Origin of the sequence: Streptomyces sp. SCPE 10 (assembly GCF_051980735.1) — a bacterium.
In the GTDB taxonomy this organism is placed as follows: Bacteria; Actinomycetota; Actinomycetes; order Streptomycetales; family Streptomycetaceae; genus Streptomyces; species Streptomyces misionensis.
Genome location: NZ_CP197069.1, coordinates 2086444 through 2144114, shown reverse-complemented (window position 1 = coordinate 2144114; position 57671 = coordinate 2086444). Strand labels below are relative to the sequence as shown.

The 57671-nt window shown below is 72.5% G+C and carries 47 protein-coding genes, 1 tRNA gene and 1 pseudogene (2 of these 49 only partly in view); 27 read left to right on the top strand and 22 right to left on the bottom strand.

Features of this window, described 5'->3' with window-relative positions:
- A pseudogene (locus ACSP97_RS10075) lies at positions 1 to 969 on the bottom strand (ADP-ribosylglycohydrolase family protein) (its annotated part extends 27 nt beyond the left edge of the window); the annotation flags it as partial.
- 272 nt (positions 970 to 1241) lie between these two features.
- Here ACSP97_RS10075 and ACSP97_RS10070 point away from each other — a divergent pair.
- The 4 genes from ACSP97_RS10070 (at position 1242) to ACSP97_RS10055 (ending at position 9480) form a co-directional block, all read left to right on the top strand.
- Positions 1242 to 1973, top strand: a complete 732-nt coding sequence (locus tag ACSP97_RS10070) for a VIT1/CCC1 transporter family protein (protein WP_355143738.1) — start codon at positions 1242 to 1244, stop codon at positions 1971 to 1973.
- Between the two features lie 524 nt (positions 1974 to 2497).
- Positions 2498 to 7009: a glutamate synthase large subunit gene (gltB, locus tag ACSP97_RS10065; RefSeq protein WP_355323936.1), complete on the top strand. Its 4512-nt coding sequence runs from the start codon at positions 2498 to 2500 to the stop codon at positions 7007 to 7009.
- The gene (locus ACSP97_RS10060) at positions 7002 to 8465 is read left to right on the top strand and encodes a glutamate synthase subunit beta (RefSeq protein WP_355143736.1); all 1464 of its coding nucleotides are present in this window, start codon (positions 7002 to 7004) and stop codon (positions 8463 to 8465) included. The genes gltB and ACSP97_RS10060 overlap by 8 nt, the downstream gene beginning before the upstream one ends.
- 289 nt (positions 8466 to 8754) lie before the next feature.
- Complete coding sequence (locus ACSP97_RS10055; RefSeq protein ID WP_355531264.1) at positions 8755 to 9480, top strand: vWA domain-containing protein; 726 nt, start codon at positions 8755 to 8757, stop codon at positions 9478 to 9480.
- Positions 9481 to 9498: 18 nt separating this feature from the next.
- Here the strand turns inward: ACSP97_RS10055 and ACSP97_RS10050 are convergent, their stop codons facing one another.
- Both ACSP97_RS10050 and ACSP97_RS10045 read right to left on the bottom strand, forming a co-directional pair.
- A complete protein-coding gene (locus ACSP97_RS10050; protein WP_355143732.1) occupies positions 9499 to 10380 on the bottom strand; it encodes a hypothetical protein in 882 nt (293 codons plus the stop codon).
- 71 nt (positions 10381 to 10451) lie between these two features.
- Entirely contained in the window at positions 10452 to 12215 is a 1764-nt protein-coding gene (locus ACSP97_RS10045; RefSeq protein WP_440557200.1) for a glycoside hydrolase family 35 protein, read from the bottom strand.
- Between the two features lie 97 nt (positions 12216 to 12312).
- Here ACSP97_RS10045 and ACSP97_RS10040 point away from each other — a divergent pair, with 97 nt between their 5' ends.
- From ACSP97_RS10040 to ACSP97_RS10025, 4 genes are all read left to right on the top strand, one after another.
- On the top strand, positions 12313 to 13194 hold the full coding sequence (locus ACSP97_RS10040; RefSeq protein WP_440557198.1) for a helix-turn-helix domain-containing protein: 882 nt from the start codon (positions 12313 to 12315) through the stop codon (positions 13192 to 13194).
- A gap of 124 nt (positions 13195 to 13318) precedes the next feature.
- Positions 13319 to 13651 carry a chorismate mutase gene (locus ACSP97_RS10035; protein ID WP_070028528.1) on the top strand — a complete coding sequence of 111 codons (333 nt, stop codon included), beginning with the start codon at positions 13319 to 13321 and terminating at the stop codon, positions 13649 to 13651.
- 87 nt (positions 13652 to 13738) lie between these two features.
- On the top strand, positions 13739 to 16333 hold the full coding sequence (gene pepN / locus ACSP97_RS10030; RefSeq protein ID WP_440557197.1) for an aminopeptidase N: 2595 nt from the start codon (positions 13739 to 13741) through the stop codon (positions 16331 to 16333).
- A 107-nt stretch (positions 16334 to 16440) separates the two neighbouring features.
- Positions 16441 to 17265 carry an NAD(P)H-binding protein gene (locus tag ACSP97_RS10025; RefSeq protein WP_440557195.1) on the top strand — a complete coding sequence of 275 codons (825 nt, stop codon included), beginning with the start codon at positions 16441 to 16443 and terminating at the stop codon, positions 17263 to 17265.
- Here ACSP97_RS10025 and ACSP97_RS10020 read toward each other — a convergent pair.
- A complete protein-coding gene (locus tag ACSP97_RS10020) occupies positions 17222 to 17803 on the bottom strand; it encodes a GNAT family N-acetyltransferase (protein WP_440557193.1) in 582 nt (193 codons plus the stop codon). The two genes, ACSP97_RS10025 and ACSP97_RS10020, sit on opposite strands and share 44 nt — an antisense overlap.
- 178 nt (positions 17804 to 17981) lie before the next feature.
- Between ACSP97_RS10020 and ACSP97_RS10015 the strand changes: the two genes are divergently transcribed.
- The 3 genes from ACSP97_RS10015 (at position 17982) to pyk (ending at position 22367) form a co-directional block, all read left to right on the top strand.
- Positions 17982 to 19340: a pyridoxal phosphate-dependent decarboxylase family protein gene (locus ACSP97_RS10015; protein ID WP_440557191.1), complete on the top strand. Its 1359-nt coding sequence runs from the start codon at positions 17982 to 17984 to the stop codon at positions 19338 to 19340.
- The gene (locus tag ACSP97_RS10010) at positions 19337 to 20773 is read left to right on the top strand and encodes a lysine N(6)-hydroxylase/L-ornithine N(5)-oxygenase family protein (protein ID WP_355143717.1); all 1437 of its coding nucleotides are present in this window, start codon (positions 19337 to 19339) and stop codon (positions 20771 to 20773) included. The genes ACSP97_RS10015 and ACSP97_RS10010 overlap by 4 nt, the downstream gene beginning before the upstream one ends.
- A 154-nt stretch (positions 20774 to 20927) precedes the next feature.
- Positions 20928 to 22367: a pyruvate kinase gene (gene pyk / locus ACSP97_RS10005; protein WP_440557189.1), complete on the top strand. Its 1440-nt coding sequence runs from the start codon at positions 20928 to 20930 to the stop codon at positions 22365 to 22367.
- Positions 22368 to 22459: 92 nt separating this feature from the next.
- Here pyk and ACSP97_RS10000 read toward each other — a convergent pair.
- Positions 22460 to 22534, bottom strand: a tRNA-Leu gene (locus tag ACSP97_RS10000).
- 100 nt (positions 22535 to 22634) lie between these two features.
- On the opposite strand from ACSP97_RS10000, the gene ACSP97_RS09995 reads away from it, so the two are divergent.
- Positions 22635 to 23291 carry an ANTAR domain-containing response regulator gene (locus tag ACSP97_RS09995; protein WP_070028521.1) on the top strand — a complete coding sequence of 219 codons (657 nt, stop codon included), beginning with the start codon at positions 22635 to 22637 and terminating at the stop codon, positions 23289 to 23291.
- Positions 23292 to 23362: 71 nt separating this feature from the next.
- Here ACSP97_RS09995 and ACSP97_RS09990 read toward each other — a convergent pair whose 3' ends face one another.
- From ACSP97_RS09990 to ACSP97_RS09960, 7 genes are all read right to left on the bottom strand, one after another.
- Positions 23363 to 24079, bottom strand: coding sequence for an ABC transporter ATP-binding protein (locus tag ACSP97_RS09990; protein WP_355143712.1), 717 nt, complete (start codon positions 24077 to 24079; stop codon positions 23363 to 23365).
- A complete protein-coding gene (locus ACSP97_RS09985) occupies positions 24076 to 24918 on the bottom strand; it encodes an ABC transporter ATP-binding protein (protein WP_355143710.1) in 843 nt (280 codons plus the stop codon). The genes ACSP97_RS09990 and ACSP97_RS09985 overlap by 4 nt, the downstream gene beginning before the upstream one ends.
- A gap of 6 nt (positions 24919 to 24924) precedes the next feature.
- Positions 24925 to 26700 carry a branched-chain amino acid ABC transporter permease gene (locus tag ACSP97_RS09980; RefSeq protein WP_355323933.1) on the bottom strand — a complete coding sequence of 592 codons (1776 nt, stop codon included), beginning with the start codon at positions 26698 to 26700 and terminating at the stop codon, positions 24925 to 24927.
- 5 nt (positions 26701 to 26705) lie between these two features.
- Positions 26706 to 27635, bottom strand: coding sequence for a branched-chain amino acid ABC transporter permease (locus tag ACSP97_RS09975; RefSeq protein WP_355143708.1), 930 nt, complete (start codon positions 27633 to 27635; stop codon positions 26706 to 26708).
- A gap of 107 nt (positions 27636 to 27742) precedes the next feature.
- Positions 27743 to 28966 carry a branched-chain amino acid ABC transporter substrate-binding protein gene (locus ACSP97_RS09970; protein ID WP_355143706.1) on the bottom strand — a complete coding sequence of 408 codons (1224 nt, stop codon included), beginning with the start codon at positions 28964 to 28966 and terminating at the stop codon, positions 27743 to 27745.
- A gap of 577 nt (positions 28967 to 29543) precedes the next feature.
- Positions 29544 to 30032 (bottom strand): PaaI family thioesterase, encoded by a 489-nt coding sequence (locus tag ACSP97_RS09965; protein ID WP_358273355.1) that lies wholly within the window; start codon positions 30030 to 30032, stop codon positions 29544 to 29546.
- A 46-nt stretch (positions 30033 to 30078) separates the two neighbouring features.
- On the bottom strand, positions 30079 to 32382 hold the full coding sequence (locus tag ACSP97_RS09960) for an FdhF/YdeP family oxidoreductase (protein WP_358273353.1): 2304 nt from the start codon (positions 32380 to 32382) through the stop codon (positions 30079 to 30081).
- A gap of 193 nt (positions 32383 to 32575) precedes the next feature.
- Here ACSP97_RS09960 and polA point away from each other — a divergent pair, with 193 nt between their 5' ends.
- The 3 genes from polA (at position 32576) to ACSP97_RS09945 (ending at position 38013) form a co-directional block, all read left to right on the top strand.
- The gene (polA, locus tag ACSP97_RS09955; RefSeq protein ID WP_355531244.1) at positions 32576 to 35302 is read left to right on the top strand and encodes a DNA polymerase I; all 2727 of its coding nucleotides are present in this window, start codon (positions 32576 to 32578) and stop codon (positions 35300 to 35302) included.
- Between the two features lie 258 nt (positions 35303 to 35560).
- On the top strand, positions 35561 to 35959 hold the full coding sequence (locus ACSP97_RS09950) for a hypothetical protein (RefSeq protein ID WP_440557185.1): 399 nt from the start codon (positions 35561 to 35563) through the stop codon (positions 35957 to 35959).
- A gap of 293 nt (positions 35960 to 36252) precedes the next feature.
- Entirely contained in the window at positions 36253 to 38013 is a 1761-nt protein-coding gene (locus ACSP97_RS09945; RefSeq protein ID WP_358273350.1) for a lytic transglycosylase domain-containing protein, read from the top strand.
- A 347-nt stretch (positions 38014 to 38360) separates the two neighbouring features.
- Here ACSP97_RS09945 and hrpB read toward each other — a convergent pair whose 3' ends face one another.
- Both hrpB and ACSP97_RS09935 read right to left on the bottom strand, forming a co-directional pair.
- Positions 38361 to 40880 (bottom strand): ATP-dependent helicase HrpB, encoded by a 2520-nt coding sequence (gene hrpB, locus ACSP97_RS09940; protein ID WP_440557183.1) that lies wholly within the window; start codon positions 40878 to 40880, stop codon positions 38361 to 38363.
- A gap of 61 nt (positions 40881 to 40941) precedes the next feature.
- Complete coding sequence (locus ACSP97_RS09935) at positions 40942 to 41787, bottom strand: class I SAM-dependent methyltransferase (RefSeq protein WP_382012812.1); 846 nt, start codon at positions 41785 to 41787, stop codon at positions 40942 to 40944.
- A 363-nt stretch (positions 41788 to 42150) separates the two neighbouring features.
- On the opposite strand from ACSP97_RS09935, the gene rpsA reads away from it, so the two are divergent.
- Positions 42151 to 43641 (top strand): 30S ribosomal protein S1, encoded by a 1491-nt coding sequence (rpsA, locus tag ACSP97_RS09930; protein WP_355143690.1) that lies wholly within the window; start codon positions 42151 to 42153, stop codon positions 43639 to 43641.
- 141 nt (positions 43642 to 43782) lie between these two features.
- Here the strand turns inward: rpsA and ACSP97_RS09925 are convergent, their stop codons facing one another.
- Positions 43783 to 44745, bottom strand: coding sequence for a right-handed parallel beta-helix repeat-containing protein (locus ACSP97_RS09925; protein ID WP_440557181.1), 963 nt, complete (start codon positions 44743 to 44745; stop codon positions 43783 to 43785).
- 230 nt (positions 44746 to 44975) lie between these two features.
- On the opposite strand from ACSP97_RS09925, the gene ACSP97_RS09920 reads away from it, so the two are divergent.
- The 3 genes from ACSP97_RS09920 to ACSP97_RS09910 are packed head-to-tail and all read left to right on the top strand — an operon-like array spanning position 44976 to position 47020.
- On the top strand, positions 44976 to 45914 hold the full coding sequence (locus tag ACSP97_RS09920) for a proteasome assembly chaperone family protein (protein ID WP_070028509.1): 939 nt from the start codon (positions 44976 to 44978) through the stop codon (positions 45912 to 45914).
- A 49-nt stretch (positions 45915 to 45963) separates the two neighbouring features.
- Complete coding sequence (coaE, locus tag ACSP97_RS09915; RefSeq protein WP_440557178.1) at positions 45964 to 46590, top strand: dephospho-CoA kinase; 627 nt, start codon at positions 45964 to 45966, stop codon at positions 46588 to 46590.
- A 49-nt stretch (positions 46591 to 46639) separates the two neighbouring features.
- Entirely contained in the window at positions 46640 to 47020 is a 381-nt protein-coding gene (locus ACSP97_RS09910; protein WP_180331556.1) for a tetratricopeptide repeat protein, read from the top strand.
- Between the two features lie 16 nt (positions 47021 to 47036).
- Here ACSP97_RS09910 and ACSP97_RS09905 read toward each other — a convergent pair whose 3' ends face one another.
- The gene (locus tag ACSP97_RS09905) at positions 47037 to 47360 is read right to left on the bottom strand and encodes a DUF6343 family protein (protein ID WP_440557177.1); all 324 of its coding nucleotides are present in this window, start codon (positions 47358 to 47360) and stop codon (positions 47037 to 47039) included.
- Positions 47361 to 47545: 185 nt separating this feature from the next.
- On the opposite strand from ACSP97_RS09905, the gene ACSP97_RS09900 reads away from it, so the two are divergent.
- Positions 47546 to 48229 (top strand): class I SAM-dependent methyltransferase, encoded by a 684-nt coding sequence (locus tag ACSP97_RS09900; protein ID WP_440557175.1) that lies wholly within the window; start codon positions 47546 to 47548, stop codon positions 48227 to 48229.
- 76 nt (positions 48230 to 48305) lie between these two features.
- Here the strand turns inward: ACSP97_RS09900 and ACSP97_RS09895 are convergent, their stop codons facing one another.
- A complete protein-coding gene (locus ACSP97_RS09895) occupies positions 48306 to 48923 on the bottom strand; it encodes an RNA-binding S4 domain-containing protein (RefSeq protein ID WP_440557173.1) in 618 nt (205 codons plus the stop codon).
- 164 nt (positions 48924 to 49087) lie between these two features.
- Between ACSP97_RS09895 and ACSP97_RS09890 the strand changes: the two genes are divergently transcribed.
- Positions 49088 to 49789: a uracil-DNA glycosylase gene (locus ACSP97_RS09890; protein WP_355530911.1), complete on the top strand. Its 702-nt coding sequence runs from the start codon at positions 49088 to 49090 to the stop codon at positions 49787 to 49789.
- Between the two features lie 85 nt (positions 49790 to 49874).
- Here the strand turns inward: ACSP97_RS09890 and ACSP97_RS09885 are convergent, their stop codons facing one another.
- Complete coding sequence (locus tag ACSP97_RS09885) at positions 49875 to 50327, bottom strand: GNAT family N-acetyltransferase (protein WP_355143676.1); 453 nt, start codon at positions 50325 to 50327, stop codon at positions 49875 to 49877.
- Positions 50324 to 50752: a RidA family protein gene (locus ACSP97_RS09880; RefSeq protein WP_355143674.1), complete on the bottom strand. Its 429-nt coding sequence runs from the start codon at positions 50750 to 50752 to the stop codon at positions 50324 to 50326. The genes ACSP97_RS09885 and ACSP97_RS09880 overlap by 4 nt, the downstream gene beginning before the upstream one ends.
- A gap of 142 nt (positions 50753 to 50894) precedes the next feature.
- Between ACSP97_RS09880 and ACSP97_RS09875 the strand changes: the two genes are divergently transcribed.
- From ACSP97_RS09875 to ACSP97_RS09865, 3 genes are all read left to right on the top strand, one after another.
- Positions 50895 to 51668, top strand: coding sequence for a nucleotidyltransferase domain-containing protein (locus ACSP97_RS09875; RefSeq protein ID WP_440557171.1), 774 nt, complete (start codon positions 50895 to 50897; stop codon positions 51666 to 51668).
- A 92-nt stretch (positions 51669 to 51760) separates the two neighbouring features.
- Positions 51761 to 52405, top strand: coding sequence for a DUF899 domain-containing protein (locus ACSP97_RS09870; protein ID WP_355143670.1), 645 nt, complete (start codon positions 51761 to 51763; stop codon positions 52403 to 52405).
- A gap of 178 nt (positions 52406 to 52583) precedes the next feature.
- Entirely contained in the window at positions 52584 to 52787 is a 204-nt protein-coding gene (locus tag ACSP97_RS09865) for a hypothetical protein (protein ID WP_440557169.1), read from the top strand.
- Here the strand turns inward: ACSP97_RS09865 and ACSP97_RS09860 are convergent.
- Together ACSP97_RS09860 and ACSP97_RS09855 are read right to left on the bottom strand one after the other, a co-directional pair.
- Positions 52777 to 53175 carry a hypothetical protein gene (locus tag ACSP97_RS09860; RefSeq protein WP_440558391.1) on the bottom strand — a complete coding sequence of 133 codons (399 nt, stop codon included), beginning with the start codon at positions 53173 to 53175 and terminating at the stop codon, positions 52777 to 52779. The two genes, ACSP97_RS09865 and ACSP97_RS09860, sit on opposite strands and share 11 nt — an antisense overlap.
- 95 nt (positions 53176 to 53270) lie before the next feature.
- On the bottom strand, positions 53271 to 54098 hold the full coding sequence (locus ACSP97_RS09855) for an ATP-binding protein (RefSeq protein WP_440557167.1): 828 nt from the start codon (positions 54096 to 54098) through the stop codon (positions 53271 to 53273).
- Positions 54099 to 54288: 190 nt separating this feature from the next.
- On the opposite strand from ACSP97_RS09855, the gene ACSP97_RS09850 reads away from it, so the two are divergent.
- From ACSP97_RS09850 to ACSP97_RS09840, 3 genes are all read left to right on the top strand, one after another.
- Positions 54289 to 55149 carry a helix-turn-helix domain-containing protein gene (locus ACSP97_RS09850; protein ID WP_355143664.1) on the top strand — a complete coding sequence of 287 codons (861 nt, stop codon included), beginning with the start codon at positions 54289 to 54291 and terminating at the stop codon, positions 55147 to 55149.
- Positions 55150 to 55404, top strand: coding sequence for a DUF397 domain-containing protein (locus tag ACSP97_RS09845; RefSeq protein ID WP_070028498.1), 255 nt, complete (start codon positions 55150 to 55152; stop codon positions 55402 to 55404). It abuts the gene before it with no gap.
- A 90-nt stretch (positions 55405 to 55494) separates the two neighbouring features.
- Positions 55495 to 56304: an SAM-dependent methyltransferase gene (locus ACSP97_RS09840; RefSeq protein WP_355143662.1), complete on the top strand. Its 810-nt coding sequence runs from the start codon at positions 55495 to 55497 to the stop codon at positions 56302 to 56304.
- A gap of 78 nt (positions 56305 to 56382) precedes the next feature.
- Here the strand turns inward: ACSP97_RS09840 and ACSP97_RS09835 are convergent, their stop codons facing one another.
- Positions 56383 to 57671: the 3' portion of a glutamate synthase subunit beta gene (locus ACSP97_RS09835; RefSeq protein WP_355530919.1), read on the bottom strand. The gene runs 199 nt beyond the window's last position; only the last 1289 of its 1488 coding nucleotides appear in the window; its start codon lies beyond the right edge, outside the window — the gene reads right to left on this strand; the stop codon is at positions 56383 to 56385.

The following is a 57671-nucleotide window of genomic DNA, read 5'->3' as shown; positions in this document are numbered from 1 at the left end:
CACCCGCCGCCCCGCCATCGCCGGCAGGCACCGCCCCCGCACCGGGCCGATCGCCTCGGCCCAGTGCGGCGGGATCGCGGCCGTGCCCCGGGTCGCGCCGGCGAGGGCGCCCGCCACCGCCGCCGTGGTGTCGGCGTCGCGGCCCATGTTGACGGCCGTGAGGACCGCCTCGCGGAAGTCGCCGTCGGCCGTGGCGTAGGCGCCGAAGGCGAGGGCGACGGCCTCGGGGGCGAGGTCGGTCCAGGGATAGCCGCCGACGACGACCGCGGAGCGGACGGCGCGCTCGCCGCGGTGGGCGACGGCCACGGCGCGGCGCAGCGAGCGGGCGGTCCAGGAGTCGTCCGGGATCACCGCGAGCGCGGCGGCGATCACCACCGGGACCGGTGCGCCCGCCATGGCCGCGGCCACCCCGGCCGCGACCGCCTGTCCGCCGTGGATGCCCTCGCCCTCGTGGCTGACCGAGCCGTCGATCGCGACCAGGCGGGCCGCCTCCCCGGGGCGCCCGGCCGCGAACACCCCGAAGGGGGCCGCCCGCATCGCCAGGCCGTCGCTCCAGGCGTGCCGGTGCTGGGCGGAGACCGGCGCGGCCAGGCCCCGGCGCAGGTTCTCCAGCGTGCCCCGCTCGCTGAAGCCCGCGCCGCGGAAGGTGCCCTCGGCCCGGTCGGCGATCCACTCGTGCCAGGCCGCCTCCACGTGCGCCGGGGTGAGCGCCGAGCCGTGCCGGGCCAGCAGCAGGCCGGAGAAGAGGGCGTACTCGGTGTCGTCCGTGCCCTGCGGCCGGTCGGTCACGAAGTCCGTGATGCGGCCCCAGCGGGCGCGGATCTCGGAGGGCTTCAGGTTCTCCGCGGGGGCGCCGAGCGCGTCGCCGACGGCCAGGCCGAGCAGGGCGCCCCGGGCCCGGTCGCGGAGCCCGGGGGCCGCTTCGGGCGAGGGGGGCGGGGGTGGGGGAGTGCAGGCGGTCGATGCCATGGGCGGTCTCCTTCGGCGGGGCCCACCTGGGCCCGCGGACCCTTTGCGGATGTGTCCCACCACGGACCGGTGCGCGTGCCTCGGAACGGAGCCTGTCACCCGCTCGGCCACCTGAGCGGTAGGCGGCGCGGATGAGCGCAAAAGCCGTAAAGCCGCAGGTTAGCCGAGCCTTCCCTTGCTGGCGGCGCGCACCGGAACGACGTAGATTGCCTGTAGTCGAAAAGTAGAACTCGTCCAAAGTTAGCTTTGGCTAAGCTCATTCGGGGAACCTCATGGCCATCATCGAAACCGAGGCCGCGCTGCACGAAGCGCACCGCGACAACCACACGCACCGCGATGTGAACGGCGGCTGGCTGCGCCCCGCCGTCTTCGGCGCGATGGACGGCCTGGTCTCCAACCTTGCTCTGATGACCGGTGTGGCCGGCGGCTCCGTCAGCCACCAGACCATCGTCATCACCGGACTCGCGGGGCTCGCCGCGGGCGCCTTCTCCATGGCGGCCGGCGAGTACACCTCCGTCGCCTCCCAGCGCGAGCTGGTCCAGGCGGAGCTGGACGTCGAGCGTCGTGAGCTGCGCCGGCACCCGCAGGACGAGGAGGACGAGCTGGCGGCGCTCTACGTCGCCCGGGGCGTGGCCCCCGACCTGGCCCGCGAGGTGGCCCGGCAGTTGTCCAAGGACCCCGAGCAGGCCCTGGAGATACACGCCCGCGAGGAGCTGGGCATCGACCCCGGCGACCTCCCGTCGCCGCTGGTCGCGGCCGTCTCGTCGTTCGGCTCCTTCGCCCTCGGCGCGCTGCTGCCCGTACTGCCGTACCTGCTCGGTGCCACCGCGCTGTGGCCCGCCCTGCTGCTCGCGCTGATCGGGCTGTTCGGCTGCGGCGCCGTGGTGGCGAAGGTGACCGCGCGCAGCTGGTGGTTCAGCGGACTGCGCCAGCTGGCGCTCGGCGGTGCGGCCGCCGGTGTGACGTACGCCCTGGGCGTGCTGTTCGGAACGGCCGTAGGATGACGGTATCCGCAACCTATGCGATGGGCCGCATAAGTAGCCGTTACCCGCTGGTTTCAGATGTGTGACCACCGGGCATGAGCCGTAAGCGCCGCGGGCAATGACGCCTGCCGCACCCCGCGGAGGGGGTCGACGACGATCCCCCCGCTCTTCGGGCCGAGGGGCACCGGCAGGACCGATGGTCCGACGGTGACCCAGCGGCCCCCGCACACGTTCGCCGCCATGAGCGGCACCCGGCCGCTTCGCGCGGTTGCCTCCGCCGTCCCCGCGCGGCACTCTGACACCCCCGCCACCCACCCCGTGGCGTCCGCATGTTGGAACGGAGCTTCCGCTTTCCGAGATCCGAGCCATCATGTAACCTGCACGAAATTTCGCCACCCGCAGAGGGCCAACGTCGTCCCTCGGCACACGCCACATGCCACATGACGACGACGGGAGAGCCGATGCGTACGCCGCGCCAGCCGTCCCAGCATTCCGAGAACGGCCAGAACTGGTCGTTCATGGATGCTCGCCCTGCTGCGCAGGGTATGTACGACCCCCGCAACGAACACGACGCCTGCGGCGTCGGTTTCGTCGCCACCCTCACCGGCGAGGCCTCCCACACCCTGGTCGAGCAGGCGCTCACCGTGCTCCGCAATCTGGAGCACCGCGGCGCCACCGGTTCCGAGCCGGACTCGGGCGACGGCGCGGGCCTGCTCTCGCAGGTGCCGGACGCCTTCTTCCGCGAGGTGGCCGGATTCGAACTGCCCGCGGCCGGCTCCTACGCCGTCGGCATCGCCTTCCTGCCCGAGGACGGCACCGAGGAGATCGTCTCGGCCATCGAGACGATCGCCGGCGAGGAGGGCCTGACCGTCCTCGGCTGGCGCGAGGTCCCGGTCGCCCCCGAGCTGCTGGGCACCACGGCCCGCGCCACCATGCCGGTGTTCCGGCAGATCTTCGTGGCCGACGGGGAGAGCACGGGCATCGCGCTGGACCGCAAGGCGTTCGTGCTGCGCAAGCGCGCCGAGCGCGAGGCGGGCGTCTACTTCCCGTCGCTGTCCGCGCGCACCATCGTCTACAAGGGCATGCTGACCACCGGCCAGCTGGAGCCCTTCTTCCCGGACCTGTCCGACCGCCGCTTCGCCTCCGCGATCGCGCTGGTGCACTCCCGGTTCTCCACCAACACCTTCCCCTCGTGGCCGCTCGCGCACCCGTACCGGTTCATCGCCCACAACGGTGAGATCAACACCGTCCAGGGCAACCGCAACTGGATGCGCGCCCGCGAGTCCCGTCTCGCGTCCGACCTGTTCGGCCCCGCGGACAAGCTGGAGCGCATCTTCCCGGTGTGCACCCCCGGCGCCTCCGACTCCGCCTCCTTCGACGAGGTCCTGGAACTGCTGCACCTCGGCGGCCGTTCGCTGCCGCACTCCGTGCTGATGATGATCCCGGAGGCCTGGGAGAACCACGCCTCGATGGACCAGGCCCGGCGCGCCTTCTACGGCTACCACGCCACGATGATGGAGCCCTGGGACGGCCCCGCCTGCGTCACCTTCACCGACGGCACCCAGGTCGGCGCCGTGCTCGACCGCAACGGTCTGCGCCCCGGCCGCTACTGGGTCACCGACGACGGCCTCGTGGTGCTCGGCTCCGAGGTCGGCGTCCTCGACATCGACCCGGCCCGGGTCGTCCGCAAGGGCCGCCTCCAGCCCGGCCGGATGTTCCTGGTGGACACCGCCGAGCACCGCATCATCGAGGACGACGAGATCAAGTCGTCCCTCGCCGGCGCGCAGCCCTACGCCGAGTGGCTGGAGGCCGGCGAGATCGAGCTGGGCGACCTGCCCGAGCGCGAGCACATCGTGCACACCCACGCCTCGGTCACCCGCCGCCAGCAGACCTTCGGCTACACCGAGGAGGAGCTGCGCGTCATCCTCGCCCCGATGGCCCGCACCGGCGCCGAGCCGATCGGCTCCATGGGCACCGACTCGCCCATCGCGGCCCTGTCCGAGCGCCCGCGCCTGCTGTTCGACTACTTCACCCAGCTGTTCGCCCAGGTCACCAACCCGCCGCTGGACGCCATCCGCGAGGAGTTGGTCACCTCGCTGCGCAGCGCGCTCGGCCCGCAGGGCAACCTGCTGGAGCCGACCGCCGCCTCCTGCCGGTCCGTCATGCTGCCCTTCCCGGTGATCGACAACGACGAGCTGGCCAAGCTCATCCACATCAACGCCGACGGCGACATGCCCGGCTTCAAGGCCGCGACCCTCTCCGGCCTGTACCGGGTGAGCGGCGGCGGCGAGGCGCTGGCCGCCCGTATCGAGGAGATCTGCGCCGAGGCCGACGCGGCCATCGAGAACGGCGCCCGGCTGATCGTCCTGTCCGACCGGCACTCCGACGCCGAGCACGCGCCGATCCCCTCGCTGCTGCTCACCGCCGCCGTCCACCACCACCTCATCCGCACCAAGCAGCGCACCCACGTGGGCCTGCTGGTCGAGGCCGGTGACGTCCGCGAGGTCCACCACGTCGCCCTGCTGATCGGCTACGGCGCCGCCGCCGTCAACCCCTACCTCGCGATGGAGTCGGTGGAGGACCTGCTGCGCGCGGGCACCTTCCTCGACGGCATCGACACCGAGAAGGCCATCAGGAACCTGATCTACGCCCTCGGCAAGGGCGTGCTGAAGGTCATGTCCAAGATGGGCATCTCCACCGTCGCCTCCTACCGGGGCGCCCAGGTGTTCGAGGCCGTCGGCCTGGACGAGTCCTTCGTGGAGAAGTACTTCAACGGCACCACCACCAAGATCGGCGGCGTCGGCATCGACGTCATCGCCGACGAGGTCGCCGCCCGCCACGCCAAGGCCTACCCGGCCTCCGGCATCGCGCCCGCGCACCGCACCCTGGAGATCGGCGGCGAGTACCAGTGGCGCCGCGAGGGCGAGCCGCACCTGTTCGACCCGGAGACGGTCTTCCGCCTCCAGCACTCCACCCGCACCGGCCGGTTCGACATCTTCAAGAAGTACACCGCCCGGGTGAACGAGCAGTCCGAGCGCCTGATGACGCTGCGCGGCCTGTTCGGCTTCACCTCGGACCGGGCGCCGATCCCGGTCGAGGAGGTCGAGCCGGTCAGCGAGATCGTCAAGCGGTTCTCCACCGGCGCCATGTCGTACGGCTCCATCTCCAAGGAGGCGCACGAGACCCTCGCCATCGCCATGAACCAGCTGGGCGGCAAGTCCAACACCGGCGAGGGCGGCGAGGACCCGGAGCGGCTGTACGACCCCGCGCGCCGCTCGGCGATCAAGCAGGTCGCCTCCGGCCGCTTCGGCGTGACCTCCGAGTACCTGGTCAACGCGGACGACATCCAGATCAAGATGGCCCAGGGCGCCAAGCCCGGCGAGGGCGGCCAGCTGCCCGGCCACAAGGTCTACCCGTGGGTCGCCAGGACCCGGCACTCGACGCCCGGCGTGGGCCTGATCTCCCCGCCGCCGCACCACGACATCTACTCCATCGAGGACCTCGCCCAGCTGATCCACGACCTGAAGAACGCCAACCCCCAGGCGCGGATCCACGTCAAGCTGGTCTCCGAGGTCGGCGTCGGCACCGTCGCGGCGGGTGTCTCCAAGGCGCACGCGGACGTCGTGCTGATCTCCGGTCACGACGGCGGCACCGGTGCCTCCCCGCTGACCTCCCTCAAGCACGCGGGCGGTCCCTGGGAGCTGGGCCTCGCCGAGACCCAGCAGACGCTGCTGCTCAACGGCCTGCGCGACCGGATCGTCGTCCAGACCGACGGCCAGCTCAAGACCGGCCGTGACGTGGTGATCGCCGCGCTGCTCGGCGCCGAGGAGTTCGGTTTCGCGACCGCGCCGCTCGTCGTCTCCGGCTGCGTCATGATGCGCGTCTGCCACCTGGACACCTGTCCGGTGGGCATCGCCACCCAGAACCCGGTGCTGCGCGAGCGCTTCGCCGGCAAGGCCGAGCACATCGTGAACTTCTTCCGGTTCATCGCCGAGGAGGTCCGCGAACTCCTGGCCGAGCTGGGCTTCCGCTCCATCGAGGAGGCCGTCGGCCACGCCGAAGTGCTGGACGTGCGGCGTGCCGTCGACCACTGGAAGGCGCAGGGCCTGGACCTGGCGCCGCTGTTCCACGTGCCCGACCTGCCCGAGGGCGCCGTCCGCCACCAGCAGATCGCCCAGGACCACGGCCTGCAGAAGGCCCTGGACAACGAGCTGATCAAGCTCGCCGCCGACGCCCTGGCCGCCGACGAGGCGACCGAGGCGCAGCCGGTGCGCGCCCAGGTCGCGATCCGCAACATCAACCGCACGGTCGGCACCATGCTCGGCCACGAGGTGACCAAGAAGTTCGGCGGTGCGGGCCTGCCCGACGACACCATCGACATCACCTTCACCGGCTCCGCCGGCCAGTCCTTCGGCGCGTTCCTGCCGCGCGGCATCACGCTGCGCCTGGAGGGCGACGCCAACGACTACGTCGGCAAGGGCCTGTCCGGCGGCCGGATCATCGTCCGCCCGGACCGCGCGGCCGACCACCTCGCCGAGTACTCGACGATCGCGGGCAACACCATCGGCTACGGCGCCACCAAGGGCGAGCTGTTCCTGCGCGGCCGCACCGGTGAACGGTTCTGCGTGCGCAACTCGGGCGCGCTGGTCGTCTCCGAGGGCGTGGGCGACCACGGCTGCGAGTACATGACCGGCGGCCACGCCGTCGTCCTCGGCCCGACCGGCCGCAACTTCGCGGCGGGCATGTCCGGCGGTATCGCCTACGTCATCGACCTGGACCCGCACAACGTCAACGCGGGCAACGCGGACGCCGTCCGGGAACTGGACGAGACGGACAAGCGGTGGCTGCACGACGTGGTGCGCCGCCACGCCGAGGAAACCGGCTCGACCGTCGCCGAGAAGCTGCTCGCCGACTGGGACGCGGCCGCGGCCCGGTTCAGCAAGATCATTCCCAGCACGTACCAGGCAGTGCTCGCCGCCAAGGACGCCGCCGAGCGAGCCGGTCTCTCCGAGACCGAGATCACCGAGAAGATGATGGAGGCGGCGACCAATGGCTGATCCGAAGGGCTTCCTCAACCACGGCCGCGAGGTCGCCAGGACCCGTCCCGTCGCCGAGCGCGTCAAGGACTGGAACGAGGTCTACGTCCCCGGCTCCCTGCTGCCGATCGTCGGCAAGCAGGCCAGCCGCTGCATGGACTGCGGCATCCCGTTCTGCCACAACGGCTGCCCGCTCGGGAACCTGATCCCCGAGTGGAACGACTACGCCTACCGCGACGACTGGGCCGCCGCCTACGAGCGGCTGCACGCCACCAACAACTTCCCGGAGTTCACCGGGCGGCTGTGCCCGGCGCCCTGCGAGTCGGCGTGTGTGCTCGGCATCAACCAGCAGCCGGTCACCATCAAGAACGTCGAGGTCTCCATCATCGACAAGGCGTGGGACAGCGGGTACGTCACCCCGCGCATCCCCGAGCGCCTGTCCGGCAAGACCGTCGCGGTGATCGGCTCGGGCCCCTCCGGTCTGGCCGCCGCCCAGCAGCTGACCCGGGCCGGCCACACGGTCGCCGTCTACGAGCGCGCGGACCGCATCGGCGGCCTGCTGCGGTACGGCATCCCCGAGTTCAAGATGGAGAAGCGGCACATCAACCGCCGCATCGAGCAGATGCGCGCGGAGGGCACCCGCTTCCGCACCGGCGTCGAGGTCGGCCGCGACCTGAGCGCGCGCGACCTCAAGAAGCGCTACGACGCGGTCGTGATCGCCGCCGGCGCCACCACCGCCCGCGACCTCCCCGTCCCCGGCCGGGAACTCAAGGGCATCTACCAGGCCATGGAGTACCTGCCGCTGGCCAACAAGGTCCAGGAGGGCGACTACGTGGTGTCGCCCATCTCGGCCGAGGGCAAGCACGTCGTGGTCATCGGCGGCGGCGACACCGGCGCGGACTGCGTGGGCACCGCCCACCGGCAGGGCGCGGCCTCGGTCACCCAGCTGGAGATCATGCCCCGGCCGAACGAGGAGCGGCACCCCACCGGGCAGCCCTGGCCGACCTTCCCGATCCTCTACAAGGTCACCTCGGCCCACGAGGAGGGCGGCGAGCGGATCTACTCCGCCTCCACCACCCGCTTCGAGGGCGACGAGGACGGCAATGTGCAGTGGCTGCACCTGGCCGAGGTCGAGTTCGTGGACGGCAAGCTGACCCAGAAGCCGGGCACCGAGCGCCGCATCCCGGCCCAGCTGGTCACGCTGGCCATGGGCTTCACGGGCACCGACCGCGAGAACGGCCTGGTGGAGCAGTTCGGCCTGGAGCTGGACGAGCGGGGTAACATCGCCCGCGACGCCGACTTCCAGACCAACGTGCCGGGAGTGTTCGTCGCCGGTGACGCCGGCCGCGGGCAGTCCCTGATCGTCTGGGCGATCGCGGAAGGCCGCTCGGCCGCCCGCGGAGTCGACCGCTACCTGACCGGGGCCAGCGACCTGCCGGCCCCGATCCGCCCGACGGACCGCGCCCTCGCGGTCTGACGGAACACGAGACGTTTCCGCACAAAGGCGTGCGGAACACCTGACGGCGCCTGCCCACTGTCCCCGACCGGACGACCGGGCAGGCGCCGTTGCCACATGCCGGCACGGGCCCGCTCAGGCGGTCAGCGAGGTCCGCCCTCAGCCGGGCGAGGACCAGCAGCGGCGCCCGCACGGCCGCGCACACGCCCGCCTGGACAGGGTGCGCCGCTCGCCGCGGGGCGCGCAGGCGGAAGCAGCCGCTGCCCTTGATCCCTTAGGCTCGGGACCTCCGCAGAGCCCAAGGGGGGCCATGGCCGCGATCAGTCTGCGCAAGCTGGAGGAGACCGCGCCCGCGCTCGTCGACGCCTACCGGTCGGCCGGGGTCAGCCTGCGCAAGCACGGCCTGGACGGGCAGCGCGCCGCCGTCTACCTCGTCCTCGACTACTCCGGCTCGATGCGGCCGTACTACCAGGACGGCAGCGTGCAGGCGCTCGCCGACCGGGTGCTGGGGCTGTCCGCGCAACTGGACGACGACGGCCGGGTGCCGGTGGTGTTCTTCTCCACGGACATCGACGCCGTCACCGACATCCCCCTCGCCGGCCACCGAGGCAGCGTCGAGCGGATCGCCGCCGGGCTCGGCCACATGGGCAGGACCAGCTACCACCTGGCGATGGACGCCGTCATCGACCACTACCTGGACAGCGGCGCGACGGACCCCGCCCTGGTCGTCTTCCAGACCGACGGCGGCCCCGTCGACAAGCTCGCGGCCGAGCGCTACCTCTGCAAAGCCGCCAAGCTCCCCCTGTTCTGGCAGTTCATCGGCTTCGGCGACCCGGACGGCAAGCAGTTCGACTTCCTGCGCCGGCTGGACGAACTGCCGGTGCCGCACCGGCGGATCGTGGACAACGCCGGGTTCTTCCACGCGGGCGCCGACCCCCGGCGCGTCCCGGACGCCGAGCTGTACGACCGTCTCGTCGGCGAGTTCCCGTCCTGGCTGGCGGCCGCGCGCGCCGCGGGCGTCCTCCGCCCCTCCTGAACGCGTCGCCGGCCGGGATCAGGTGTCGCACTCCAGCACGGTGCGGCACAACCCGCACCGGGCCCGGACCCGCCCCCGCACCGGCAGCCTGATCCGCTGGTGGCAGGTCGGGCAGAGGAAGGAGACACGGAGGTCGCCGGAGGGCCCGGGGGCGAAGGAGTAGGGGCTGCCCGGCGGCGACGGCACGGCGTGGCGCCGGTCGTGGGCGTACCGGCGGCGGCCCGCCCAGCCCGCTCCCGTCAGCGGCGGCTGCTGCTCGTCCCGGCGCGCTTGGGCCAGGCCCTTGGTGTACGCGGTGTAGGCCTGCGCGCTGGTGAACCACACCGAGGGGTCCTCCTGGAACAGCAGGGACCGCTTGGCCAGCACGTAGCCGAACTCCTCCGGGGTGAGATAGCCCAGCTTCTGCGAGGAGACGCCGTCCTCCCGGTAGGCGTCCAGCAGCAGCCACCCCGCGCCCAGGTACGTCGTCACCGTGTCCGTGAGGATCTCGTTCTCCGCCGTCGTCGGGAAGGCGAGGTCGAGCCGGTGCAGATAGACGTGCGCCACCTCGTGGGCGAGCGCCGCCCCGATGTCCTCCCGGTGGGTGCGGAAACGGTCGTTCAGCTCCACGAAGTACTCGGGGCCCGCCGTCAGTTCGATGTTCGCCGCGTGGGTCATCTCCCGGAAGCAGACGATCAGCCGCGCGTCCGGCAGCCGGAAGTGCCGCACGATCTCCCGGGCCACCCGCTGCGCCCCCAGATGGAGGTCGTCGGTGTCGCAGAACGCCACGTCGGCGGGGACCACGCTGGTCGTGAACGTCTGCACGGTGGTCGGCGACAGCCGCCGGTACAGCGCGTTGATCGCGGCCCGCACCGTCTCCAGGTGCGGGAACCCGTGCTCCACCGGCCCGCCGTTCGCCACGTCGGCACCCCCAGAATGGCCCCCTGCGGGCCCTTCTCCAGGGTATGCGCCCAAGCGCCCCGCGCCCCCGCTCACACCGGCAGCAACCGCACCGCCCCCGCTTCTCCCCCCTGCGCGCCCTCCAGCTCCAGCACCCACACCTCGTTGGCCCCCTCGCGCAGCACAGGGCCGGGCACGTACAGCGACCGCTGCGGACCCACCGACCAGTAACGTCCCAGGCAGAAGCCGTTGACCCAGGCGAAGCCGCGCGTCAGGCCGGGCAGTTCCAGGCGCGCGTCGCCGGCCGTACCGGACACCGCGGCCGTGCCCCGGTACAGGCCGGGGCCGCCGTCCGCCGGGGGTGGCGCGCCGAACGGCACCGCCGACACGCCGTCCTCGAACGCGTCCAGGTCCAGTCCCCGCGCGCGCACCCCGTGCAGGTACTGCCGCTCGTGCAGCACGCCCCCGGTGATCCCCTTGGCCTCGCCGACCAGCGGTCCGTAGTTCACCCGGCCCAGGGACTCCACCCACAGCTCCACCCGCGCCGGACCCGCGACGGGGTCCTTCAGCCGCGGCCCCTCCTCGGTGAGCACCCCGGCCCGCTCGCCGTCGACGTACACCACGGCCAGGTCGCGCAGCCCCCGCACCGAGAGCGGATACGGCCGGCGCGGTCCGGGCACGTCCACCCGGTAGCGCACCAGGCCCCGGGTGACGCCCAGTTCCTCGAAGGAGGGCGGCCACAGGGAGCACGTCTCGGCGCCGCCCAGCGCCTCCAGGACGGCGTCGAGGGGAGCCCAGCCGGTGAGAAGGACATCGGCCGGGCGGTCCAGGGCGGCGGGCGGCGGCGGGAGTTCGGGCAGCGGGCCCGCCCGGTGCCCGGCCAGCACCTCGCGCAAGCGCCAGAACTTCTCGGTGGGGCGGCCGTACTCGTCCACGGGGGCGTCGTAGTCGTACGACGTCACATCCGGCAGCAGCGCGCCCTTGTGCAGTTCGCCGCCGCGGTTGGCGCCCGCCCAGCCGCCGAAACTGGTGCCGCCGTGCGCCATGTAGAGGTTCACCGAGGCGCCGCAGTCCAGGATCTCGCGCAGCGCCCGCGCGGCCTCGTCCGGGTCGCGTACGGCACGCTCGCCGGACCAGTGGTCGAACCAGCCGCACCAGAACTCCATGCACATCAGCGGCCCTCGGGGACGGTGCCGGCGCAGCGCGGCGAACGCCTCGCGCGCGTGGGAGCCGAAGTTCGCCGTGGCGAGCACCCCGGGCAGCGAGCCGCCGGTCAGCATGTGGTCCTCGGGGCCGTCCGAGGTGCACAGCGCGGCGGTGACGCCCTCCGCGCGCAGCAGCTCGGCCAGTTCGGCGAGGTAACCGGCGTCGGAGCCGTAGCTGCCGTACTCGTTCTCGACCTGCACCAGGATCACCGGGCCGCCGCGGTCGGCCTGCCGGGAGACGACCTCGGGCAGCAGCCGGCGCAGCCAGTCGCGGACCGGGGCGAGGTACCGCTCGTCCCGTGTGCGCACGCGCGCGCCCAGCCCGGCCGTCAGCCACGCGGGCAGCCCGCCGTTCTCCCACTCGGCGCAGATGTAGGGCCCCGGCCGCACGATCGCCCACAGGCCCGCCTCGCGTACCGCGTCCAGGAACCGGCCGACCGCCGCCACGTCCCGGTACCTCCCCGGAGCCGGCTCGTGCAGGTTCCACGGGACGTAGGTCTCCACGCAGTTCAGACCCATCGCCCGCAGCATCGCCAGGCGGTGCCGCCACTGGTCCTCGTGCACCCGGAAGTAGTGCAGCGCACCGGACAGCAGCCGCACCGGCCGCCCGTCCAGCAGGAAGTCGGTCTCGCCCACCGTGAACTCGCTCATGCACGCAGCCTCACCCCTTCCGGTGCCCCGCGCCATGGACGAAGATCGGCACCGCTTGGACAAAAACCGGCCGCCGCCGACGCCGGGAGGAGCGGGGATGTACCAGACCTGGATGCGGTTCTTCAGCCCCGGCCCGGCGCACCACCGCCTCGGCCTGGTCTGCCTCGGGGTGGGGCTCCAGCACGGCGCGCTGCCCACGGTCGGCCCGCGCACCCTCGACCACCACGTGGCCGTCGTGATCGGCTCCGGCGCCGGCTGGTACCGGGGCGCCGACGGCTGCCGTACGACGGTCACCGCGCCCGCGCTGCTCTGGCTCACCCCCGGAGTGCCCCACCACTACGCCCCCGACCCGGACACCGGCTGGGACGAGGGGTTCGTGGACTTCGCCGGGCCCGCCACCGCGACCTACACCGAACTCGGCTACATCGAGCCCGAGCGGCCCGTGGTGCCGCTGTCCGATGCCGCCGGGCCGCGCGCGGTCGTCGCCCGCATCGCCCGCGCCGCCCGCCGCGGCAACCCGCTGCTGGAGGTGGAGACCGGCGCCGCCGTGCACGAACTCCTCGTCGCGCTGCGCCGCGCCCGCGCCGACCTCGCCCCCGACGGCGACCAGGTCCTCCAGGCCCTCGCCCGGGACGCCTGCAGCCCGCTCAGCGTCGCCGACCACGCCGCCCGGCACGGCATGACCACCGCCGAACTGCGCGGCGCGGTCCGCCGGGCGGCCGGCTGCACCCCCAAGGACTATCTGCTCGGCATCCGGCTCGGCCGCGCCAAGGAGCTGCTCGCCGCCACCGAACTGCCCGTCGCCGCCGTCGCCCGCCGGGTCGGGTACGACGATCCCGCGTACTTCTCCCGGCTGTTCACCCGCCGTGTCGGCCTCGCCCCGGTCCGCTTCCGCGCCCAGCAGGGGCGCAGCGTCCCCGGCGGCTGGAGCGACCGGGTCCCCGACCCCGACGATCCCCCCAGGGTCGGCCCCGCCTGACCGAAGCCACCGCACCCCCGGTGACCAGCCGCGACGCCCCCGCTCCCGCCCGGCGGCCCGCCGCGCGATCCACTCCTCGGACACCATGTGAAACCGCCCCGCCGACCCCATACAGTGGGCGCCCATGACCACCAGCAACACGGGTACCGGTGCCGTGGACCCCGAGGTCCGTCAGGAACTGGAGCGGCTGCGCGACAGCATCGACAACATCGACGCGGCCGTCGTCCACATGCTCGCGGAGCGCTTCAAGGCCACGCAGCAGGTCGGCCGGCTCAAGGCGGTGCACCAGCTGCCGCCCGCCGACCCGGCCCGCGAGGCCCGGCAGATCGAACGGCTGCGCAGGCTCGCCGAGAGCGCCAAGCTCGACCCCGCGTTCGCCGAGAAGTTCCTGAACTTCATCATCGCCGAGGTGATCAGACACCACGAGCGCATCGCCGAGGACACCAACGGCAACTGAAACCGGTACAACGGTGAGCAAAACCGCGGTCCGGGCAATAGCCGTGTAACGCTCCCCCTCTGTGCGCTGTGGGTCCCATCAGGCAGCATGGCCTGCATGTCCGTACTCACGCGTGATGAAGCGCAGCTCCGAGCACAGTTCCTCGACGTCCACCGCTACACGGTCGAACTGGACCTCACCACCGGGGACGAGACCTTCGGCTCCCGCACGGTGATCCGGTTCACCGCACGGACCGCCGGGGACACGTTCGTCGAGGTGAAGCCCGCCGAGCTGCGCTCCGTCACGCTCGACGGACATCCCCTGGACCCGCGGTCGCTGCACGCGGACCGGCTGCCGCTGGAGAACCTCACCGCGGGCGAGCACGAACTGCGCGTCGACGCGGTCATGCGCTACTCGCGCACCGGTGAGGGCATGCACCGCTTCACCGACCCGAGCGACGGCGAGACGTACCTGTACACGCAGTTGTTCATGGACGACGTCCAGCGCATCTTCGCCGCCTTCGACCAGCCCGACCTGAAGGCCGTCTTCGAGATGCGGGTCAGGGCGCCCGAGGGCTGGAGCGTGCTCGCCAACGGCATCACCGAGCAGCGCGCCGACGGCGTCTGGGAGGCCGCGCCCACCCCGCCGATCTCCACCTACCTGGTCGCCGTCGCGGCCGGCCCTTGGCACTCGGTGCGCACCGAGCACCGCGGGCTGCCCTTCGGCATCCACTGCCGCCGCTCCCTCGCACCCCACCTGGACGCCGATGCCGAGGAGATCTTCGAGATCACCCGCGCCTGCTACGACCGCTACCACGAGAAGTTCGAGGAGCCGTACCCCTTCGACTCCTACGACCAGGCGTTCGTCCCCGAGTTCAACGCGGGCGCGATGGAGAACCCGGGCCTGGTCACCTTCCGCGACGAGTTCGTCTACCGCTCCGCCGTCACCGACACCGAGCGCCAGACCCGCGCCATGGTCATCGCGCACGAGATGGCCCACATGTGGTTCGGCGACCTGGTCACCCTCAAGTGGTGGGACGACATCTGGCTGAACGAGTCCTTCGCCGAGTACATGGGCTACCAGACCACGGCCGAGGCCACCCGCTTCACCGACCCCTGGACCGAGTTCGGCGTCACCCGCAAGGCCTGGGGCTACGAGGCCGACCAGCGTCCCACCACCCACCCGGTCGCCCCCGAGAACGTGGACGACACCGCCTCCGCCCTGCTCAACTTCGACGGCATCTCCTACGCCAAGGGCGCCTCCGCGCTGCGCCAGCTGGCCGCCTGGCTCGGCGAGAAGGCCTTCCTCGCCGGCATCAACACCCACTTCGCCCGGCACAAGTTCGGCAACGCCACCCTCGCCGACTTCATCGACTCCCTGGCCTCCGCCACCGAACGCGACGTACGCGCCTGGGCCGACAGCTGGCTGCGCACCACCGGCGTCGACACCCTGACCCCCGAGGTGCGGGCCGAGAACGGCCACGTGCACATCGACATCCGGCACCAGGGCAGCCCCGGTGTCTTCTCGGGGCCCGACCCGTCCCAGGACCGGGGCGAACTCCGGCACCTCTCCACCCTCACCCAGCCGGGAAGCAGCCGCCCGCACCGCATCACCGTCGGCATCTACGACCGCGACCTCCACGACGAGGGCAGGCTGACCCTGCGCAGGCGCGTCGAGGCGGACGTCCCCGCCACAGGTGTCGCCGGCCTGAGCATCCAGGGCCCGCGCCCCGCGCTGCTCCTGCCCAACGACGGCGACCTCACCTACGCCAAGATCCGCTTCGACGCCGAGTCCTTCGAGACGGTCCGCACCAGCCTGTCCGGGCTGCCCGACCCGCTCAGCCGGGCGATCGTGTGGAACTCCCTGCGGGACGCGGTGCGCGACGGCGAACTGGCGCCCATCGCCTACCTGGAGACCGCCCGCGTCCACCTGCCGCGCGAGACCGACCTGGCCGTCGCGCAGGGCGTGCTCGCCTTCGCCACCGGCCAGATCGCCGACCGGTACCTGCCGGCCGAACAGCGCCCGGCCGCCCTGGCCACCCTCACCGCCCTCTGCCGCGACCTGCTGCGGCGCACCGAGGACGGCGACCACCCCGGCCTGCGGCTGATCGCCGTGCGCCATCTGATCAACGTGGCCGCGCACCCGGACACCATCGCCGCCTGGCTCGCCGACGGCACGGTGCCCGGCGGCCCGGAGCTGGACCCCGAGCTGCGCTGGCGCATCCTCGCCCGGCTCGCCGTGCTCGGCGCCACCGACGAGGCCGCCATCGCCGCCGAACTGGCCCGCGACCCCAGCGCCACCGGCCAGGAGGGCGCCGCCCGCTGCCGTGCCGCGCTGCCCGACGCGGAGGCCAAGCGCGCCGCCTGGGCCGCGATGTTCACCGGCGACGAGCTGTCCAACTACCTGTTCACGGCCACCGCGCAGGGCTTCTGGCAGCCCGAACAGGCCGAGCTGGTGCGCGAGTACGTGCCGCGCTTCTACGAGGACGCGGTCCCGCTCGCCGCCCGCCGCGGCCCCGCCATCGCGGCCGCCGCCGGCCGCTACTGCTTCCCGGCCCACTTCGTCGACGCCGGGCACCTGCGGCTGGGCGAGGCCTGCCTGGACGGCACCGACCTCACCCCGGCCCTGCGCCGGGGCATCGCCGACCAGCTGGACGACCTGGCCCGCGCCCTGCGGGTGCGCGAGGGCAAGAAGGAGCAGTAGGCCGCAGGGCGTAGGGCGCGGCTCGTCCTCGCCGACGATGCGGCGCCCCTTCCCCCTCCCTAGGCTCGGTGCACCGTAACGATCGACCGAGCCCTGGAGGCCACATCGTGATCGCAGTGACCGGCGCGACCGGAAACGTCGGCCGTGCCCTGGTGGACCGGCTCCTCGCCGCGGGGGAGCCGGTACGGGCGCTCACCCGCGACCCGGAGCAGGCCGCCCTGCCCGAGCGGGCCGAGGTGGTGCGGTTGCGCACGGAGGAGCCCGCCGCCCTGTTCGACGGGGTGACGAAGCTCTTCCTCTACGCCCAGGCCGTCACCCCGCAGCTGCTGGCGGCGGCCCGCGCGCACGGCGTCCGGCACGCCGTCCTGCTGTCCAGCGGCATCATCGCGGACGGCGCCGACGAGACCCACCCGATCCACGTCCTGCACGCCACCGCCGAGCGGCACATCCGCGAGAGCGGGCTGGAGTGGACCTTCCTGCGGCCCAACGCGTTCGCCACCAACGCCCTCCAGTGGGCGCCGCAGATCCGCGCCGGCGACACCGTGCGGGGCGTCTACGCGGGCGCGCGGACCGCGCCGATCCACGAGGACGACATCGCGGCCGTCGCCGAACGCGTCCTGCTGGACGACGGCCACGAGGGCGCCGTGCACCGCATGACCGGCCCGGCGGCGACGACCAACGCCGGCCAGGTCGAGGCGATCGGCGCCGCCGTCGGCCGTGACCTGACCTTCGTGGAGGTCGACCCGGAGCACGCGGGCCCCGAGCTGTTCCCGCACGTGCCCCCGCAGATGCTCGGGCGGCTGCTCGCGACCTTCCGGGAGTCCGTGGGCGTGTCCCCGGAGATCACCTCCACCGTCGAGCGGATCACCGGAACCCCGGCCCGCCCCTTCAGCCGGTGGGCCGAGGACCACGCGAAGGACTTCGGCGCGTAGCCGCGTCCCGCCGCAGCACCGCCCGCCGAACGCCCCCCTCCCGCGGCCCCGTCCGCCGGTTCGCGCCGGTCGGGCGGGGCTCCGGGTCCAGGGCGAACCCGAGCCGTTCCAGGAAGCGTTCGCCGGGCCGCCAGCCGGGCGGCACCGTCGCCGTCACCTCGGCGGCGTCCCCGGCCCGGGACAGCAGGGCCTCGGCCAGGGCGCGGCCGAGGCCCCGCCTGCGCGCCCAGGGAGCCAGCAGGAAGAGGCCGACGGCGACGGCGCCCGGCCGCGGATGGTCGCGCACCGCGTCCACCACGCCCGCGACCACCCCGTCCCGCTCCAGGACCAGCAGCACCTTGTCGTCCGGGTGCGCGCCCTCGGGCAGGGCGTAGAACAGGCTCTGCACGTCGCCCGGGGCCGACGGCAGGCCCGTGGCCGCCGTGAACCAGTCCTCGCACTCCTCGAACAACCGCAGCAGCGGCGCCTCGTCCGCGGGGCCCAGCTCACGCACCAGCACCCGCTCGCCGGGCACGTCGATCATCCACGTGTCCACCATCCGGCCGACGGTAGCGACGCGCGCCCCCACCCGCATCCCCGTTCCGACAAGTTTTCCCCGTACGGCAGTACCCACTTCCGGTTTTGCTCGTTGGGCATTCGGGACACACGACCCTCTTCCCGTACCACCCGGAGTCCACGCGGCGCCCCCCGGCGGCCCCGCGAGCGGAGGCCAGCCCATGCCGATCGAGCCCCTCGCCTCGGGTCCCCACGGCCCCGACGCCCTCCGGCCGCTCCTCGACACCGTGTTGGAGGCGCTCGCGCAGGGCCGGCGGGCCCGCGGCGGCCCGCTGCCCGCGGGCGGGCCGCGGGCCGTCGCCCGGCGGGTCGCCGACGCGCTCGGGGAGGCACTGCCCGAGGAGGGCGACCCGGACGGCCTGCGCGTACTGGTGGCGGCCCTCGCCGAGGGGGCCGCCGACCCCGCCGATCCGCTGTGCGCCGGCCATCTGCACTGCCCGCCGCTCGCCGTGGCCACCGCCGCCGACCTCGCCGTCAGCGCCCTCAACCCCTCCCTGGACTCCTGGGACCAGGCCCCCGCCGCCGCCACCCTGGAAGCCGTCGTCGCCGGAGCCCTCGCGCGAACGGTCGGCCTGGCCGACGCGCTGGTCACCACCGGCGGCACCGAGTCCAACCAACTCGCCCTGCTGCTCGCCCGCGAGGCGTACGGCGGCAGCGTCCGCCTCGTCTGCGCCGCGTCCGCCCACCACTCGCTGGCCCGCGGCGCCTGGCTGCTCGGCCTGCCCGACCCGGTCGTCGTCCCGGCGCCCGGCGGCACCCTCGACCCGGCCGCCCTCGACGCCGCCCTCACCGACCTCTCCGGCCCCCTGCTGGTCGCGGCCACCGCCGGCACCACCGACGCCGGGCTGATCGACCCGCTGCCCGAGATCGCCGCCCTGTGCGCCGCCCACGGCGCCCGGCTGCACATCGACGCCGCCTACGGGGGCGGACTGCTCTTCAGCGACCGGCACCGGGCCCGGCTCGCCGGGCTCGACGCCGCCCACACCGTCACCCTCGACCTGCACAAACTCGGCTGGCAGCCGGTCGCCGCGGGCCTGCTCGCCGTCGCCGACCCGGGCGAACTCGCCGTGCTCCACCACCGCGCCGGCTACCTGAACGCCGACGACGACACCGAGGCCGGCTTCCCCGACCTGCTCGGCCGCTCCCTGCGCACCACCCGCCGCCCCGACATCCTCAAGGCCGCCGTCACCCTCAGAACCCTCGGCCGCCGCGGACTCGGCGCCCTGGTCGACCAGGTCTGCGACCGGGCACACGAGTTCGCCGCGCTGGTGCGGGCCCACCCCGGCTTCGAGCTGTACGACACCCCTGCCATCAGCACGGTCCTGTTCCGCCCCGTCGACGCCGACGACGCCACCGTGGCCGCCGCCCGCCGGAACCTGCTGCACGAGGGCCGGGCCGTGCTCGGCCGCGCCCGGCTCGACGGCCGCCTCTGGCTCAAGGCCACCCTCCTCAACCCCCACACCCGCCCCGACGACCTGGCCCACCTGTTGAAACTCGTCGAAGGAAGCACCCCCGGATGACCCCCACCACCGCTCCCCGGACCACTCTCGCCCCGCGCCGCGACCCCGACGCCCCCCGCGACCTGGTCGGCATCGGCATCGGCCCCTGCAACCTCTCCCTCGCCGCCCTCGCCCAGCCCCTGCCCGAACTCGACGCCGTCTTCTACGAACAGCGGCCCGGCTTCAGCTGGCACCCCGGCCTGCTCATCGAGGGCTCCACCATCCAGGTGCCCTTCCTCGCCGACCTGGTCACCCTCGCCGACCCCACCAGCCGCTGGAGCTTCCTCAACTACCTCAGAACCCGTGAGCGGCTGTTCCCCTTCTACTTCTCGGAGCACTTCCACATCCAGCGCGCCGAATACGACGCCTACTGCCGCTGGGTCGCCGAGCACCTGCCCGGACTGCGCTTCGGCCACCAGGTGGACGCGGTGCGCTGGAACGCCGGACGGGGCCTGTTCGAGGTCGACTTCACCCAGCTGGACGCCGACGGCGAGGCCGACGCCCTCGGCCGCGCCTACACCCGCAACGTCGTCCTCGGCGTCGGCACCGTCCCCTATGTGCCCGCGCCCCTCAAGCCCATGGTCGACGCCCCCGGCCTGCCCGTCGTGCACGCCGCCGACTACCTCGACCACCGCGACGCCGTGCTCGCCGCGGGCCACATCACCGTCGTCGGCTCCGGGCAGTCCGGCGCCGAGATCTTCCTCGACCTGCTGCGCCACCGCCCGGTCGGCGAGGAGCGGCTGCACTGGATCGGCCGCAGCGCCGCGTTCGCGCCGATGGAGTACTCCAAGCTCGGCCTGGAACACTTCACCCCCGACTACACGCGCTACTTCCACGCCCTCGCCGAACCGGTGCGCGACCGGCTCGTCACCGACCAGTGGCAGCTGCACAAGGCCGTCGACGCCGGCACCCTCGCCGCCATCCACGACGAGCTGTACCGGCGCACCCTGAGCGGCGGCTGGCCCGACGCCGTGCTCACCCCCGGGGTGCGGGTACGCACCGCGGGCCGGATCGCCAACAGCAAGATCGAACTCCATCTGGAGCACCTCCAGGAGGGCAGCCGCTCCCGGCTCGCCACCGACGCCGTCGTCCTCGCCACCGGCTACCGCCAGCGCCCCGTCGACCGTCTGCTCGCCGCCCTCGACCCGTACGTCCGCCGCGACGACAGCGAGCGCCCGCTCATCGACGCGGACTTCCGCCTCGCCCTGGACCCCGCGGTGACCGGCTCCGTCTACGTCCAGAACGCCGAGCTGCACACGCACGGCGTCGGCGCCCCCGACCTCGGCCTGGCCGCCTGGCGGGGCGCCACCATTCTCAACTCGCTGACCGGAAAGGAACCCTATCCGCTGCCGTCCCGTACGGCTTTCACCACCTTCGGGCTGCGGGAATCGCATTCCGCCGTCCCGCAGGCCCGGCATGCGCCCCAACTCACCCCGCTGGCCGAGGAGGGATAAGACATCGGCCCGCCGGTTTCGAGCCACCCGGAAATTGCTCATCGGAGCGGCCGTCCGCACAATTCAACACTTGTCAATGAGGCTTCACCTAAAGGTTGTTGAGTGGTCATGCGGTCCGGAATCCCTACCGGCGGGTAAGTCATAGGCTCGAACCATGCGCCGAGCAAAGATCGTTTGTACATTGGGGCCCGCCACCGACTCGTACGCCCAGATCAAGGCACTGGTCGAGGCCGGAATGGACGTCGCCCGCTTCAACCTCAGCCACGGCACTCGCGCCGAACACGAGGAGCGTTACCAGCGCGTGCGCAAGGCTGCCGACGAAACCGGCCGCAGCGTCGGAATCCTCGCCGACCTTCAAGGTCCGAAGATCCGCCTCGGCCGTTTCGAGGAGGGCCCGGTACTGCTTGAACGCGGTGACGTCTTCACCATCACCGTCGAGGACGGCGTGGCCGGCGACCGCCACCGGTGCGGCACCACCTACGCCGGCCTCGCCGGCGACGTCGCCCCCGGCGAGCGCGTTTTGGTGGACGACGGCCGGGTCTGCCTGGAGGTCACCGCCGTCGACGGCCCCCGGGTGCACACCCGGGTCGTCGAGGGTGGCATGGTCTCCGACCACAAGGGCCTGAACCTGCCCGGCGTCGCCGTCTCGGTGCCCGCCCTCTCCGAGAAGGACGAGGAGGACCTGCGCTGGGCGCTGCACACCGGCTTCGACATCGTCGCCCTCTCCTTCGTGCGCAGCGGCGACGACGCCCGCGTGGTGCGGCGCATCATGGCCGAGGAGGGCCGCCGCCTCCCGGTGATCGCCAAGATCGAGAAGCCGCAGGCGGTGGCGAACCTGGACGACATCGTGGCCGCGTTCGACGGGCTGATGGTCGCGCGCGGCGACCTCGGCGTGGAGATGCCGCTGGAGCAGGTGCCGATCGTCCAGAAGCGCGCCATCAAGCTCGCCCGGCGCAACGCCAAGCCGGTCATCGTCGCCACCCAGATGCTCGACTCCATGGTGGACAACTCCCGCCCGACCCGTGCCGAGGCCTCCGACGTGGCCAACGCGGTCCTCGACGGCACCGACGCGGTGATGCTGTCCGGCGAGACCAGCGTCGGCAAGTACCCGGTCGAGACCGTCCGCACCATGGCGAAGATCGTCACGGCGGCGGAGGAGGACATGCTGGCCAAGGGGCTGCCGCCGCTGACCGAGCGGAACAAGCCCCGCACCCAGGGCGGCGCGGTCGCCCGGGCCGCCGCCGAGATGGGCGACTTCCTCGGCGCCAAGTTCCTCGTCGCCTTCACCCAGTCCGGGGACACCGCCCGCCGGCTGTCCCGCTACCGGTCGCCGATCCCGCTGCTCGCCTTCACCCCCGAGCCGGCCACCCGCTCCCAGCTCAGCCTCACCTGGGGCGCCGAGACCTTCCTCGGCCCGCACGTCGACTCCACCGACGCCATGGTCGACCAGGTGGACGAACTGCTGCTGAAGTACGGCCGCTGCGCGAAGGGCGACGTCGTGGTGATCACGGCCGGCTCCCCGCCCGGGGTCTCCGGCTCCACCAACCTGGTCCGGGTCCACCACATCGGCGAGGACGACAGCCCGGACGAATGAGCCGGGCCCGGAACGCGAAAAGGGCCCCTTTTCGAAGGGGCCCGCAGAAATCGGTGATCACCGAACCGGTGACCTTGGAATACAAGGAAAAGTGCCCCGGGTCGGACTCGAACCGACACTGTACGGGTTTTGAATCCGTTGCCTGCTGCCAATTGGGCTACCGGGGCTCGCAGAATCCAAGGTTTCCCCCGACCCTCCGCGCGTCCACCATACCGTAGCTAGGTAGGCTCTTGTCAGCAGTACCCCTGCCCTGAACGAGGAGCCCCCGTGACCGCCGAGTCGCCCCAGCCCGTAGACGCGCCCGACGACGACAAGTCGCACGTGCCTCCGCTGACGACCCGTGTCGTCATCGCCGAGGACGAGGCCCTGATCCGTCTCGACCTCAAGGAGATGCTGGAGGAGGAGGGCTACAGCGTCGTCGGCGAGGCCGGCGACGGCGAGCAGGCCGTCGAGCTGGCCCGCGAGCACCGCCCCGACCTGGTCATCCTCGATGTGAAGATGCCCAAGCTGGACGGCATCTCCGCGGCCGAGAAGATCGCCGAGGAGTCGATCGCGCCGGTCCTGATGCTCACCGCCTTCTCCCAGCGCGACCTGGTCGAGCGGGCCCGGGACGCCGGTGCGATGGCCTACCTGGTCAAGCCCTTCAGCAAGAGCGACGTGGTGCCGGCGATCGAGATGGCCGTCTCCCGCTTCACCGAGCTGAAGCAGCTGGAGCAGGAGGTCGCCGACCTCACCCAGCGCCTGGAGACCCGCAAGCTGGTCGACCGCGCCAAGTCGGTCCTGCAGACCGAGTACGGCCTGACCGAGCCGGCCGCCTTCCGCTGGATCCAGAAGACCTCCATGGACCGCCGCATGTCGATGCAGCAGGTCGCCGAGGCCGTGATCGCGGACAACGAGGAGAAGAAGGCCGCGAAGAAGGACTGAGCCGCCCTCGCGTACGACGATGCCCGCGCCCCCCTTGCCGGGGGCGCGGGCATCGTCGTGGAGCTGCGGTGTCAGTCCTCGCCGAGGTAGGCCTTGCGGACCGACTCGTCGTGCAGCAGGTCCTGCCCGCTGCCCGACAGCACGATCGAGCCGACCTCCATCACATGGCCCTGGTCGGCGAGCGAGAGCGCGGCCTGCGCGTTCTGCTCGACCAGCAGGATCGTGGTGCCCTGGGACTTCAGCTCGGCGATCGTCGCCATGATCTTCTGCATCATGATCGGCGACAGACCCATGGACGGCTCGTCCAGCATCAGCAGCTTGGGACGGGACATCAGCGCCCGGCCCATCGCCAGCATCTGCTGCTCACCGCCCGACAGGGTGCCCGCGGCCTGCTTGCGCCGCTCGCCCAGGATCGGGAAGAGGTCGTAGGCCCGCTGGATGTCCTGCTCGATGCCGTCCTTGTCCTTGCGCAGGAACGCCCCGAGCTGGAGGTTCTCGGCGATGCTCAGCCGCGGGAAGATGTGCCGGCCCTCGGGGGAGTGGGCGAGCCCGAGGGCGACGATCTTGTGCGCCGGGACGCCGGCGAGCGGCTTGCCGTCGAAGAGGATCTGCCCGCCGACCGGCTTGAGCAGACCGGACAGGGTGCGCAGGGTGGTCGTCTTGCCGGCGCCGTTGGTGCCGATGAGGGTCACGACCTGGCCGGCCTCGACGCTGAACGAGATGCCCTTGACGGCCTCGATCTTGCCGTAGGCGACCCTGAGGTCCTCGACCTGGAGCAGTGCGGTCACCGGGCCTCCCCCTCCGTGCTGTCGGCGGTCTCGGCCGCCTCGACCTCCGCGGCCTCCGCCGCGCCCGGCTCGCCCTCGAAGGGCTCGCCCAGATAGGCGGCGACGACCCGCTCGTCGGCCTGGACGACGTCGGAGGTGCCCTCGACCAGCTTCTCGCCCTGCACGAGCACGGCGACGCGGTCGCACAGGTTGAAGATGAACCGCATGTCGTGCTCGATGACGAGGACGGCGATGCCCTTGTCCCGGATGGCGAAGACCAGTTCCTCGGTGGTCCGGGTCTCCTGCGGGTTCATGCCGGCCGTCGGCTCGTCCAGGAGCAGCAGCCCCGGCTCGCTGGCCAGGGCCCGCGCGATCTCCAGCTTGCGCTGCTCGCCGTAGGGCAGATTGCGCGCCAGGTGGTCGCGCTTGCCGGCGAGGCCGACGAACTCCAGGAGTTCCATCGCCCGCTCCTCGGACTCCCGTTCGGCCTTGCGGAAGCCGGGGCCGCGCAGCAGCGCCGACCACAGGCCCTCCTTGGTCCGCGTGTGGCGGCCCACGAGGACGTTCTCCAGCACGGTCATGTTGGCGAAGAGCCGGATGTTCTGGAAGGTGCGGGCGATGCCCGCCTGCGTCACCAGGTGCGGCTTGGGCGGCAGCACCTTGCCCTGGTAGGCGACCGTGCCCTCGGTGGGGACGTACAGGCCGGTGAGGCAGTTGAAGAAGGTGGTCTTGCCGGCGCCGTTCGGCCCGATCAGGCCGACGATCTCGCCGCTGTTGACCGTGAAGTCCACGGACCTGACGGCGGTCAGGCCGCCGAACCGCATGGTGACGTCACGGGCTTCGAGTACAGGTGTCGTCATGGTTCCTTACGCCCCTGCCTTGGTGACGGTCGCCCCGTCGGACAGCGTCGTCTGTGCCGGTACGTCGAGCTGGCCGGTCTCGTGGAACTCCAGTTTCTGGCGGCGGTTGGCGATGATGCCCTCCGGCCGGAACCGCATGAGCAGGATCAACGCCACGCCGAACGCGAGGAGTTCGTAGTTCTGCAGGAACTGGAGCTTCTCCGGGACCAGGTACAGGACGCTCGCGCCGAGCAGCGGGCCGCTGACGGTGCCCATGCCGCCGAGGACGACGGCGGCCAGCAGGAAGGCCGAGTTGGGCGGGGCGGCGCCGGCGAACTGGTACGGCTGCGGGTTGACGCTGTAGTTCACGTGCGCCATCACGGTGCCGGCCAGGCCCGCGAGGGAGGCGCCGAGCGCGAACGCGATCAGCTTGACCCGGAAGCCGTTGATGCCCATGGCGGTCGCCGCGGTCTCGTCCTCGCGGATGGCGATCCAGGAGCGGCCGATGCGGGAGTCGGCGGCGCGGGTGAAGACGAGCACCACGATGGCCGTCACGATCAGCATCAGGAACAGGTAGTTGGCGAACCGGCCCAGGGTGAATCCGGCGATCTGGTGCTGGTCGCCGAGGTGGAACCCGAAGATGCTCAGGTCCGGGATCTGCGTGATGCCGTTGGGGCCGCGGGTGATGTCCGGTCCGGAGTCGCCGTCCAGGTTGTTGACGGCGATACGGAAGATCTCACCGAAGCCGAGGGTGACGATGGCCAGGTAGTCGCCGCGCAGCCGCAGGGTCGGGGCGCCGATGAGCACACCGAAGACCAGTGAGGCGGCCATGCCGGTGAGGGCCGCGGCCCAGAACGGGAAGTGCACCCCGGAGAAGCGGGAGTACTCCGAGCCGGAGACCAGGGCGGCCGCGTAGGCGCCGACGCCGAGGAAGGCGACGTAGCCGAGGTCGAGCAGACCGGTCAGGCCGACCACGATGTTCAGGCCCAGGGCGACCGTGGCGAAGATCAGGATGTTGACGCCGATGTTGGCGTTGTGGTCGTCGCTCTGGGTGAAGGGGAAGATCACGGCGGCGACGAAGGCGAGCGTGGCCGCGAAGCCCTTGTGCCGCGCGGAGAGGGCGGAGTAGCGGTCGACGAGCCCGGCGTGGAGGAGACCCCAGGAGGCGAAGACGAGCACGAGCAGGAAGCCGATGAAGGTCTCGCTGTCGTCGTCGTTGATGCCGATGCCGTAGGTGAAGACCACCAGCGCGAGGGCGGTGCCGACGGTGATCACGGCGCGTTCGACGAGCCCGGAGCGCGTGCCCGCGCGCGGCTGGTCGGGCTTGGTGAAGTAGCCGCGCACACCGGTGCCGGGGGCCGGGTGGGGCAGGGCGAGGGCGCCGACGACGGGCAGGGCCGAGGCGGCCATGGCCACCCAGGCGCCGGGGTCGAGGTTGACCAGGCCGCCGAGGTCGACCGCGATGGCGATGCCGGTGAACCAGCAGACGGTGAACGCGGACAGGGCGACCAGGAAGACGGGGCTGGTGGCGCCCGCGGGGTTCAGCCGGTCGAGCCCCTTCACCCGCCACAGGCTCAGCCCGTACAGCAGGGTGAGGGCGCCGGCGACCAGGGCGAGGATCTGGAGTCCGGCCGGGTAGCCGTAGATCGTCAGGTTGCCGGGGAAGTCGGGGGTCCAGGTCCAGCTCATGAACGCGCTGGCGATGGTGCCGACGGCGCCGATCGGGACGAGCAGCCGGGCGGCGGCCGGCGGGAGGGGTATCGGGCCGCGGTCGGCCCGGCCCGGGGTGATGGTGTCGGTCATGGTGCTCACGCCCTGTCCGCGACGCGTTCGCCGAGCAGGCCCTGTGGCCTGAAGAGGAGTACGAGGATGAGGAGGACGAAGGCCCACACCGCGGCCCAGCCCTGGCCGCCGAGCTGCTGCATGCCGGGGATGTTCGCGATGTAGGCGGTGGCCATGGCCTCGGCGAGGCCGAGGACGAGACCGCCGAGCATGGCGCCGTAGATGTTGCCGATGCCGCCGAGGACGGCCGCGGTGAACGCCTTCAGACCGGCGATGAAGCCCATGTCGTAGGAGACCGAGCCGTACTTGAGGCCGTACGCGGTGCCCGCGACCGCCGCGAACAGGCCGCCGATGGCGAAGGCGACGACGATGATGCGGTTGGTGTCGATGCCCATCAGCTGGGCGGTGTCCGGGTCCTGCGCGGTGGCCTGCATGGCGCGTCCGGTGCGCGACAGCCGCACGAAGAAGGCCAGGACCGCCATGCACACGGGGGCGGCGACGATCAGGAAGACGTCGCCGCTCTGGATGGTGATCGAGCCCAGGTGGTAGGGCCCGAACGGGAGCTGGGGGAAGACCCGGGCGGTCTTGGCGTTCGGGTAGAGGTTGAAGACGAGCTGCTGGAGCGCGAGCGAGAGGCCGATGGCCGTGATCAGTGGTGCGAGGCGTGGCGCCCCGCGCAGTGGCCGGTAGGCGAAGCGTTCGGCGCCGACGGCGATGAGGACGGCGACCAGGGCGCCGCCGACGAGCATCGCCGGCAGGGCTATCCACATGGATATGCCGTCCGGGAGGGCGAGATAGACCGTGAGGGCGCCGAAGCCTCCCGTCATGAAGATCTCGCCGTGAGCGAAGTTGATGAGCTGGACGATGCCGTACACCATCGTGTACCCGATGGCGATCAGGCCGTACATCGAGCCGAGGAACAGCCCGTTGGCCAGCTGCTGCGGCAGGGTGTTCACCGCATGGCCTCCATGTGGTGGGGAGAGTCAAGGTGGCGGTAGAGGGCGGGCCGCGCGGTGACGGTGGTCGGTGCCGCGCGGCCCTGGTGCTGCGGTGTGCTTTGGGACTACTTCGGGTTGGCCGTACCGCTCTTGACGGACTTCCACGCTCCGCCGACGACCTGATAGACGGTCAGCTGCTTGTTCGTGGTGTCGCCGAACTCGTCGAACGAGATCTTGCCGGAGATGCCGTCGAAGCTGTTGTGCTGGACGGCGTCGACGACCTTGGCGCGGGCGTCGTCCGGGATCTTGCCGTCCTTCACGACCTGGCCGACGGCCTTGATGATCGCGGTGGTGGCGTCGTAGGAGTACGAGCCGTACGTGCCGTAGTCGCCCGGGTACTTCTTGGCCTTGTAGGTGGCCACGAAGTCCTTGGCGGCGGGCAGGGTGTCGACGGGGACGCCGATGGAGGTCACCAGGTCGCCCTCGGCGGCCTTGCCGGCGGTCTTGATGTAGGTCGGGGTGAACATGCCGTCACCGCCGAACAGCGGGATCTTGGCGCCGGCGTCCTTGAGCTGCTTGGTCAGCACCTGGGACTCGTCGTACTGGCCGCCGTAGTAGAGCAGGTCCGCGCCGGAGTTCTTGATCTTGGTGACGAGCGTGGAGAAGTCGCGGTCGCCCACGCTGACGTGGTCGGTGCCGATGACCTGGCCGCCCTGCTTGACGAACTGCTCCTTGAAGATCTTGGAGAGGCCCGCGCCGTAGGTCTGCTTGTCGTCGACGACGAACGCCTTCTTCTTGTGCAGGCCGTTGTAGGCGTAGTCCGCGGCGAACGCGCCCTGGAGGGCGTCGGTGGTCGCGGTGCGGAAGTAGGTCTTGAACGGACGGACCTTCTTGGTCTGCCAGTTCTTGCCCTGGGTCAGCTCCGGGGCGGTGTTGGACGGGGAGATCTGCACCAGGTTGGCGGTGTCGAGCACCTGCTGCATCTGTGTGGCCACACCGGAGTTGAGCGGGCCGACCACGCCGAGGACGTCCTTCTCGGCGACCAGCTGGGTGGCGTTCTGCTGGCCGGTGGCGGGGATCGCCTTGTCGTCCAGCGCCTTGACCTTGAAGGTCACGCCCGGGACCGTCTTGTTCTTGTTCGCGTCGTCCACCGCGATCTGGGCGCCGTACTGGATGCCGAGGCCCGTCGCGGAGTTCTGGCCGGTCAGCGGCGCGTCCACGCCGATGGTGACCGTCACGTTGCCGCTGTCGCCGCCCTTGCTGTCGTTGTTGCGGGAGCCGCAGGCGGTGAGAGTCAGAGCTCCGGTCGTCAGCACGGAGGTAAGAATCACCAGAGAACGCTGTCGCACAATCGATCCTTTCCGCGGGCATGAGCGGTCCCTTCGAGGGACGGCGAAGTGCCGCGTCGGTACCGAACTCCCGTTGGAGCGGTGACTGGCCGTGACTCTAAGCCCGCTATGGAGACATGAGCATCGCCGTGCGCATGCTTGTGACTTTCTTGTTATGACGGGATGGACGGATGAGTTCCGGCGGGGATGGTCTCGGCCGTTTTGGCGGAGTTTCCCCGAGGTCCACATTTTGAGAATGCGCACTTCCGGTTGGCCGTCGGCCCGCAGGCCCGGCACCTCGGGGTCGTGGGGGCCTGGCGCGGCCCGGAAAGATCACTCAGGGGTCCGTCCGGGCGGCGGAAGTACGGATGCTTATTGCATCCGTGTTACGGAGTGTTACAGGCGAAAAGAAAGGTGCGCCATACAGGAATTCCAGGCGGCCGGACACCGACATATCCGCACTGATCCGATGTGCCCATCCGGCTCGGACGGTGGAATTCCGTTTTCCCGTCGCGCGGGAAGAAAAGGCGGGCAAAAAACGAGAAAGGCCCGGTCAGCCCCCTGCCGGGGCGCGACCGGGCCTTCGCGCGTCAGGCCGTCAGACGGAGGCGGGCGCCGGTGCGCCGTTCTGCGGCCGGGCGTCCCGCAGCATGCAGGTCAGCCGGGCGCTGCACACCCGCCGGTCCTGCTCGTCGCTGATGACGATCTCGTACGTCGCCGTCGACCGGCCCCGGTGGACGGGCGTGGCCACACCGGTCACCAGGCCCGAGCGGACGCCGCGGTGGTGGGTGCAGTTGAGGTCCACGCCGACCGCGACCTTGGCGCTGCCGCCGTGCAGCATGGCGCCGACCGAGCCCAGGGTCTCCGCGAGCACCGCCGAGGCGCCGCCGTGCAGCAGGCCGTACGGCTGGGTGTTGCCCTCCACCGGCATGGTCCCGACGACCTTGTCCGCGGAGGCCTCCACGATCTGCACGCCCATCCGCGTGCCGAGGTCCCCGGCCGAGAACAGGGCGGGCAGGTCCACGCCGAGCGCCGCGTACTCGTCTATGACCTCCTGCGGGAATCTCACCTGCTGCTGCTCGCCCATGGGCCGGCTCCGTTCGTCGTACACCTGTCTCTGGCTGAGCGAACGCTCAGTCGGTCGCCGATTGTTCCAGACGGCCTTCGACGTGCTCCTCCAGGCGTACGATCACCGACTTGCTGGCCGGGGTGTTGCTGGTGTCCGCGGTCGCGTCCAGCGGCACCAGCACGTTCGTCTCCGGGTAGTACGCCGCCGCGCAGCCCCGGGCCGTCGGGTAGAGCACCACCCGGAACCCGGGCGCCCGCCGCTCCACACCGTCCCGCCACTCGCCGACCAGGTCCACGTACGCGCCCTCGGCGAACCCGAGCGCACGCGCGTCCTCCGGGTGCACCAGCACCACCCGGCGGCCGCCCTTGATGCCCCGGTAGCGGTCGTCCAGGCCGTAGATCGTGGTGTTGTACTGGTCGTGCGAGCGCAGCGTCTGCAACAGCAGCCGCCCGGCGGGCAGTTCGGGGAACTCCACCGGCGCCGCGGTGAAGTTCGCCTTGCCGGTGGCGGTCGGGAAGCGGCGCTCGTCGCGCGGCGCGTGCGGCAGCGCGAAGCCGCCGGGGCGGGCCACCCGCGCGTTGAAGTCGGCGAAGCCGGGGATCACCCGCCCGATCCGGTCGCGGATCGCCGCGTAGTCCTGCTCGAACTCCTCCCACGGCACCACGCTCCGCTCCCCGAGCACCGCGCGCGCCATCCGGCACACGATCGCCGGCTCGGACAGCAGATGGGCGCTCGCGGGCGCCAGCCGGCCACGCGAGGCGTGCACCATGCCCATCGAGTCCTCGACCGTCACGAACTGCTCGCCGCTCGCCTGCACATCGCGCTCGGTGCGGCCCAGGGTGGGCAGGATCAGCGCCCGCGCGCCGGTGACCGTGTGCGAACGGTTCAGCTTGGTCGACACGTGCACGGTCAGCCGGGCCCGCCGCATCGCCGCCTCGGTCACCTCGGTGTCCGGGGAGGCGGAGACGAAGTTGCCGCCCATGGCGAAGAACACCTTCGCCTCGCCGTCGCGCAGCGCGCGGATCGCCCGGACGACGTCGTACCCGTGCTCCCGGGGCGGCGCGAAGCCGAACTCCTTCTCCAGGGCGTCCAGGAAGCCGGGGGCGGGGCGCTCGAAGATGCCCATGGTGCGGTCGCCCTGCACGTTCGAATGGCCGCGCACCGGGCACACGCCCGCCCCCGGCCGGCCGATGTTGCCGCGCAGCAGCAGGAAGTTGACCACCTCGCGGATGGTGGGCACGGAGTGCTTGTGCTGGGTGAGGCCCATGGCCCAGCAGACGATGGTCCGCCGCGAGGCGAGCACCATCTCCAGCGCCTGCTCGATCTCCGCGCGGCTCAGGCCGGTCGCGGTCAGCGTCTTCTCCCAGTCGGCCGACCGGGCGGCCCGCGCGAACTCCTCGAAGCCGTGGGTGTGTTCGCGGACGAACTCCTCGTCGACCGCGCCCTCGGTCTCCAGGATCAGCTTGTTGAGGAGCCGGAAGAGCGCCTGGTCGCCGCCGATGCGGATCTGGAGGAACAGATCGGTGAGCGCGGCGCCCTTGACCAGGCCCTGCGGGGTCTGCGGGTTCTTGAACCGCTCCAGACCCGCCTCGGGCAGCGGGTTGACGCTGACGATCTTCGCGCCGTTCGCCTTGGCCTTCTCCAGCGCGGACAGCATGCGCGGGTGGTTGGTGCCCGGGTTCTGGCCCGCCACGATGATCAGGTCGGCCTTGTACAGGTCCTCCAGCAGGACGCTGCCCTTGCCGATGCCGATGGTCTCCGACAGCGCCGAGCCCGAGGACTCGTGGCACATGTTCGAGCAGTCCGGCAGGTTGTTCGTGCCCAGCTCGCGCGCGAAGAGCTGGTACAGGAACGCCGCCTCGTTGCTGGTGCGGCCCGAGGTGTAGAAGACCGCCTCGTCCGGGGAGCCGAGCGCGGCGATCTCCTCGGCGATGATGCCGAAGGCCCGCTCCCAGGTGACCGGCTCGTAGTGCGCCGCCCCCTCGGGCAGGTACATGGGGTGGGTGAGCCGCCCCTGCTGGCCCAGCCAGTACCCGCTGCGGGTCGCCAGGTCGGCCACGGGGTGCGCGGCGAAGAACTCCGGGGTGACCCGGCGCTTGGTGGCCTCCTCGGCCACCGCCTTCGCGCCGTTCTCGCAGAACTCCGCGGTGTGCCGGTGGTCCGGCTCCGGCCAGGCGCAGCCCGGGCAGTCGAAGCCGTTTTTCTGGTTCACCCGCAGCAGCGTCAGCGCGGTGCGCCGCACACCCATCTGCTGCTGGGCGATGCGCAGGGTGTGTTTGATGGCCGGCAGCCCCGCCGCCGCGTGCTCCGGCTCCGCGACCTGCGGCGCGTCCTGCACCGGATCGCCCTTGGGCGGCTTCGTCGCCATCGCAACGCTCCCCTTCGACTGCGTGTGCCGTGTACGCAGGGATCCTCCCACGAGGGGGTGACGGCGGGTACGGCTGCCTCGGCCCTTTCCCACCCGGCCGTCGCGCCGCGCCGTGGCGCCGGTCACCGCGCGGGGCCCGCCCGGCGAAGGCGGACGGTCCGGACTGTCGGTGGGGCGTGGCAGGATCGGTGGCGTGGCAGAGAAAGCATCGAAGAAGACCGACCAGACCCCCGGCGGTACCCGTCCCCGGCTGATGCTCATGGACGGGCACTCGCTGGCCTACCGCGCGTTCTTCGCGCTGCCCGCGGAGAACTTCACGACCGCGACGGGCCAGCCGACGAACGCGATCTACGGCTTCGCGTCGATGCTGGCCAACACCCTGCGTGACGAGGCGCCCACCCACTTCGCGGTGGCCTTCGACGTCTCCCGCAAGACCTGGCGCTCCGAGCGCTTCACCGAGTACAAGGCGAACCGCTCCAAGAGCCCCGACGAGTTCAAGGGCCAGGTCGAACTGATCGGCGAGCTCCTGGACGCGATGAACGCCCCGCGCTTCGCCGTGGAGGGCTTCGAGGCGGACGACGTCATCGCCACCCTCGCCACCCAGGCCGAGGCCGAGGGCTTCGAGGTGCTGATCGTCACCGGCGACCGCGACTCCTTCCAGCTGGTCAGCGAGCACACCACCGTGCTGTACCCGACCAAGGGCGTCTCGGAGCTGACCCGGTTCACCCCGGAGAAGGTCCAGGAGAAGTACGGCCTGACGCCCGCCCAGTACCCGGACTTCGCCGCCCTGCGCGGCGACCCGTCCGACAACCTCCCCGGCATCCCCGGCGTCGGCGAGAAGACCGCCGCCAAGTGGATCAACCAGTTCGGCTCCTTCGCCGAGCTGGTCGAGCGCGTCGACGAGGTCAAGGGCAAGGCGGGCCAGAACCTCCGCGACCATCTGGAGTCGGTCAAGCTCAACCGCGTCCTGACCGAGCTGGAGCGCCAGGTGGAGCTGCCCAAGGCGGTCACCGACCTGGAGCGGCTGCCGTACGACCGCAAGAGCGTCGCGATGGTCCTGGACACCCTGGAGATCCGCAACCCGTCGCTGCGCGAGCGCCTGTTCGCCGTGGACCCCGGCGCCGCCGAGTCCGAGACCACGCCGGTCACCGCCGAGGGCGTGGAGATCGACGGCACCGTGCTGCGCACCGGCGAGCTGGCCGACTGGCTCGCCGAGCACGGCACGCGGCCCCTGGGCGTCGCCACCGTCGACACCTGGGCGCTGGGCACCGGCTCCGTCGCCGAGGTCGCCCTGGCGGCGGCCGGGGGAGCGGCCGCCTGGTTCGATCCCGCCGAGCTGGACGAGGCCGACGAGAACGCCTTCGCGGCCTGGCTGGCGGACGCGGAGCGCCCCAAGGTGTTCCACGACGCCAAGGGCGCCATGCGGGTCTTCGCCGAGCACGGCTGGCGCGTCGAGGGCGTGCGCATGGACACCGCGCTCGCCGCCTACCTGGTCAAGCCGGGCCGCCGCTCCTTCGACCTGGACGCGCTGTCGCTGGAGTACCTGCACCGCGAGCTGGCGCCGGCCGCCGCGGCCGACGGCCAGCTGGCCTTCGGCACCGACGAGGCCGCCGAGGCCGAGGCCCTGATGATCCAGGCCCGCGCCGTCCTGGACCTGGGCGAGGCCTTCGAAAGCCGCCTGGACGAGGTCGGCGCCGCCGACCTGCTGCGCGACATGGAGCTGCCCACCTCCGCGCTGCTCGCCCGCATGGAGCGGCACGGCATCGCCGCCGACCGCGCCCACCTGGAAGCCATGGAGCAGATGTTCGCGGGCGCGGTGCAGCAGGCCGTGAAGGAGGCGCACGCGGCCGCGGGCCACGAGTTCAACCTGGGCTCGCCCAAGCAGCTCCAAGAGGTCCTCTTCGGCGAGCTGGCCCTGCCCAAGACGAAGAAGACCAAGACCGGCTTCACCACGGACGCCGACGCGCTGGCCTGGCTCGCCACCCAGACCGACAACGAGCTGCCGGTGATCATGCTGCGCCACCGCGAGCAGGCCAAGCTCCGCGTCACCGTCGAGGGCCTGATCAAGACCATCGCGGGCGACGGCCGTATCCACACCACCTTCAACCAGACGGTGGCCGCGACCGGCCGGCTGTCCTCCACGGACCCGAACCTCCAGAACATCCCGGTGCGCACCGACGAGGGCCGGGCCATCCGGCGCGGCTTCGTCGTCGGCGAGGGCTTCGAGTCCCTGATGACCGCCGACTACAGCCAGATCGAGCTGCGGGTGATGGCCCACCTCTCCGAGGACGAGGGCCTGATCAGGGCGTTCACCTCCGGTGAGGACCTGCACACCACCGCCGCCTCCCAGGTCTTCGGCGTCCCGCAGTCCGCCGTGGACGCGGAGATGCGCCGCAAGATCAAGGCGATGTCGTACGGCCTGGCCTACGGCCTGTCCGCCTTCGGCCTCTCCCAGCAGCTGAACATCGAGGCGGCCGAGGCCCGCGCCCTGATGGACGCCTACTTCGAGCGGTTCGGCGGCGTCCGGGACTATCTGCGCCGCGCGGTGGACGAGGCCCGGGCCACGGGCTACACGGCGACCCTCTTCGGCCGCCGCCGCTATCTGCCCGACCTCAACAGCGACAACCGCCAGCGCCGCGAGGCCGCCGAGCGCATGGCCCTCAACGCGCCGATCCAGGGCACGGCCGCCGACATCGTCAAGATCGCCATGCTCAAGGTGGACGACGCGCTGCGGGCCGCGCAGCTGAAGTCCCGGATGCTGCTCCAGGTCCACGACGAAATCGTCCTGGAGATCGCCCCCGGCGAGCGCACCGCCGTCGAGGAGATCGTCCGGCACGAGATGGCCCACGCCGTGGACCTGCGCGCCCCCCTCGACGTCTCGGTCGGCGTGGGCCCCGACTGGGAGTCGGCGGCGCACTAGCCCACCGCGCCCCGGCGCCCCCGGCGCCTTGCGCCGCGGGCCGCAAGCGCGGACCGCGCCCGGTCAGGGGTGCCGTACTCCGGGGGAGTGCGGCGCCCCTCACCGGTGCCGGGGAACGCGGAGGCGCCCGGGCGCCGCAACCCGGGATCCCCCATTTCGCGCCCGCGCCACAAAGACGGCCCAACCCCCGGCGGGACCGTCACTCACGTGGCCCCCGCAAAGACGCCCCCCGGCCCCCGCAGCCGCAACACTGCGGGCATGGGTATACGCATGCTTCACCGCCGGACGCCCGAGGCAGTCACCCGGGTCTGGGCGGACACCGCCTCGGCGCAGGCACTGACCGCCTCGCCGGTCCCGGCCCTCGCGGCCGACGCAAGCACCGCCCGCATCCCGGCCGACCCGGCCAGGACCGTCCGCAGGGCCGCCGAGCACGTCCGGCGCGGACTCACCGACCGGACCAGGGCGGTCCGGGCCGGCCACGCCCCCGACTGGCGCCAGTGGGCCGATCTGGCCCGCGGCTACCTCGCCCTCGCGCTCACCCTGATCCCCCGCACCCGCCCCCGGCCCACCCTCACGGTCTTCGTCGCGTCCCTCGCCGAACGGCCGGCCCCCCGCCGCTGCGATCCCCGTGATCCCGGCCCGAGCGCCGCCGTCTGAACGACCGGCCCCTCCCGCGTCGTTCGCGCGCCGTTGTCACCGCCCTGGCGGACCGCCGGGCACGCCAGGGCAACGACAGTTGGCCAACCGGTGAAAATCGGGCATGAACGGGTGCCCGTACAAAGCAAGTTGTCGTAGGGTCGCCTGCGGCGCCGTGCCTGGCGCACGGTCGCACAGCCATCACCACGTGGAAGGCGGCACAGGGGCAACCGGAACACCGGGTCAACCGTCACACCAGGGCGAGACACACAGACGGAAACGGGCGCACGACGTCCACGGGAGGGGTTCACTCTATGGCGGCGCATTTCGGCAGGCGGCTCCGCAAGGGAGCGGCGACCACGGCCGTGGCCGCGGCAGCGGTCGCGGCACTCTCCGCTTCCCAGGCTCCGGGAGTGACCGGCGACGACCACGGCAGACAGACCGCGGCCGGCGCCTCCGCCCCCGTACCCGACGACGCCGTCGGCGGCGACGCCACGGGGAACTCGCCCTACTACACGGACCTGCCGCCCCTGAACAGCCCCAAGCCCAGCCCCTCGCCGACCACCGGCACCCCGGTCGTGCAGGGTGAGGCCGAGGCCGGCATACCGGCCACGGTGCTCGACGCGTACAAGCGGGCCGAGGCCGAACTGCGCACCGCCAAGCCCGGCTGCAACCTGCCCTGGCAACTCCTCGCCGCCATCGGCAAGGTGGAGTCCGGCCAGGCCCGCGGCGGCCAGGTCGGCGCCGACGGCACCACGCTGACCCCGATCCTCGGCCCGGTGCTCGACGGCAACGGCTTCGCGCTCATCAAGGACACCGACCACGGCGCGTACGACGGCAACAGCCGGTACGACCAGGCCGTCGGGCCCATGCAGTTCATCCCGTCCACCTGGGCCTGGGCCGGCCGCGACGGCAACGGCGACGGCAAGAAGGACCCCAACAACATCTACGACGCCGCCCTCGCCGCCGGCCACTACCTGTGCCGCGGCGACCGGGACCTGTCCCGCGACGCCGACCTGCACGCCGCGATCCTCGGCTACAACAACTCGCAGGACTACCTGAACACCGTTCTGTCGTGGATGGAGTACTACCGCAAGGGCACCTACACCGTGCCCGACGGCACCGGCGGCCTGCCCGCCCACCGCAGCGACGACGGCACCCCGCACAGCCCGTCCCCGAAGCCCTCCGACCCGCACCCGCCGGGGCAGCAGGACCCGAAGGGCCCCACCGCACCGGCGAGTCCGTCGCCCACGGACCCGGGCGACGGCAAGGACGGCGGCCCGAGCCCCAAGCCGCCCACGACGCCCGGCACACCGCCGGCCACGCCGCCCACCGCCACCGACACCGTGGACCACCTCCAGGACACGGGCACCACCCGGCTCACCGCGATGGCCGGGCACGCCTTCACCGGGGCGATCGGCGCCCGCGCCGAGACCAAGGCCGGCGCGCCGGTGGCGAAGGTCCGCATCCGGTTCACCATCACCGGGGACACCGACACCACCTTCACCGGCGGCGAGAACGTGGCCACGGTCGCCACCGACGCCAAGGGCGTGGCCAAGGCCCCGGCGCTGCAAGCGGGCGAGAAGACCGGCGACTTCAAGGTCACCGCCACCGTCGTGGGCCGCTCGCTCAAGGGCGTCGACTACCAGGCGACCGTCACCGAGCGCGCCGCCGACACCCTCACCGCCACCGGCGACACACCGCTCACCTGCACCCCGGGCGGCGAGTTCGCGGACCCGATCCAGGTGAAGGCGACCTACAAGGGCGCCGTCGCGGACAAGGTCGCGGCCACCGCCACCCTGGTCACCTCCGCGACCGACCCCACCGAGAACACCAAGGGTCCCTACTTCAAGGACGCCGACGGCAAGGCCGTCCGCACCCTCACCGGCCTGAAGACCGACGACAAGGGCCTGTTGACGCTGCCGAAGCTGTACGCCGACGACACCACCGGCACCTTCCTGCTGCGCATCACCACCCCCGGCGGCGGCACCCTCACCGTCCAGCTGAAGGTCGCCGCGGACGACACCGCCACGACGAGCCCGTCCCCGTCCCCGAGCCCGTCCGCCTCCTCCTGACGGACCGGGCCCTTCTGGACCGGCACGGCGCCCTCCCCGCTTCCGGCGGGGAGGGCGCCGCCGTTCGTGCGCCCGCCGCTGGTCTCGTCCCGCCCGCCCGCTGTCACGGCACCGGGACCTGACGGTCCGTCAGGAGCCGTTCGCGCGGGAGGCCCCGCATGCGCGCCCCGACCGGTCCCCTCCTCGCGCTCGCCCCCCCGCGCTCGGCGCCCCGGCGCGCCGTCCGGCCCACGCCCCCGGGGCTCCCGGCCTCACCCCGCTCCCGTTCGCGCCGTCCCTCCACCTGGAGGCCCGCGCCCGCCGCCCCGCGAGGCCGGCGCCCACGGGGGCGACCGACCCCGGCCCGGTCAGCGCCCGAGCCGCGCGTTGGTGTGCCGGGTGGGCTCGGCACCCGCCGGATCCTGCGGCCACGGGTGCTTCGGATAGCGACCGCGCAGCTCCGCCCGTACGCCCTGGTAGCCGTCCCGCCAGAACGACGCCAGATCGGCCGTCACCGCGGCCGGCCGGCCCGCGGGGGAGAGCAGGTGCACCAGCAGCGGGACGCCCGCCACCGACGGCGTCCGCGCCAGCCCGAACATCTCCTGGAGCTTCACCGCGAGCACCGGCCGCTCCGGATCCCGGTAGTCGATCCGGATCCTGGACCCGCTCGGCACGGTGATCCGCTCGGGCGCCAGCTCGTCCAGCCGGGCCGCCTCCCCGCTCGCCCAGGGCAGCAGCCGCGTCAGCGCCTGCCCGGCGTCGATCCGCGCCAGGTCCGCCCGGCGCCGGGCCCGGCCCAGCTCCGGCTCCAGCCACTCGGCCCAGCGCGCCCGCAGCGCCTCGTCCGACACGTCCGGCCACGGCTCCCCGAGGCGGGCACGCAGGAACGCCAGCCGCTGCCGCAGCACCTGCGCGTCCGGCGTCCAGAGCAACAGGCCGAGCCCCTCCTGGCGCAGCCCGTCGAGCAGCGCCGCCCGCACCAGCTCCGGCGGCGCGTCCCGCAACGGCCGCACGGCCGACTCCACCGCCCCCAGCCGCTCCACCCGCCGCGCCACGACGTCCCCCTCGGCCCAGCGCACCTCGTCCCGCTCCGCCGGCACCGCCCCGGCCGCGGCCCGCGCCACCTCCTCCGGCACGGCGGCCCCCAGCCGCACCCGGGCATGCCCCTTGCCGCCCGGCCGGTCGGCGACGGCCACCACGATCCACGGCGCACCCCGCAACGCCGAACCCTCCGCCACCTCGGCCCGCGTCCCGGACACCATGAGGTACGAGCCGCCGTCCCACTTCGCGATCCGCTCGGGGAAGGCGAGCGCGGCGACCAGCCCGGCGAGCCGCTCGTCACCGGTGCCCGGCCCGGCGCCGAGGGCACCCTCCGGCCGGCCGGCGGACGGCCCGGGGGACTGGGCCGACACGGCCCGCAGCCGCCGCACCTCCGCGGCCCAGCGCGCCGCGTAGGCGTCACCCCCGCGCCGCGCGCGCCGCAACGCGGCGGCGAGATCGTCGCCGTACTCCCGCGGCACCTCCTCCGACAGCAGCGCGACCACCTCGGCCCCCGCGCCCGAGGTGTCGAGCAGGGCCCGCCCCAGCCGGGGATGGACGCCGAGGCGGGACAGCCGCACCCCCCGGTCGACGGCCCGGCCCGCGGGGTCCACCGCACCCACCGCCGTCAGCGCGGAGCGCGCCGCCGCCATCGCGCCGGGCGGCGGCGGATCCAGCAGCGCGAGCCCCGAGGCGTCCGGATCGCCCCAGCAGGCCGCCTGGAGGGCGAACGCGGTCAGATCGGCCACCTTGATCTCCGGCGCCGGAAACGCCGGCAGACGGCCGTCCTCGGCCTCCGCCCAGCACCGGTACACCGTGCCCGGCGCCTCACGCCCGGCACGGCCCGCCCGCTGCCGTCCGGCCGCCCGCGAGGCCCGTACCGTCGTCAGACCGCCGATCCCGCGCGCATGGTCCACCCGCGGCTCCCGGGCCAGCCCCGAGTCCACCACCACCCGCACCCCGGGCACCGTCAGCGAGGACTCCGCGACCGACGTCGCCAGCACCACCCGGCGCCGCGCGCCCGGCGCCAGCACCGCCTCCTGCACGGCCGCCGGCGCCCGCCCGTGCACCTGGAGGACGTCCACCGCGCCCAGCTCCCCCAGCCGGCCTGCCACCTGCGCGATCTCGCCGACCCCCGGCAGGAAACACAGCACGTCGCCGTCCCGCTCGGCCAGCGCCCGCCGTACCACCGACGCCACGTGCGTCAGCAGCGCGGGATCCACCCGCATCCCGTGCGGCGGCCGTACCGGGCGGGCCGGCGGCGCCCACACCACCTCCACGGGATGGCTCACGCCCGTCGCCTCGACCACCGGCGCCCCGCCCAGCAGCCGCGCCCAGCCCTCGGCGTCCGTGGTCGCCGACGCCGCCACCAGCCGCAGCTCCGGCCGCAGGGTCTGCCGCACGTCCCACAGGAAGGCCGCCGCCGTGTCGGCGTCCAGATGCCGCTCATGGCACTCGTCGAGCACCACGACGTCGGCCCCGGCCAGTTCCTGGTCGCGCTGGAGCCGCTGCACCAGCACGCCGGTGGTCACGACCTCCACCCGGGTGCGGCGGCCCACGGCCCGCTCGCCGCGCACCGTGAAGCCCACGCTCTCGCCGGGCCGCTCGCCCAGCAGCCACGCCATCCGCCGGGCCGCCGCGCGCGCCGCGATCCGCCGCGGCTCGGCCACCACGACCCGCCGCGCGGGACCGTCCCCGACCAGCCCGGCCAGCACCAGCGGCACCAGCGTCGTCTTGCCGGTGCCGGGCGGCGCCACCAGGACGGCGGTGCCGCCGTCCGCGAGCGCGTCGGTCAGGGCGGGCAGGGCGGAGCGCACGGGCAGCGCGTCCAGGGCGTCGTCACGGATCACGCCCCCCAGTGTCGTACGGCGGCCGACGGGTCCCGCACGCCCGGTGGACGGCCCGGTCCGGTCAGTCCCGCTCGCACACGAAGATGGCCGTGCCCGGGATCAGGCCGCCCCGCAGCGGGGACCAGCCGCCCCACTCGGAGCTGTTCCAGGCCGGCCACTCCGGCTCGACCAGGTCCACCAGGCGCAGCCCCGAGGCCACGATGTCCCGCACCCGGTCGCCGAGCGTCCTGTGGTGCTCCACGTAGACCGCCCGGCCCTCCTCGTCCTGCTCCACGTAGGGCGTGCGGTCGAAGTAGGAGGCGGACACCGACAGGCCCTCGGGGCCCGGCTCGTCCGGGAACGCCCAGCGGATCGGGTGGGTCACCGAGAAGACGAACCGCCCGCCCGGCCGCAGCACCCGCCGCACCTCGCGCAGCACCAGGCGCGGATCCGCGACGAACGGCAGCGCGCCGTACGCCGAGCACGCCAGGTCGAAGGAGCCGTCCGCGAAGGGCAGCGCGCCTGCGTCCGCGCACACCAGCGGGAACGATCCGCCGATGCGCAGCGCGTGCTGGAGCTGGCGGTGCGAGAGGTCCAGGGCGACCGGGCGGGCCCCCTGGGCGGCCAGCCAGCGCGCGCACTGGGCCGCGCCGGCGCCGATCTCCAGGACGTCCTTGCCCTTCAGGTCCTCCGGCGGGCCGAGCAGCTCGGCCTCCACCTCGTCCAGTCCCTCCGGGCCCCACACGAACCGGTCGTCGCCGAGGAACGTGCCGTGTTCGACCTGGTACTCGTCCGCGTTGCGGTCCCACCAGCCCCGGTTGGCCCGGCTGCTCTCCGCGATCCCGGCGTCACGGCGGGTGGCTTCGGGCTCGAACCCCTCGGGCTCGGGCCGTTCCGGCTCTTGGATGATCGGCTCCCTCGTCGTAATCTTCCGTCCGACCCGCCGGACGGCGGTATGCCGGAGAAGGGGTCGCACGGCCCTGTCACGCGGTCCTTCGGGACATTCTTGCGCCGGGTATGCGGCCGTCTGTCCCGGGTGTCCGCCTTCGCGCATTGACCCTGTCCGGCTGCCCCCGTATGCTACAAGTTGCGCTGCGGGCCTGCGCACCTCAGACGTAGCAGGCTGCGCTCGCATCTGTATGTATGTCCCCTCGGTTGTCGAGGCGCCACCGGGCACCCGGTGTCCATTTGGGTGGCGCTTCCTTGGCTGTCCGGCTTCTGCAGAGCGAAACGGGCTCCCGGCGTAAGCAGTACCTACGACTTCAATGTCCGTACCGGAGCCCTTTCCCACATGACGAGCAGCACCGAGACCACCGCCACCACCCCGCAGGTAGCGGTCAACGACATCGGTAACGAGGAAGCCTTCCTCGCAGCGATCGACGAGACGATCAAGTACTTCAACGACGGCGACATCGTCGACGGCGTCATCGTGAAGGTCGACCGGGACGAGGTCCTGCTCGACATCGGTTACAAGACCGAAGGTGTCATCCCGAGCCGCGAGCTCTCGATCAAGCACGACGTCGACCCGAACGAGGTCGTCGCCGTCGGCGACGAGATCGAGGCCCTGGTCCTCCAGAAGGAGGACAAGGAAGGCCGCCTGATCCTCTCGAAGAAGCGCGCCCAGTACGAGCGTGCCTGGGGCACCATCGAGAAGATCAAGGAAGAGGACGGCATCGTCACCGGTACCGTCATCGAGGTCGTCAAGGGTGGTCTCATCCTCGACATCGGCCTCCGTGGCTTCCTCCCGGCCTCCCTGGTCGAGATGCGCCGCGTCCGCGACCTCCAGCCGTACGTCGGCAAGGAGCTCGAGGCGAAGATCATCGAGCTGGACAAGAACCGCAACAACGTGGTCCTGTCCCGCCGTGCCTGGCTGGAGCAGACCCAGTCCGAGGTCCGCCAGACGTTCCTCACGACCCTCCAGAAGGGTCAGGTCCGCTCCGGTGTGGTCTCCTCGATCGTCAACTTCGGTGCCTTCGTGGACCTGGGTGGCGTCGACGGTCTGGTCCACGTCTCCGAGCTGTCCTGGAAGCACATCGACCACCCCTCCGAGGTCGTCGAGGTCGGCCAGGAGGTCACCGTCGAGGTCCTCGACGTGGACATGGACCGCGAGCGCGTCTCCCTGTCGCTGAAGGCGACCCAGGAAGACCCGTGGCAGCAGTTCGCCCGCACCCACCAGATCGGCCAGGTCGTGCCCGGCAAGGTCACGAAGCTGGTTCCGTTCGGTGCGTTCGTCCGCGTGGACGAGGGCATCGAGGGTCTGGTCCACATCTCCGAGCTGGCCGAGCGCCACGTGGAGATCCCGGAGCAGGTCGTCCAGGTCAACGACGAGATCTTCGTCAAGGTCATCGACATCGACCTGGAGCGTCGTCGCATCAGCCTCTCGCTGAAGCAGGCCAACGAGTCCTTCGGCGCCGACCCGTCGGCCGTCGAGTTCGACCCGACCCTGTACGGCATGGCCGCGTCCTACGACGACCAGGGCAACTACATCTACCCCGAGGGCTTCGACCCCGAGACCAACGACTGGCTCGAGGGCTACGAGAAGCAGCGCGAGGAGTGGGAGCGCCAGTACGCCGAGGCGCAGTCCCGCTTCGAGCAGCACCAGCAGCAGGTCATCAAGTCCCGCGAGGCCGACGCCGCTGCCGCGGCCGAGGGCGGCGAGGCTGCGGCTCCGGCCGCGACCGGCGGCTCGTACTCCTCCGAGGGCGCGGACCAGTCCGGTGCGCTGGCCTCGGACGAGGCGCTGGCGGCGCTGCGCGAGAAGCTCGCGGGCGGCCAGAGCTGAACGCAGGCCGCTGAGGCTTAGCAGTTAGCTGCTGAGGGGCCCCACCTTTCGAGGTGGGGCCCCTCAGGGTTTTCCGGGACGGTCCGGCCGTGGGGGCGGTGCCGGACCGACGGGTTCGCCGCGTGGTTCTCCGCGCCTCCCTCAGCCGGTCACCGGGATGTTGGTCAGGCCCTCTCCGTCCGTCACCGTGTTCGAGCCGTAGACCGTCGTCTCGCAGCCGGCGCCGTAGTTGGTGACGTCGATGGCCAGCCGGGTGGCCCCCGTGGCACCCGTCAAGGTCGACTTGTTGCCCTTGAAGACCGTGCCGCAGCCCCAGCCGGGCTGCTGGGTGTGGGTCTGGTAGCCGTCGTTGCTGGTGCGGGTGCCGGTGTTGTCCTGGACCAGGACGTCGTCGCCCTTCACGTCGACCCAGGAGTCGTCGTAGTTGGCGCCGGTCAGGCCGCTGCCGTCGAAGGTGTTCCCGATGATCCGGGTGCCGGTCGTGCCCTCCTTGACGTCGACGTTCTCGCCGCCCACGTCCGGGCCGATGGTGTTGTCCAGGATCTGCACCCGGTCGCTCTTGTCGGACAGGGTGCCGGCGGTGCCGACGTACACGCCCTCGCCCTTGCCGTCGCCGTCCCTCCCGGTGTCGTAGATCCGCGAGTTCCTGATCACGCCGTCCGCGCTGGAGTTGCGGAAGTGCACCCCCTCCATCGCCAGTCCGTGCACCGTGACGCCGTCCACGGTCACGCCCGTGGAGGCGTCGATCACGATGCCCTTCTGGCCGCCGGTCACCGTGAGCCCGCCGACCGTCCAGTAGGAGGCGCCGTTCAGATGGAGGCCGTAGCCGCCGCCTGCGGTGAGCACGGCCTTGGCGGAGCCGGTGAGGGTGATGCGGGCGGACGCGGTGGCCGGAGTGGTCGCGTTGAAGTTCCCGCTGTAGACGCCGTCGGCGAGATGGATGGTGTCGCCGGGCCGCGCGTTCGCGAGGGCCGTCTTCAGCTGGGCCGCGGTCGACACCTCGACGGTGGAGGCGGCGACGGCCGGATTCGGTGCGGCGAGGAGCAGACCGCCGGTGACGGCGGCCGCGCCGAGCAGGACGGTGAGCGGCGTGCGTGGACGCATGGGGGTGCTGCCTTCCTGGCGTACGGGCGCTTGGTCTCATACTTCGGGGCGGCGCGAATCTCATACATGAACCACGGCCGTCATCGTGAACGACGGTTTCCGTGAAGGTACGGACCAGGTGACGGGGCGTCAAGGTGCCCGGAGAGAGACCGCCGATCCACGGCGTGTCGCGGGAATGGTCCCGTCCCGGGGCACGTTGTAGGAGTGGAACAGGAGGAGGAGCGGTCACAGTGCTTGATCCGCAGGGTTTGTACGCATGGGAGCCGAAGGGCCTCGCCGTGGTCGACATGGCGCTCGCCCAGGAATCGGCCGGCCTTGTCATGCTCTACCACTTCGACGGATACATCGACGCGGGCGAGACCGGTGACCAGATCGTCGACCGGCTGCTCGACTCACTGCCCCACCAGGTCGTGGCGCGCTTCGACCACGACCGCCTCGTGGACTACCGGGCCCGACGGCCCCTGCTCACCTTCAAACGCGATCGCTGGACCGACTACGAGACCCCGGCCATAGAGGTCCACATCGTCCAGGACGCCACCGGCGCTCCCTTCCTGCTGCTGTCCGGGCCCGAGCCGGACGTGGAGTGGGAGCGCTTCTCGACGGCCGTACGGCAGATCGCCGACCGGCTCGGCGTCCGCCTGGCGGTGAACTTCAGCGGCCTGCCCATGGGCGTGCCGCACACCCGCCCCGTGGGCCTGACCCCGCACGGCAACCGCGCGGACCTCGTCCCCGGCCACCGCAGCCCCTTCGAGGAGGCCCAGGTGCCCGGCAGCGTGGAGCAGCTGGTGGAGTACCGCCTCATGCAGGCGGGGCACGACGTGCTGGGAGTCGCCGCGCACGTGCCGCACTACGTCGCCCGCTCCCCGTACCCGGACGCCGCCCTGACCGTCCTGGAGGCGATCACCGCGGCCACCGGACTGGTCCTGCCCGGCATCGCGCACTCGCTGCGCACCGAGGCCCGCCGCACCCAGACCGAGATCGACCGGCAGATCCAGGAGGGCGACGAGGAACTGACCTCGCTCGTCCAGGGCCTCGAGCACCAGTACGACGCGGCGGCCGGCGCCGAGACCCGGGGCAACATGCTCGCCGAGCCGGTGGAGATCCCCTCCGCGGACGAGATCGGGCGCGAGTTCGAGCGGTTCCTGGCGGAGCGGGAGGGCGAGGCCTGACCACCGGCCGGCCCTGCCGCCGCCCGTGGCAGGGCCTAAGCTTCCGCTCATGCTGAAAGTTGGCCTGACCGGCGGCATCGGTGCCGGCAAGAGCGAGGTGTCGCGGCTGCTCGTGGAGCACGGCGCCGTGCTGATCGACGCGGACCGCATCGCCCGCGAGGTCGTCGCGCCCGGCACGCCCGGCCTCCGGGCCGTGGTCGACGCCTTCGGTACGGACGTCCTCGCCCCGGACGGCAGCCTGGACCGCCCCCGGCTCGGCTCCATCGTCTTCGCCGACCCGGACCGGCTCGCCGTTCTCAACTCGATCGTGCACCCCCTGGTCGGCGCCCGCTCCCGTGAGCTGGAGGAGGCCGCGGCCCCGGACGCCGTGGTGATCCACGATGTGCCCCTGCTGACCGAGAACGGCCTCTCGCCGCTCTACGACCTGGTGATCGTCGTGGACGCCCGCCCTGAGACCCAGCTCGACCGGCTGACCCGGCTGCGGGGGATGACCGAGGAGGACGCCCGCGCCCGGATGGCCGCGCAGGCCACCCGCGAGCAGCGGCGCGCGATCGCCGACATCGTGATCGACAACGACGTGCCGTTGGACGCGCTGCGCAAGCGCGTCGACGAGGTCTGGGACGACCTGGTGCGCCGCGCCCGTGGCACCTTCGCCGCGGACGGGGCCACGGAATAGCGGTCCGTGCGGGGGCGTTGAACTCCCGGAACAAGGGAAGGACTGTGCCGTGCCCGAGACCAGCGGTTCCCCCGGACCCACTCCGGAGACCCATGTCATCGACTTCCGCGCCGCCGAGCAACTGCTCAACGCGCGGGACCCCCGGGGTGCGGTGAAGCTGCTCGACGGGGTCATCGCCGCGCACCCCGAGAACACCGCGGCCCGCCTGCTGCGCGCGCGTGCCTTCTTCGCCGCCGCGCAACTGCGGCCCGCGGAGCTGGAGTTCACCATCGTGCTGGAACGGGAGCCGGACAACGCGTTCGCGCACTTCGCGCTCGCCCGCACCTATGAACGCCAGGGCCGCCCCGACCAGGCCAAACGCCACTTCCGGCTGGCGGCGGCGCTCGATCCCAACCCGGAGTACCTGAAGGCGGCGCGCTTCGACGGCTGACGGGCCGGCGCTCCCGTCAGAGGTGCCCGTCCCCATGCCGGCGCGGGTGCCGGTGGCGCGTCGGCGGCCGGGGGTACGGATCCCCGCCGCGCGGCGGCTGGTACGGCGGCACATCGCGGCCCGGCTGGTAGTGCGGGCCCTGCCGGATGTGCCGGACGATCACCGCCATGTCGACGACGATCACCAGCAGCAGCACCCCGCAGGCCGCCGCCCAGCCGGGGAGCCCGACCAGCGCGAACAGCGCCGTGCCGAAGACCGCCCAGACCAGTCCCCACGCACTCAGCCACAGCCGCGCCCGCAGTGCACTGCGCGCGGTCGCCGGTTCACTGCCCGTACGCATGGGAACTCACGACTCCTCCCTGCAACGTACTCTTCGGCGACGACGGGCACCAACGGTGTCCGCCGGACGCGGACCGAGGGCGCCGCGGAGTTCCCGCCCAGCGGCACATAGCTCGAACGAGTGAACTACGGTCGAACGGGAACGGGCGGGCGCGAGCGGGCCGTTGTCCGGGCATGACGGTCGACATGCGTGAGGGATACAAGGGCACGGGGAGAGGCGCGATCACCCCGGACGGCTGCGCGGTGGAGGTCTACTCACGGCTGCCCGCGGGGCCGGAGCCGGACATCATCGCCGCGGCGGTACCGGCCGGGGCACACATCCTGGAACTGGGCAGCGGGGTGGGCCGGATGACCCATCCGCTGCTGGAACGGGGGTTCACGGTCACCGCGGTGGACGAGTCCGCGCAGATGCTGGCCCGCGTCCACGGGGCGCGCACGATATGCCGCCCCATCGAGGAACTGGACCTGGGGGCCGAGAAGTTCGACGTGGTGCTGCTCGCGTCGTTCCTGGTCCACGCAGGCGACGAGGCGGTGCGCCGCGGCCTGCTGCGCACCTGCGCCCGCCATGTGGCCGAGGGGGGCAGTGTCCTCATCCAGCGAGAGGGCGAGGACTACCACACCGATGTGCCCAGAGAGCGGGTCGACCCCAGCGGCTTCACGGTCCGGATCGCCTCGGTGCGGCCCGTGGGGGACGGGGTCGACTCCGTCCACGTCGAGTACACGTTCCCGGACGGCACCTGGACCCAGACCTTCCTCGCCCGCCCCCTGTCCAGGGAACAGTTCGAAGCGGCGCTCGCGGAGGCGGGCCTGGAGGTGGACGAGTATCTGACCCCGGACGGGACCTGGGTACGAGCCGTGCCGGTGGCGTAGGCGGGCGGTGACGGCGGCCGGCCCGGAGGAGGGCGGTCCGCCGGGGCACCGGTCGGCGTCGCGGCGGCGCCTCCCGTCACCGTCCCTTGGGCCGCCCGCCGGGACCGGCGAAGCCACCGCCGGGACCGGCGAAGCCACCGCCGGGGCCGGCGGCGGGGCCCGGGGCGGCGAGGCCCCGCAGGCGCTCCATCTCCCGGCGGTCCCGCTTGGTGGGGCGGCCGGCGCCCCGGTCGCGCAGGCCGACGGGGGCGACGGCTTCACGGGGCGGGGGCGGAGGGGAGTTGTCGATGTAGCACTGCACGGCCACGGGCGCGCCGACCCGCTTGCGGATGAGGCGCTTGACGATCACCACCCGCTCCCGGCCCTCGTGCCGCAGCCGCACCTCGTCGCCCACCCGGACGGAGTACGCCGGCTTCACCCGCTCACCGTTCACGTGCACATGGCCACCACGGCAGGCGGCGGCGCCCAGGGAACGCGTCTTGATCAGCCGTACGGCCCAGATCCAGCTGTCGATCCGGACCGTCTCGCCGCTGCCCGGCCCCGCGGCCTCGGCGGCGGCCACCGCGGCAGCCACCTTGGGGTCGAGCGGCCGGCCGGCGGAGGCACCGGAGTCCTCCGCGGGCCGGGCGGGGACCGACCCGGCGGGCTCGCCGGTGCCAGGGTTCACGTTCTCGTCCGTGTCCTCGGAAGCCATGTTCCGACCCTAACGCCCCGGGCCGGACGACCCGGACCGGTTTTCCCGGGTGCGGCCCTGGCCCCGGCGGGAGCCGCGGCAAGAAGAGACAAGGAGAAGTGGGAGAGGAGCTTGGACGGAGATCGCGGACATGGGGCGCGGTGTCCTGGGCATACGGTGGCCGTATGGACGACAGCGGTGCCCTCGCCCGGCTGGACCGGCGCCTCACGGGCTGCCGGGCCTGCCCCCGGCTGGTGGAGTGGCGCGAGGAGGTCGCGCGGACCAAACGGGCCGCCTTCGCCGACTGGACGTACTGGGGCAGGCCGGTGCCCGGCTTCGGCCCCGCGGACGCCCGGCTGCTGATCATCGGCCTGGCCCCGGCGGCGCACGGCGGCAACCGCACCGGGCGCATGTTCACCGGCGACCGCTCCGGGGACGTGCTCTACCAGGCGCTGTACGACGTGGGCCTCGCCAACCGCCCCACCGCGGTCAGCGCCGACGACGGACTGGAACTGTACGGAGTCCGGATCACCGCGCCCGTGCACTGCGCGCCGCCCGCCAACAAGCCGACCCCCGGCGAGCGCGACACCTGCCGGTCCTGGCTGGTCCAAGAACTGCATCTGCTGCGCCCCACGGTGCGGGCCGCGCTGGTCCTCGGCGCCTTCGGCTGGCAGGCGGCGCTGCCCGCGTTCGCCGAGGCGGGCTGGACCGTCCCCCGGCCCCGCCCGGCCTTCGCCCACGGCACCCGGGTCGCGCTCGACGGCCTGGACCTCTTCGGCTGCTTCCACGTCAGCCAGCGCAACACCTTCACCGGCCGGCTCACCCCGGAGATGCTGCGCGAGGTCCTGCGCACGGCCGGGAAGGCGGCGGGACTGCCGGTGTCCTGAGGCCGGGAGCCCCGGCCCGGCCGAGGTGCCTGCCCGGCGCGGGCGAACCCCGGAGGGGGGCGGACCGCCTCTTCGCAGGGCACCCTCAGGGCTGCCACACGTACCGTACGTCCGGCTCCCGCTCCTCGTTGCCATGGCCGTCCGTGGTCTCGACGGCGACGAAGCCGTGGCGCTCGTAGAAGCGCCGGGCGGGTCCGTTGACCTGGAAGGTCCACAAGGTCAGCCGGTCCGGGCAGCGCTCCTTGGCCACCGTCACGAACCGGTCGCCGAGCCCCCGTCCCCGCCACCGCGGGTCCAGGTACAGCTGGGACAGCAGTTCTCCGTCGAGCACCATCACCCCGACGATCCGCCCCCCGTCCGCCTCCGCCACCCAGGTCTCGCGCAGCGGCACGACGACGTCCCGGAAGTAGTCGCGCACGTCGTCGTCGGTGCGCGGCCGTACGACCGTGGGCAGCGCGGCGGCGAACGACCGCAGCCAGACATCGGCGGCGGCCCGGGCGTCCGCCGCCACGGCCCGCCGCAGCACGATCCCGGTCACCGCTGTTCCGCCGCGTCCGCCTGGCCGTCGGGCACCACCGCGGTCGCCGTGATCTCCACCAGCTGTCCGGTGTACCCGAGGCAGGCGACACCGAGCAGGGTGGACGAGTGCGGGCCCTTGCTCAGCCCGGACTCCTCCACGACCCGCCAGACCGCCGACAGCGTCGCCGGCTCATCGCCCACGACGTACACCTCCGTCCGGAGAACATGCGCCAAGTCGCTGCCCACGGCGCGCAGTTGTGCGTGCAGGTTGGCGATCACCCGCTCGGCCTGGCGCACGGGATCGCCGGGTCCGACGATCTCGCCCCGCTCGTCGAGCGGCACGGTCCCGGCGAGGAACGCCAGTCGCGTGCCGGCCTCCACCACGGAGGCGTGGGAGTAGGTGGGCGGCGGGAAGAGGGTGGGAACGGTGACGCGCTGGATCACGGATCTGCTCCTACGACGGTCAGCGGACAACCTCCCGATCATCGGCCCTCGTCGAGCACGCGCGCATCCGAATTTCCCGGCGCGGCCGTGGACGGGGGTAATCCGCGCGCGGACCAGGCCCGCCATGGCGCAGGCTGGCCCCATGCCTCGTCTCTCCGACTCCGACTTCCTCTCCGCCACCGCCGACCGGCTCGCCGCCCTGCCCACCGTCCGCGCCGTGGCCCTCGGCGGCTCCCGGGCCCAGGGCACCCACCGCCCGGACAGCGACTGGGACCTGGCCGTCTACTACCGGGGCCCCTTCGACCCGGCCGACCTGCGCGCCGTCGGCTGGCCGGGCGAGGTCTGCGGGGTCGGCGACTGGGGCGGCGGCGTCTTCAACGGCGGGGCCTGGCTGACCATCGACGGACGCCGGGTCGATGTGCACTACCGCGACCTGGACGTGGTCGAGCACGAACTGGCCGAGGCGGAGCAGGGACGGTTCCGGGTGGAGCCGCTGCTGTTCCACCTCGCCGGCATCCCCACCTATCTGACCGTGGCGGAGCTCGCCGTCAACCAGGTGCTGCGCGGCGAACTGCCCCGCCCCGCCGGCTACCCGGACAAGCTGCGCCGCAGCGCCGCCGACCGCTGGCACGGCAGCGCGCTCGCCACCCTGGGCTACGCCAAGGCGAACCACGCGCCCCAGGGGCGCCTCACCGAGACCGCGGGCGCCGTCGCCGTGGCCGCGACCCAGGCGGCCCACGCCGTCCTCGCCGCCCGCGGGGAGTGGGTGACCAACGAGAAACGGCTGCTGGAACGGGCCGGACTGCGGGAGTTCGACGGCCTGCTGGGCGAGTTGGACCCCGCGCCCGACGCGCTGGTCACGGCCGTCGCCAGGGCGGAGGAGATCGTCGCGGCGGCACTGCCCCCGGCGCCGTGACCGCGGCCGGGTGGGAAAGCCCCGCGCACGGCGATGAGTTCCGGGCCCGGCGCCGGTCAGCACTCCCGACCGACCGTCGGACAGGAGGGCCCATGTCGCTTCCGGAGATCGTCTCGCGCGAGCAATGGCGCATCGCGCGCGAGGAGTTACGGCACAGGGAGGAAGCGGTGAGACGGGCGCGCCGGGCGCTCGGCGCCGAGCGGCGCCGGCTGCCCATGGTCGAGGTCGACCCCGAGTACCTCTTCGAGGGCGGCGACGGCAAGGCGACGCTGCTCGACCTCTTCGAGGGACGCTCCCAGCTCGTCGTCCACCACTTCATGTTCGCCCCCGAGTGGGAGACCGGCTGCCCCTGCTGCGCCGCCTTTCTCGACCAGGTCGGCCACCTCGCGCATCTGCGGGCCCGGAACACCTCGTTCGCCGCCGTCTCCCGGGCCCCGTTCACCCGCATCCTGCCGTTCAAGGCGCGCATGGGCTGGGCGGTGCCCTGGTACTCCTCGGCGCCCGGCGACTTCAACACCGACTTCGAGGCGACCGTGTACGACGGCGGCGAGCAGGTCGAGCGGCCGGGCCTGAGCTGCTTCCTGCGCGAGCACGACCGGGTGTTCCACACCTACTCGGTCCACGACGCGGACCTGGCCGAACTGGGCGGCACCACCGCCCTCCTCGACCTGACCGCCCTCGGCCGGGACCCCACCGGAAGCGAGGGACTGCGCCTCCACGACGAGTACGACTTCTGACCCGGAAGGTACGGTTTCCTTTCACTGTGTGACCGGATTGTCGCGATCCGCACCGAATCCGTGCCGGACGTGTCTCAGTCCGGTCACCGGCCGAGGCGTTCACCTCCCGCCGGGCGTTCTCTCCTTGCAGAACGACCCAGTGCCCCACAAGCACGACAGGCTCTTCCGGAGGTGCGCGATGGTGAACGGACGAACGGTGCTCGGACGCTTCCCGGCCGGCGGCCCGCGCGGATCGTGGCCCGCCGAGGAGTTCGCGCACGCGCGACGCCTGGAGGGCCGGCCCGCCGAGGTCGTCATGGACCTGGCGACGGACACCTTCCTGGTGATCGTGCGGGGCGTTCCTCGTGATCGTGCGGGGAGCGAAGCGGCCGCTAGGCGGTGATCGTGCGCGACCAGTCCGGAGCCGTCCCCGTCGCCCGGCACAGCGCCAGATAGAGCGGGATCGGCGGGGTGTACGGCACCGTGCCCTGCGGCCGGTGGATCAGCGGCGCGGCACCCCCGACCAGCGCGCCCGGCGCGTACTCGGCGGGCGCCGGCCAGGGCAGCGCGTAGTCGGAGTCCGACGGCACGATCCACCACCAGCGGGCCCCGTCGGCGTACACGCACCCCAGCCGCGGCAGCCGGGCCACGACCAGCGGCCCGAGGCGGTCGGGCACCCCCACGGCGTCACAGCCCAGCGGTACGGTCATGCCGTCCGGCACCTGGAGCCGGTGACCCGGATCCGCGCCCGGACGCCGGCGTTGCAGCCGCACCAAGGTGTTCATCCCCATCGCCCGTTCCGCACCGGTGGCCTCGGGGCCGGGAACCGGGTGCCTGCCGGAGCCCCGCCCCGCCCCGCCGTGCCGTCCCGGACCCGCCGCGGCGGTCACGGCCGCTCCCGGTCGCGGTGCTGCTCCGGCGCCCGGAGCGGAGGCTGTTCCACGCCCCGGTGCCGGTGCGGCTCGGCGACGCCGTACGGACGGCGGTCCGGGGTGCCGTGCCGGCGGTGGTGCGGTTCGGGCGTCCGGTGCGCCGGGTGCGGCTGTTCCGGCACCCGGTACACGGCCTGCTCGGCGCCCGCACCGGAGGCGAGGTCATGGGCCTCGGCCGGCTCGTCCTCACCGGAGTCGCCGGGCCGGCCCGGCTTGGGACGCGCGCCCCAGCCGAGATCCTCGCGCGGCGCGGCGGGCTCGGCGGCCGGCTCCTCCCGGCGGGCCAGCTCCGCCCAGACCAGCAGCCCGGAGCCGTGCTCCTGCGCACCCCAGGCCCGGCACAGCGCGTCGACGAGGAGCAACCCCCTCCCGTGCTCCTCGTCGGGCCGCTGTGAGGCCGGGTGGGGCTCGCCGGAAGCACAGCCCTCGTCGCGCACGGCGATGCGCACCATGTCGCCGTGGTCGTGCAACTCGCACACCACCCGTTCGCTCGCGGTGTGCACGATCGCGTTGGTGACCAGCTCGGAGACGACCAGAGCCGCGCTGTCACAGGTGTCCGCGCACACCGACCAGCCGGTCAGCCGGGCGTGCGCCAGGCGTCTCGCCCGGGCGACGGAACCCGGATGCGCGACCAGCTCGAAACGGAACCGGCGCTCGGCGGCGCCGCCCCGCGGGGCAGCCACTGCGGCGCCGAGACCGGGGCGGTCGGCGGCGGCGTCTGTTCCTAAAGGCGCGGACGGAATCACGCCTGCCACTATCGCCCCGCCGCGGACACTTGGCAAGAGTCACTCTGAAAATTGCAGAGTGCGCTGTGACTCGGTCAGGCGCCATGGCACACTGCTCGCAACAGCACGTCCAGCGGCGCCAATTGGGTCCAGCGGAGGTCCGACCCGGTCTTCGCATGAGCCTTCGAGCGGCGCCGCAGGGCTGTCAGGGTTCCTTTGAGCGAAGGCTTTCGGTGGAGGTGGGAGCGTGAGCGAGCCGCGGTCCGCGCCGACGGTGGGACAGGTTGTCCTCGGACGGCGCCTGCTGGACCTGCGGGAACGCGCGGGACTCAAGCGCGAGGACGCCGCCCGGGTACTGCGCGTCGCCCCCGCCACCGTCCGCCGCATGGAGATGGCCGAGGTCGCCTTCAAGATCCCGTACCTCCAGCTGCTGCTGAAGGCCTACGGGGTCCCCGAGGACGAGGCCGAGGCCTTCGTCCAGCTGGCCGAGGAGGCCAACCGCCCCGGCTGGTGGCAGCGGTTCCACGACATCCTGCCCGGCTGGTTCTCCATGTACGTCAGCCTGGAGGGCGCGGCGAGCCTCATCCGCTCCTACGAACCCCACTTCGTCCCCGGACTCCTCCAGACCGAGGACTACGCCCGCGGAGTACTCAAGTCCGGCGCCATCGGCCAGACCAGCCCGGACGACATCGAGCGCCATGTCGCGCTGCGCATGCAGCGCCAGCAACTGCTCACCCGCTCCGACGCCCCCCGGTTCTGGGCCGTGATGGACGAGACCGCCCTGCGCCGCCCGGTCGGCGGCCCCGAGGTGATGCGCGCCCAGGTCGACAGGCTCCTGGAAGCGGCGAGCCTGCCGAACGTGACGCTCCAGGTCGCCCCGTTCGAGAACGGGCCCCACCCGGGGACCTACGGGCCCTTCGTGCTGTTCCGATTCGCCATGTCAGAACTGCCGGACATGGTCTACAGCGAGTACCTGACCGGCGCCGTCTATCTCGACGCGCGCGCCGAGGTGGCGACCCACCTCGAGGTCATGGACCGCATGGCGGCGCAGGCCGCCACGGCACAACGCACGAAAGAGATCCTCCGGGATCTCCGCAAGGAGCTCTGAATGGAACGCATCAAGCCGCGCGCACGCGTCTACAACGGCATGCCCGCACGGGAGTTGGGCAGCGAGGGCTGGCACAAGCCCTGGAGCGGCGGCAACGGAGGAAACTGCCTGGAGGCGATGAAACTGGCCGACGGCCGGATCGCCGTGCGCCAGTCCACCGACCCGGACGGGCCGGCGCTCATCTACACCATGGACGAGATGACCGCCTTCATAGAAGGCGCCAAGGCGGGGGAGGCCGACTTCCTGCTCACCTGACACGTGTCGCCTGTGTTGATTACTTGCTCGACTTCACGCATTGACAACAGACTTGACAAACCATCACATCAGACGTTTACGGAGTGCCGCATGACAGGGCAGGACCCGACGGCCGTCGAGATCGACACCAGCAAGCCGCATCCCGCGCGGATGTACGACTGGTACCTCGGCGGCAAGGACAACTACCCGGTCGACGAGGAGATGGGCCGCCAGATGCTGGCGCTCGAACCCCGCGTGCCGGTGATGGCCCGGGTCAACCGCGCCTTCATGCACCGCGCCACCAGGTGGCTGGCCCAGCAGGGGGTGCGGCAGTTCCTCGACATCGGCACCGGCATACCGACCGAACCCAACCTGCACCAGGTCGCCCAGCAGATCGCGCCCGACAGCCGGGTCGTCTACTGCGACAACGACCCGATCGTGCTGGCCCACGCGGCCGCCCTGCTGCGCAGCACCCCGCAGGGCGCCACCGAGTACCTCCAGGCCGATGTGCGCGACCCGGACGCGATCATCGCCGGTGCCCGGGAGGTCCTGGACCTGGGGCAGCCGGTCGCCCTGTCGCTGATCGCCCTGCTGCACTTCGTGCCGGACGCGGACGGCGCCCATGAGCTGGTCGCCCGGCTGCTGTCCGAACTGCCGTCCGGCAGCTACCTGGTGATGACCCACGCCACGGCCGACTTCACCCCGAAGGACGCCGAGACCGCCACCGGCAAGCTCAAGGGCGCCGGCATCACCCTCGCCCTGCGCACCCGGGAGGAGTTCACCCGCTTCTTCGACGGCCTCGACCTCGTCGACCCGGGCGTCGAGATCGTCCACAAGTGGCACCCCGAGCTGGGTGAACCCGTCCCGGGCCAGGACGACGGGGTGATCCCGGGGTACGGCGCGGTGGCCCGGAAGGCGTAGCGGCGCCCACAGGGGCGGCGATGTGCGCCCGCACACCGCCGCCCCTGTCCCGCCGTCCATCGGCTCGCTCCCCGGGGCTCAGACCCGCATCGGCTTGTCCCCCGGGGAGATCGGTGCGGGCAGCTGCGAGGTGCCGGTCAGATAGCGGTCGACGGCCGCCGCCACGGCCCGGCCCTCCGCGATGGCCCAGACGATGAGGGACTGCCCGCGCGCCGCGTCCCCGGCGGCGAACACGCCGGGCACGTTGGTCGCGAACCCGTCGTCGCGGGCGATCGTGCCCCGCTCGTCCAGCGCCAGACCCAACTGGTCGATCAGCCCGTCCTCCCGGTCCGGCCCGGAGAAACCGAGTGCGAGCAGCACCAGGTCGGCCGGGATCGTCCGCTCGCTGCCGGGCAACGGCCGCCGCCGTTCGTCGACCTCCACCAGCTCCAGCGCCCGCACGTGCCCGTCGCCGTCCCCGGTGAACCGGAGCGTCGACGCCGCGAACATCCGCGCGTCCGCGTCCGCCGCCGGCGCCGTCCGCAGCTGCCCCGCCTCCTCGTGCGCCGGCGACAGCCGGTAGATCTTCGGATACGTCGGCCACGGCTCCGCGTACTCGTCACGCTCCGCGCCCGGCTGCGCGTAGATGTCCAGCTGGGTCACCGACGCCGCACCCTCCCGCACCGCCGTCCCCAGGCAGTCCGCCCCGGTGTCCCCGCCGCCGACGATCACGACATGCCGCCCGGCCGCCGACAACGGCGAGACCGCGAGGTCCCCCTCGCACACCCGGTTGGCCAGCGGCAGATAGCGCATCGCCTGGTGCACCCCCGCCAACTCCCGGCCCGGCACCGGTAGTTCCCGCCACGCCGTGGCGCCCGTCGCGAGGACGACGGCGTCGTACCGCGCCCGCAGCTCCGCCGCCCCCAGGTCCCGTCCCACCGCCGTCGAGGTGCGGAACCGCGTGCCCTCCGCCCGCATCTGCCCGATCCGCCGCTCCAGATGCCGTTTCTCCATCTTGAACGCCGGGATGCCGTACCGCATCAGCCCGCCGATCCGGTCGTCCTTCTCGTACACCGCGACCGTGTGCCCGGCCCGCGTCAGCTGCTGCGCCGCGGCGAGCCCGGTGGGGCCGGAGCCGATCACCGCGACCGTCTTCCCCGACAGCCGCTCCGGCGGCCGCGGCGCCACGAACCCCTCCTCCCAGGCCCGGTCGGCGATCGCGCACTCGACGTTCTTGATGGTGACCGCCGGCTGGTTGATCGCCAGCACACACCCCGCCTCACAGGGCGCCGGACACAACCGCCCCGTGAACTCGGGGAAGTTGTTGGTGGCGTGCAACCGGTCGCTCGCCGCCCGCCAGTCACCCCGGGCCACCAGGCCGTTCCACT

Bases quoted from the DNA above. Each gene is read 5' to 3' on its own strand.
- pyk (WP_440557189.1), top strand. From the start codon at position 20,928: ATGCGCCGAGCAAAGATCGTTTGTACATTGGGGCCCGCCACCGACTCG.
- ACSP97_RS09845 (WP_070028498.1), top strand. From the start codon at position 55,150: ATGGAACGCATCAAGCCGCGCGCACGCGTCTACAACGGCATGCCCGCA.
- ACSP97_RS09900 (WP_440557175.1), top strand. From the start codon at position 47,546: ATGCGTGAGGGATACAAGGGCACGGGGAGAGGCGCGATCACCCCGGAC.
- pepN (WP_440557197.1), top strand. From the start codon at position 13,739: ATGGCCTGCATGTCCGTACTCACGCGTGATGAAGCGCAGCTCCGAGCA.
- ACSP97_RS09905 (WP_440557177.1), bottom strand. From the start codon at position 47,360: ATGCGTACGGGCAGTGAACCGGCGACCGCGCGCAGTGCACTGCGGGCG.
- ACSP97_RS10070 (WP_355143738.1), top strand. From the start codon at position 1,242: ATGGCCATCATCGAAACCGAGGCCGCGCTGCACGAAGCGCACCGCGAC.
- rpsA (WP_355143690.1), top strand. From the start codon at position 42,151: ATGACGAGCAGCACCGAGACCACCGCCACCACCCCGCAGGTAGCGGTC.
- ACSP97_RS09960 (WP_358273353.1), bottom strand. From the start codon at position 32,382: ATGGCGACGAAGCCGCCCAAGGGCGATCCGGTGCAGGACGCGCCGCAG.
- ACSP97_RS10055 (WP_355531264.1), top strand. From the start codon at position 8,755: ATGGCCGCGATCAGTCTGCGCAAGCTGGAGGAGACCGCGCCCGCGCTC.
- ACSP97_RS09950 (WP_440557185.1), top strand. From the start codon at position 35,561: ATGGGTATACGCATGCTTCACCGCCGGACGCCCGAGGCAGTCACCCGG.
- ACSP97_RS09870 (WP_355143670.1), top strand. From the start codon at position 51,761: ATGTCGCTTCCGGAGATCGTCTCGCGCGAGCAATGGCGCATCGCGCGC.
- ACSP97_RS09890 (WP_355530911.1), top strand. From the start codon at position 49,088: ATGGACGACAGCGGTGCCCTCGCCCGGCTGGACCGGCGCCTCACGGGC.
- ACSP97_RS09840 (WP_355143662.1), top strand. From the start codon at position 55,495: ATGACAGGGCAGGACCCGACGGCCGTCGAGATCGACACCAGCAAGCCG.
- ACSP97_RS09985 (WP_355143710.1), bottom strand. From the start codon at position 24,918: ATGACGACACCTGTACTCGAAGCCCGTGACGTCACCATGCGGTTCGGC.
- ACSP97_RS09865 (WP_440557169.1), top strand. From the start codon at position 52,584: ATGGTGAACGGACGAACGGTGCTCGGACGCTTCCCGGCCGGCGGCCCG.
- ACSP97_RS10035 (WP_070028528.1), top strand. From the start codon at position 13,319: ATGACCACCAGCAACACGGGTACCGGTGCCGTGGACCCCGAGGTCCGT.
- ACSP97_RS09895 (WP_440557173.1), bottom strand. From the start codon at position 48,923: ATGGCTTCCGAGGACACGGACGAGAACGTGAACCCTGGCACCGGCGAG.
- ACSP97_RS09925 (WP_440557181.1), bottom strand. From the start codon at position 44,745: ATGCGTCCACGCACGCCGCTCACCGTCCTGCTCGGCGCGGCCGCCGTC.
- ACSP97_RS10020 (WP_440557193.1), bottom strand. From the start codon at position 17,803: ATGGTGGACACGTGGATGATCGACGTGCCCGGCGAGCGGGTGCTGGTG.
- ACSP97_RS10060 (WP_355143736.1), top strand. From the start codon at position 7,002: ATGGCTGATCCGAAGGGCTTCCTCAACCACGGCCGCGAGGTCGCCAGG.
- ACSP97_RS09945 (WP_358273350.1), top strand. From the start codon at position 36,253: ATGGCGGCGCATTTCGGCAGGCGGCTCCGCAAGGGAGCGGCGACCACG.
- ACSP97_RS09965 (WP_358273355.1), bottom strand. From the start codon at position 30,032: ATGGGCGAGCAGCAGCAGGTGAGATTCCCGCAGGAGGTCATAGACGAG.
- ACSP97_RS09980 (WP_355323933.1), bottom strand. From the start codon at position 26,700: ATGACCGACACCATCACCCCGGGCCGGGCCGACCGCGGCCCGATACCC.
- ACSP97_RS10015 (WP_440557191.1), top strand. From the start codon at position 17,982: ATGCCGATCGAGCCCCTCGCCTCGGGTCCCCACGGCCCCGACGCCCTC.
- gltB (WP_355323936.1), top strand. From the start codon at position 2,498: ATGTACGACCCCCGCAACGAACACGACGCCTGCGGCGTCGGTTTCGTC.
- coaE (WP_440557178.1), top strand. From the start codon at position 45,964: ATGCTGAAAGTTGGCCTGACCGGCGGCATCGGTGCCGGCAAGAGCGAG.
- ACSP97_RS09875 (WP_440557171.1), top strand. From the start codon at position 50,895: ATGCCTCGTCTCTCCGACTCCGACTTCCTCTCCGCCACCGCCGACCGG.
- ACSP97_RS09860 (WP_440558391.1), bottom strand. From the start codon at position 53,175: ATGGGGATGAACACCTTGGTGCGGCTGCAACGCCGGCGTCCGGGCGCG.
- ACSP97_RS10010 (WP_355143717.1), top strand. From the start codon at position 19,337: ATGACCCCCACCACCGCTCCCCGGACCACTCTCGCCCCGCGCCGCGAC.
- ACSP97_RS10040 (WP_440557198.1), top strand. From the start codon at position 12,313: ATGTACCAGACCTGGATGCGGTTCTTCAGCCCCGGCCCGGCGCACCAC.
- ACSP97_RS10045 (WP_440557200.1), bottom strand. From the start codon at position 12,215: ATGAGCGAGTTCACGGTGGGCGAGACCGACTTCCTGCTGGACGGGCGG.